We start from the raw sequence: 55,733 nt of genomic DNA on the forward strand, positions 1-55,733 counted from the left end.
TGCCGTCCTTCGCGCCATCAGCATCTGGCTGACAGCATTAGGAGACACGCCCTAGACCTGCTTGAGGGCCCGCTCCAGGTCCCCGATGAGGTCGTCCACATCCTCCAGCCCCACCGAAAGCCGCACGACGCCGTCGCTCAGGCCAATGGCCGCGCGGCCTTCCGGACCCATGGCGCGGTGCGTGGTGGTGGCGGGGTGGGTAATAAGGGACTTCGAATCGCCCAGGTTGTTCGAGATGTCGATGACGGCGAGCCCGTCCAGCAGCGCGAAGGCGGCCTCTTTCGCCGATCGCCCGGCAGAGGGGAGCAGCTCGAAGGTGAGCACGGTTCCGCCGGCCTTCATTTGCTTCGCGGCGAGCTCGAACTGCGGGTGCGACTTCAGGAGCGGGTACTTGACCCAGCTGATGGCCGGCTGTTCCTCAAGCCATTCGGCGATCCGCAACGCAGATGCCGAGGAGTGATTGACGCGCAGCGCCATCGTCTCCAGGCCCTTGGTCAGGACCCAGGCGTTGAACGCGGAAAGCGACGGCCCGGTGTGCCGCATGAGCTGCTTGACGGGACCGTCGATGAATTCCTTGGTGCCCAGGATTGCTCCGCCAAGGACCCGGCCCTGGCCGTCGATGTGCTTGGTGCCCGAGTAGACAATCACGTCTGCGCCGAGCTCGCCGCAGCGCTGCAGCAAGGGGGTGGCGAAGACGTTGTCGACGACGACGGTAGCGCCGGCTGCGTGGGCCAGCTCGCTCACCGCGGCGATGTCCACGATTTCCTGCATGGGGTTCGACGGCGACTCGAAGAACACTGCGGTTGTCGGCTCGGACAGGGCAGCACGCCACTGGTCCAGGTCAGGCCCGTCGACGAAGACGGTCTCGACACCCCAGCGCGGCAGGATCTCGTTGAGGATGACGAAGCAGGAACCGAAGAGCGAGCGGGCGGCAACCACGCGGTCACCGGCAGCCAGCAACGCACCGAGGGCGGTGAAGACTGCGGACATGCCCGACGCCGTCGCGAAGCACGCTTCGGTGCCTTCGAGCAGGCGGAGGCGCTCCTGGAAGGTGGCAACGGAGGGGTTGCCGTAGCGGGAGTAGACGAAGCGCTGGTCCTCGCCCGTGAACGCGCGCTCTGCGGCTGCGGCGGATTCGTAGACGAAGCCGGAGTTCAGGAAGACGGCCTCGGACGTTTCCTGGAAGTTGGTGCGGTCAAGGCCGCCGCGGACTGCCTGGGTGTCAGGGCTCCAGCCGGCGGCGTCAGGATTGAAAGTCACTTAGATGTTCCCCAGGTTCGTTGGAAGTCCGCGGTTTTTCCAGCCGTTCACGGTTCGCTCGCCGTAGCGGTCCGGTTCGCCCTCAAAGCCCTCAAGGACGTTGTAGGCGGTGTAGCCGGCCTGCGTTGCGGCGATCGCAGCGGCGATGGAACGCTGGCCGGAGCGGCAGAGGAAGACCAATTCGGTGCCGTCCGCTTCGGGAGCCTGCTGCTTCAGATCGTCGATGAAGCGTGAGTTGGGGATCCCGCCGGCCAGGTTCCACTGGATGAACAAGGGATCGTTCTCGGTGGCTTTGGTGTCCGGGATCCCGATGTGTGCCCACTCGCCTTCCGTGCGGACGTCCACCAGGATGGCGCCTTGTTCCAGCTTGGCCCAGGCGTCGTGCGGGCTGAGGTCGCCTGCATAGCTCATGCGTGGCCCTCGCCGTCGAACTCTTCATCAAGCTGGTCTACTGCATTGGCAACTGCGGCATCCGCGCTCGCGATCGCCGCGGGCAGGACGACAGCCTGGGCCACGATCACGTCGGTGCCGTTGAAGGTCGCGGCCGGACTGCCGTGCAACACATATCCCTCTGCGAGGGCGGTGGAAATCCGCTCGCAGAATTCCTTGGTGTCAGGGCCCGTGACGAGACGGTAGGAGAGTTTTTCTTCGGTGGGTTCAGGCATTGGTGCTCCTCAGTCACGCTTGCAGTTCGAAAGTGTCGATACGCCGAGTAGTCACCTGAGGCACCCCGCCGGAGAGAGGGTTGCCGACCAGCAAGTCAGGGCTTCGCGCTGGTACTCATTACTCAAGAAGAAAAATAACATCCACGACGGCGCCCTGCAGCACCGGCCGTCGTCATGTTCCGTAACCGGACGGCTGTGGATGGTGGGCCCACGCTGGCGAGGGCCCCGGGCTGAGCTTGCGAAGACTGGGAGCCAGTGGGGATTAGGATTCGGTTTCATCGGGCAGCGGTTCCAGGCTCGCCTGGATCCGGGGTGGGAGGGCGTCGAGCCGTGACCCTACCCCTGTGGGGGAGTGATGAAAAGTGGAACCTTGATGCTTCCGGATTTCCAGCAACTCGTGGACGGATATCCCGGTGGCCGTGGCGAGTGCATGCAGCGAGAGGCTGTTGTGATGAGCCAAGGCAAAAACAACACCCGACAGGGCTTCGAAACCTTCTGTCTCGTAGATTTCCTTCACCAAGTTGGACATGCCATTCGCATCATCGATTGATCCCGCTGACGCACCAGTCGCCATGGCCGTCAGCGACCATGCAGCAGAGTCGGGGCTGATGTAGATGCTCATGTCGATACCCTACGGACTCAGGCCCGCTTGGGGAATGGGCGATACGTTTATCTTTATGGCAGCACTCACCGATCTTGACCGCCAGCTCCTCTCTGCCCTGAGGGAGGACGGCAGGGCGTCCGTGGCCAGCCTCGCGCGCACGTTGGGCGTCGCCAGGGCCACTGTGAATAGCCGGCTCGAGCGTCTTGTCTCCTCCGGAACCATCGTTGGTTTTACCGCGAGGGTGCGCGACGAGGTCGATCCACTTGCGATTCGGGCTATTGCGCTCATTGCAGTGGAGGGAAGGTCTGCCGACAAGGTTATTCGCCAGCTCCGGGGACTTCCCGAGATTTGGGCGCTGCACACCACGAACGGCGGATGGGACCTCGTGGCGGAGCTACGCACGGAAAGCCTCAGCGATTTTGACCAGGTGCTGGGCAGGATCCGCGGCATCGAGGGGATCGTCAATAGTGAGACGAGTCTTTTGCTCAGCTCAGTTCTGCGATAACCGCTCACGTGACGTCGGAAGGCCGCTAAGCATTAAGCGCAATTACGTTCGTCATTTTGTACAGATTTTCAATGAAAAGTACGTACTTTGGCAATTGTGGATGCATATCGCCGCTCCGTAGCCTCGTAGCAACAGTGCTTATGAGGGAAAGGAGCGCACATGACGCGCTTTGTCGATGTCCGCAATATGGTTCGCTGGACGGCCGGGCGGGGCCCGGAGGCCATCATCTCGGAAATGATCCAGTACTTGGAGGACGACTTCCAGCGGTGGGAATCTTTTGACAAGACTCCGCGGGTGGCAAGTCACACGCCATTTGGCGTCATCGAGCTGATGCCCACCAGCGACCACGAAACATACGGCTTCAAGTATGTAAATGGACACCCTTCGAATCCCGCGCGCGGCTTCCAGACCGTGACAGCTTTCGGTGTGCTGTCCGACGTCCATAACGGCTACCCGACGTTCCTTGCGGAGATGACTGTGCTGACAGCGCTGCGGACTGCGGCCACGTCCGGAATGGTCGCGAAGAAACTCGCGCGCCCCGACGCCCGGATCATGGGGATGATCGGCACCGGAACCCAATCGGAGTTTCAGGCGCTGGCCTTCCGGGCGGCCCTGGGTATCAACACGGTCAGGATCTGGGACACGGATCCGGCTGCGATGGAAAAGTTCGTCCGGAACATGGCTCCCCTCGGCTTCGACATCACCATCGCAGCTTCGGCGGCGCACGCAGTTGAGGGCGCCGACGTCATCACCACATGCACGGCGGACAAGGCCAATGCCACGATCCTGACAGCAGACCAGGTTTCGCCCGGTGTTCACATCAACGCGATCGGAGGCGATTGCCCAGGGAAGACCGAACTCGACGCTACCATCCTCCGCCTCGGTGACGTCTTTGTGGAATACGATCCCCAGACGAGGATTGAAGGCGAGATCCAGCAAATGTCCGCCGATTTTCCCGTCACCGAATTCTGGCAAGTCCTGGGCGGGCACGCGCCGGGCCGGACCTCCAAGGACCAGATCACGATATTCGATTCCGTGGGCTTCGCGATCGAGGACTTTTCCGCCTTGCGGTATCTCCGCAATGCCGTTGACGGCTCGGAATTCTTCGAAGAGATCGACCTCGTCGCGAACCCCGATGACCCCAAGGACCTCTTCGGTCTGGTGCGGGCACTTTCTCCGATCGGATCCTGAAGCCCAACTCACTCGCAGTTGTTGTCGTTTTGGGCGCTCAGAACGACAACAACTGCGAGTCAGTTGGGGGAGAAGCCTGGTGCGCCGGCCCCAGAACCGGCGCACCAGACGTTTTATCCCGGCATTCCTCCTAGCCTCGTCGCCAACCGGCTATACCGCCGCCAGGCGCAGGATCAGCTCGGCATGCCCAGGGAACCTCAAAACGAGCGACTCGATGTCCCGAGCCGTTGGTTTCGTGGAGTCCGATCTCTCGTATCCCGGTGAGAGGCTGCAGCTGACCAAGGCGAACCCCGGTCCGGCCAACTCGGCACCGAACCAGGTGGAGTTGGGGGCAACTCCTTGCAAGGTCTCGCCTGCTTCCGGGTCCGGACCCAACAAGGCCTCGGTATACCCAAAGTCCTGATAGCCCAGCTCCCGGGAGAAGACATGCAGCCTGATTGGTGTCCCCAAATGGAAGAACCACAGTTCGTCCTGCTTGAGGGCGTGCAACTGGAGGACCTCCCCCGCCTCCAGCAGGTACCAGTTGGAGCTGTAGAGCGGATGGTCGACGCCGAAGCGCGGAGGCAGCGCCGAACCGGCGATATCCTCGTTGCTCACGAGCGCGGGCGCGAACCAGCCGCCCACGCTAGCGGGGGACATGTCCAGCTGTTTGATCCAGTCCTCGGCGAATCCACTCATGTGACCGGATCCTTCAGCGAGAAGCAGACGGTGATGCCGATGATGTCCTTGCCGCCCAGGGCACGCAGCAAACCCTTCTGGGTCACGATGTCCACATTCACCATGCCGCGCTCCTTGCTGGGGATGGCGATGGTCTCGTGGAAGTTGAGCAGCGGCTTTCCGCTCGCCATCACTTCCTTGTCGTGGGCAACGTGTTCCGCGCGCGAGTCCTGGTGCCCGATCAGCTCCGACTTGCTCATGCCCACCAGGTCCGCGAAGTTCTGGTTGACCCACAGGAAGACCGAATTCGCGTCCTTCACCACCCAGTACACGCCGTCCTGCCGGTCCAGCACATCGGCGACGCTCATGGGCGGAACTGTGGGAAGGAGCGCCGGGTCCAACGCCGGGGCGACAGTCATGGCGCAACCGCCGTTCCGCCGTCGGCCTCTAGTCTTTCGGCGAGGTCTTGCGCCAAGGCCACCATTGTCATGGTGGGGTTCCAGGAACCGCCGGTGGGCCAGAGGCTTCCGCCGGTGACGAAGACGTTCCGCACACCGTTGAGGCGGTAGTCGGTCCCGACGACGGCGTCCTCCTCTTCGCCGATCGGCAGGCTTGAGCTTTCGTGGACCAAGCCCGGCACACGGCGCTCCGGGATGGCGGGACGCTCGGCACCCCAGGTTCCGGCGTCGGGATCTCCGTGCCAGTATTCGACGCGCTCCGCACCTGCGGGGGACAGGACCCGCTCCAGCATCTGGAAGGTTCCCTCGTCCATGGTGTCCCACGTGTCGTCGTCGGTGGAGTTGGCCAACACCTGCAAGGTGACGTTGCAGGTGGGGTCCCCGCCCCCGGAGAGCCGCAAATGGTTCTCCGGGTTGCTTTCGTCCAGTTCGCCGAGGACGGCACAGACGAACACCAGGTAGTCCTCCGAGGACCGCAGCTGCGCGAGCGAAGCCGTGGCGACGACGTCGGGTGCGTAGCGTTCGGACTTCTGGGCGTTCTTGTCCGGGCAACGGTCGGAGAGGACCGAAAGCTGCACGTGGTACTGCATTCCGGCCCGACTCTTGCCCGCCAAATAGATGGCCGCCAGTTCCAACTCGCCGAGTTGTTCGCTGAAATCAAAATCCTCGCGGGGAACCCGGGCCACCACCGAGGTGATGAAGTGGGCGCTGAAGTGCCCACCGGCGCCCTGGACCTGCGGGAAGGAATTCAGGACCAGGGTTGCCGGCGGAAGAGTGCCCATGGCCAAGACCAGATTGGCGTTGCCGACGTTCACCACGCCGCGGTTGGTGTTCAACGCCGTGGCCCGTCCGTCCTGCTGGAGCACGCTCAACACGGTGCAGTCCGTGACCATGCGAAGAGCGGCGCCCTTGCCTTGGGCCTCAAGTGCCGCTTGCTTGTCCGTCAGTTCAAGGAGGACTGCCGGCGTCGAGAACTTCGCGAAGTCCACGCCCGACGTCGCGCCGGTCGCCGCAGCGAGCGGGGCCGGCATGCTGCGGGTGGCGGAATCGATCTTGTGAAGGCCCGCCTCAAGCCTTTCCTGGAGGGCTTTCTGCATGATTCCGTAGACGGGCCGGGTGTCGTTGATCAGATCGACGACGGCGGCCGACCGACCGGCGTCGATTTGGTCCGCCGAAACCACGTTGAGCAGGTCTTCCGCGGACGTGAAGTGCGACTTGGCGGCGTCCATCACTGCCCGCGGCCAGCCCCGCATTTCATCTTCCTCGGGGCGGGGGCACCATGCGCTCCACATGATGCTGCGTCCGCCGTAGAAAGGGACCATGCCGTGCTGCCAGGAAATCTTGCCTGGCGGCTGGGTGGCCGTGGCGGCCGCCAAGGTCCACGGGAAGGTCTCCGAGAGGCCCCCCAGGGTCTCCTTGTAGGGCAGCGGAAGGTTCTGGAAGTGCTGCGGCAAGAAAAACGGACCCCGTTCAATGATCAGGATCCGTGCGTGCGGGTTGACTGTCAGTGTCCGCTCAGCAAAGGCGTAGGCGCAGAACCCGCTGCCGATGACGATGTGGTCGAATTGCTCTTCTTCGCGGACTTTTTTCCATTCCCCCTCGGAGAGGAAGAAAACATGATCCATGACCTTCTGGGGCGAGGGATCCTGGGGTCCGGGCGTGGGAAAACCGTGATTGAAATTCTGGGACGAAGAAACTGCACTCACAATGATGCCCTCCATCAACTTTGCTGATTCCACGGCACCGTGAAACCAGGTGCCCGCTGGGCCGAGAGGCAGATCACCCTTCCCCAGCAGAGTTCACGGGACTAGTTAACTACTGCCGCCATGGCGGCACAATAGAGTTCGGCAAGCTAAATTGCCTGGCCCGCTACACTCGGATCCATGGTGGGTCATGGGGGAACCAAAACCGTAGGGATATTACTGGCAGGGCTGCTGCTTGCGGCCGGTTTGTCCGGCTGCGAATATACCGACGCCGGCGATCCGCAGCCGGCTGCCGGGCCGACGCGAAGTTCCCCGCCACGGGTCCAGTTGCCCACTAAGGATCAGGCAACCGTTGCGCTCGAAGCCAGCAACCTCGTTGCCGCCAAGCAACTTCTCGGGGCTGCTTCCGGAGCGGTGATCCTGGAGGATTCAGGCACGGTGGGTGGCCCCGTCAGCGGGATTAGAAAGACTGCGAGGGTGGAGGACGCAGGCCCGTATACCGTGACCGCAGCCTGTGTTGGCGCCTCGGACGTCCAGTTGGTCATCGCCCAGGATCCACGGACCGGCCTGGCCCCGCAGGACCAGACGTTCGATTGCTCTGTTCCCTATGCTCGCGTTGTTCAGCTGCAGCCAGGGCCGGTCACTGTCCAGGTCATGGTGATGCGGGCATATGCAGGCGCTTCCGCCGCGTCTACCGGCGGCGGAGTCGCCGCGGTAAGGATCACGGCCGGCGGCTGAAATCCTCCGGCAAGCAGGCCGCGGCTATTGAAGGTGTCCCGGTTCCGGCGCGGTCCCAGGTGGCCGATGCGGCGGGGGTGGGCCGGGATGCGGGGGCCCGGGTACATGTTTGTGCAGGTGCGGCGGATGCGGGGGTGGCGGGCCACCGCGCAGGTGCGGCGGCTGCAGGATCTGCGGAGACCCCTCCGGTGCGTTCTCCCCGGGCGCGGTGTCCACCGTCTTGAGCCCGGCATCCTCGCGACCGGTTCCCATGGCGGCATCGTTGGATTCCTCGGTCACGAGCCCGTAATAGCTGTAGAGTTCCTGTTCCTGCGTCTCCGTGATCACGCCGCGGTCGCTCTCGATGCGCGGACCCTTCTTCACTTTGTCCTTGGCGAAGGCCACCCTGATCACCGAATTCTCCAGGCTGGCCCCGGAAAGCGGGGCGAAAGACTCTGACATGCCGAACAAGCCGGTCCGCACAGTGACAAAGACAGGATCCCCGGAATCACCACTGGTGAAGATTTGTTCCACTGAGCCGATTTTTTCCCCGTCGGCGTCCACCACAATCCCTCCGTTGAGGACGATGTTATCGATGTCCTGCAGACTGAGCATGAGGTAGATCCTTCTCGTACGGGCCCGGTGCTACCGCCCGAGCTGTTCTATATTCTGTCCCGATTCTTCGCACCCGGCGATAGGCTCCGTTTCCGGCACGCGCCGAACGCGCTCACTGTCCGGTGGCTGCCAGCACCGCCACCGCCGCGAACACCGTCAGAGGCGCAACGATCAGTCCGAAGATCGCATATCCCTTCCACGTAATCAGCACGTTCATGCGCATTAGCCGGTCGTGCCACAACAGGGTGGCCAGCGATGCCCAGGGGGTGATGATCGGGCCCGCATTGACTCCGATCAGCAACGCCGCCATCCGCGCGGGTGTCCCGGCGAGCGGTTCCGCCAGCAGGTAGGCAGGCAAATTGTTGAGGACATTGGAACCGGCGGCGCCCGTCGCGGCAAGCCGAACCAAATCCATGAAGCCCTGGCCTTGTCCGGCCAGCTGACTCAGCAACACGGGAGCCCCCAGGTGCCTGGCTGCTTCCATCACCAGAAAGAGGCCGGAAGCGAACAGCAACAAGGACCAAGGAATCAGCGACACCTTGAGAACACGCCGGCGCCGCAACGCGAACACCACGCCCAGCACAACAGCCCCGGCCAGGGCCGGGATCCATACCGGGATCCCGGACACCAAGGCAGGCAGCAGCAACACCAGCACCACAGCGCTGCACCCGAGCAGAATCCGGTCCGCCGCAGGCCTGGATTCGGCGCCTGCTGGCTGATCCGGCCTGATCCGCCCGAGCGGGATCCGTGAATAGCGGTTGCGCAGATCCCGCCGGAAGACGATCCCGATGAACAGCAGGGGTACGAGAACGGCCGCAAGGGAGGGGGCCCACATCAGGCCGGCAAACCCGCCCGGAGTAATACCGCCAAGGCTGTGCTGGGCCAGAAGGTTGGTCAGGTTGGAAATGGGCAGCAGCAGGCTTGCCGTGTTGGCCAGCCACACCGTGGTCAGTGCGAAGGGCAGCGCCGGCAGCCCGGCTTGCCGCGTCACACTGACCACCACCGGGGTCAGCAATACCGCCGTCGTGTCCAAAGACAGGAAGACGGTACTGAGCGTCGCGAAGACCGCCAGGAACAGCCACAAAAGAATGCTGTATCCGCGGCCCCAATAACGGAGCCGGCGGGCGGTCCAAAGGAAGACTCCGGCCTCACTGCACAGCTCAGTCACAACGGTCATCGCGACGACGAACAGCAGAATCGGAGCCACCCGATCCACGAGTGCCGCGAGATCGGCGAAAGGCAGGGCGCCCGTGGCGATCGCCACGGCACCGGCCGCAAGCAGAACCGCTCCAATGATCGCCAGACGCATGAACGGAGTCTATTCCCCGGCTAAGCTCGGATCACGTCGATCCTGACTGAATCCCTGCTTGACGGAAAACATAGGTGCAACAGTGACGCTTGCCGAGGACATCTTCAACCAGCCAATCCGGATCCAATTCGAGGCATTCATCGACGAGCACCGGCGCGCGCTCAATGACTCCTTGAATGGGTTGACGGAGGAACAGGCCCGGCGGTCATTGGTGCCGTCCCGGACCACCTTGCTCGGCCTCGTGAAACACGCGACCTTCGTCGAGAAGGTCTGGTTCGACGAAGCCATCACATGCCGTTCCCGTGCCGAGATCGGCATCCCTTCGACGCCGGACGAGTCGTTTATCCTCGATGACGGCGACACCATCGCTTCAATCCAGCAGGCACACCGCGAGGCATGCGAAGCATCGCGCCAGGCGACATCGTCCTTGGGGCTCGACGACATGCTCAACGGCAACCGACGTGGCCCGCTTCCGCTGCGCTGGGTGTACCTCCACATGCTCCGCGAGCTCGCGCAACACTGCGGACACGCAGACATCCTGCGGGAGCAGATCCTGAGCCAGTAGCAGTCGCGAAAACCCTACTCGATCCCCGCGAACAGCTCGTTGAGCTCGGCCGTCAGCTGTTTGCGCATTGCCGGGGTGCCGATCTCCCTGCCATCCACATGGTTGACGGGCGCGATGAGCCGGATGCTCGAGATCAGCCACACCGCGTCGGCGTCGAACAGGTCTTGCGGAACCAGCGGGCCGTAGCCGAGCTCCCAGCCCGCTGCCTTTGCCTTGGTGAAAAGCGCGTCCTGGGACGTGCCCGGCAGGATGCCGCTGTCCAGTTGCGGAGTGATGAGGCGCTTGACGGTGCGTACCGAGCCGGCGCCGTCGTCGACCGTTTCAACGTGAGCCAGCAACACCGTGGACGTCGGGCCCTCCAGGACACGCCCGTCCGTTGAGGTGAAGATCGCGTCGTCCGCACCTTGCTTGTGCGCGTAGCGCAGCGCGGCCATATTCACGGCATAGGACAGAGTCTTGGCGCCGAGCAGCAGCCAGGGGGCGCGGTCGCCCGCTTCCGTGTCGAAGCCACGGTCAAGAAGTACGACGTCGATGCCCGTCTCGCGCTGCCGGCGACTGCCCGCGGGGGACGGCGAAGCCTGGATCCAGCACGTAGGAGTCGAAGCGCCCTCAACGCCGCGCGTCACCAGAAGCTTGACGACAACCTCGTCTTCGGCCGGGCTTGGCGCGGGGAAGGCGTCGCGGAATTCGGTGATCGCGGTGTCAATCGCACGGCGCCAGACGTTCGGCTCAGGAATGTTGAGGTCGAGTGCGCGGGCTGAACTCTCAAGCCTGTTCAGGTGCGCTTGCACCTTCCGCGCACGGCCCTCGACGGCGAGCAGCGACTCGAAGACGCCGTCGCCTCGGGTGGCGCCCAGGTCGGTTGCCATGAGCTGCGGCTGGCTGGAATCGGCGATGCGGCCGTTTTCGAACGCTGGATCCAGGAAAACGAGGACCGTCGAGGCAGGTAAAGTCATGCTTCCAGCTTAGTGCTGGCCCGCAGGACAAACAGTTGGGAAGGGTGCGCCAGATAGGCTGGGCTGACTGCTAGTTCTTTGATTGGTTGTTTGATCGTGGGGGTGTGGGGTGCTGTTTCCTTTTCAGTTCGGGATCGAGTGGACCTGGCTCCTCAGCGCGTGGGCCATCGTTGAGATCATCTTGAGGGTCGTGCTGCTCGGCGTTATACCTGGAAACCGCCGTCCCACCACGGCCATGGCCTGGCTCCTGGCCGTCTTCCTCGTTCCGTCAGTCGGTTTCGTCCTGTTCCTGTTGTTCGGCAATTTCCGCTTGTCCCGCCGTCGTCGTGAACAGCAGGAGGAAGTCAACGAACGGGTGCGCGCCGGCACGTCGGCGCTCGCCGACGTCGTCAGCAAATACTCGGGACCGGAATGGGTGACCTCGGCTGGTGAACTGAACCAGCGCCTCGGCTCGCTGCCGATGGTGGACGGCAACTCCGTGGAGCTGATCCCCGGCTACGAGGAGTCCATCAAGGCCATGGCGGAAGCGGTCCGGGGGGCCAAGAAGTTCGTCAACGCGGAGTTCTACATCATGAGCAGCGACTCGGTAACGGACGAACTCCTCACTGAGTTGGAAAATGCAGCCGCGCGCGGCGTCAATGTCCGCCTTCTGTTCGACCACATCGGCACGCTGCGGATCCCGGGCTACCGAAAGCTGGTCCGCAGGCTCAAGCGCGGCCAGATCCAGTGGCGCCGCATGTTGCCGTTGTTGCCCATCCACGGCCAGTGGCGCCGTCCGGATTTGCGGAACCACCGGAAAATCCTGGTGATCGACGGCGAAATTGCCTTCACCGGCTCCCAGAACCTGATCGAGCCTTCCTACAACAACCCCAAGCACCGACGCGCCGGGCGTAAGTGGATGGAGCTCATGGCGCGGATGGAGGGGCCGATCGTTGCGACCCTCAACGTTGTCTTCGCTACTGACTGGCTCAGCGAAACCGATGAATCCCTCGAACATCAACTGCAGGTCGCGGTCCAGGCAACACCCGGCCGGATGACAGCCCAGGTGGTTCCCAGCGGCCCGGGGTTTGTCACGGAAAACAACCTGCGCCTGTTCAACACGTTGATCTACTCGGCCCAGCACCGAATCTCGATTTGCAGTCCGTACTTCGTGCCCGACGATTCGCTGCTGTATGCCATCACGACGGCGGCCCAGCGAGGCGTCGACGTGGAGCTTTTCGTCTCTGAGAAAGGCGACCAGTTCCTTGTCCACCATGCGCAGCGCTCATACTACGAGGCGCTCCTCGAAGCCGGGGTACGGATCTACCTCTACCGCGCGCCATACGTGCTGCACGCCAAGCACTTCACCATCGACGAAGAAGTGGCAGTCCTCGGCTCCAGCAATATGGACATGCGCTCCTTCTCGCTCAACATGGAGGTGTCCGTGATGCTACTGGGCGCCGAAGCCGTGGACAGCATGCGCTCCGTGGAGTCGAGCTACCGGGAAATGTGCCGGGAGTTGACCCTGCAGGACTGGTTGCACCGGCCGATGCTTGCCAAATACGTGGACAACGTTGCGCGGTTGACCGCCACGCTGCAGTAGGGCTCAGTCCTCGGCGCAGGCCTCATCCGCGGGTTCGGCGTGGATCCTCGACAACAGCCCATGGAGTTGCTGGAGCTCATCGGCGGAGAATCCGGCAAAGGCCTCCTGCTCGACGTCGGCCACCGCAACTTCAATCGACGCCACCGCGCGCTTGCCTTCCGCAGTGATTTCAACGATATGGCGACGGCGGTCCGCGGGATCGCGGCGGCGCTCCGCCAGCCCTTCGCGCTCAAGGTCGTTCAGGACCGCCACCAGTCCGCTTGCGTCGATGGAGAGGATATCGATGAGGCCCTGCTGACTGAGCGGCCCGGACTCGTCAAGCCGGCACAGCAGCACGGCATGCCTTGGACTGAGCCCGGAGGAGTCCAGCGCCTGGCGGAGGCGCGTATTCATGATGCGCCCGTGGCGCGCCAAGAGGAACCCCAGTTGCTTTCCCGCTGCCGAAGAACTCATCAGGAAAATCTTATCACTGAGGAAATTATTGACCATTCGAAATCGTTGTGACTCATAAACGATCTGAGCGGCACAAGCCGAGCAGCGTGAGCTTCTTACATAAGGGAGTTGCCATGAATGACCAGGCTCAGCACCCCACTGTGGTGGTTATCGGCGGAGGCTACGGCGGGATCTCCGTAGCCAAGGCGCTGGACGAACATGCGACCGTTACGTTGGTGGAGCCCAAGGACGCTTTCGTGCACAACATTGCGGCCCTCCGATCTGTGGTCCAAACCGATTTCCTGCCGCGGATGTTCCTTCCCTATGGCCGCCTGCTGGCGCACGGTGAGGTACTCCGGGACCGCGCTGTCCGGGTGGACGGGCACACCGTCGAGTTGGCTTCGGGTGCCAGCTTGGCGCCGGACTACATCGTCCTCGCGAGCGGTTCCAGCTATCCCTTCCCGGCCAAGAGTGATCGACTGGTCACCACCGACGCCATCGCCCGCTACCAAGCCGCACATGATGACCTCAAACGCGCGGACAGGGTGATGCTGCTAGGCGCCGGGGCGGTAGGCCTTGAATTTGCCGGCGAGATCGCCTCCGCGTGGCCGGACAAAGACATTGTGCTGGTGGACCTGGCGCCGGACATCCTTCCCGGACCGTACGATCCGCGGCTGCGGACCGAGGTCAACCGGCAGCTGGATGAGATAGGCGTGCGGCGAATCATGGGCAGCGCGTTGGTGCAGTTGCCTCCGGTTCCTGCGGGTGAATTCGCCACGTTCACGGTCAATACCACGGACGGCACTGCAATTGAGGCGGACATCTGGTTCCGCTGCTACGGAATAGCTCCGCAGACGGACTATGCGGCCGGAGACCTGCTTGCCGCGCGGACTGCCGAGGGCTACCTGGACGTCACCTCCGAACTCCGCGTCGTGGGCTTCGAGAACGTGTACGCCTTGGGCGACATTTCGGCGATTGACGTGAACAAAGCCGGCGTCGCTGGGCGCGAGGCCGCCGTGGTTGCCAAGAACATCCAAGCCCAGATTGAGGGCTCCGCGGAACTGGCCGCTTACACGCCGTCGAAGCCCGTCATCATCCTTCCGCTGGGACCGTCCGGCGGCTCGGGACAACTGCCCGACGGCGAGATCGCCAGCCCGGAGCTGATCTCCCAGATCAAGGGCCAACACATGATGATCGACCGCTACGTCGAAATGTTGAACCTCGGGGCATGAGCTGGCTGCCTCCGCCGACTGCTAGTACTCGCCCTTGATCACGAAAAACGAGCCGCGGATAACGCCTGCCAACTTTGACTTCTGGCGAGCGAACTTGAAGCGTGACGCGAGTTCTTCCGGAATCTCCATGCCTTCGGCGAGTTTGAATCCGACCGCCCGCTTTCCGCCGGCATCGATGCTGTACATGACGTTGATCGACAGCCCCGACTCGTAGAAAACGTAGGCCATCCGCAAACCGTCGACTTCGAAGGCTGTCGCTTCCAGCGGGCGGGAGCTGATGACGATGTCACGCTCGTCCTTCAGGATACGGCTCACCCGCTCGACCACCTCCGGAACCTCGCTCGCGGGGCTCACTGTGAAGGCATGGTCGTACTTGTTCCGGTAGTAGCGGCCCTCGTTGGCGCGCAACCCGGCAAGCGCCTCGGCAACGGGAGACGATTCCAGACCGACAGTAGAAACATTCTCGAAGTCAACGATGTACGGCATGCACCCTCCTAGTAAGACGTAGTGGGACCAATGCTAATGCTTGGGGTGCGGGCACTCCCAAGAGGGCTTTCCTTCCGGCGGCAATAGGGCGATTCTGTAATTCCAAGCATGTTTGGAAGCGTTCTTCGGAGGCGTCATGGCGCGGAAAAACGAGTCCCCGGCGGTGCAGGCACTGCCTGAGCCGGGAGACGAATACCCTGAGAAAGTCCGGATCCTGGCCGAGGGCCGATTGGTCAGCGACAGGCTATGGAACGCGGACCTCGCACCGGCCCGGCAACGCAATTGGAGGGTTCGCAGCCTCTTCGCCCTGTGGATGTGCGACGTCCACAGCATCGCCGGCTACACTTTCGCGGCCGGCCTCTTCATCACCGGACTGGTGGGCTGGCAGGTCTTCCTGGCCCTGGTCCTCGGCATCACCCTGGTCTACTTCCTCATGAACTTCGCCGGGACGGCTGGGCAGAAAACGGGCGTTCCGTATCCGGTCCTCGCGCGGATGTCGTTCGGCCTTTTCGGCGCCAACCTTGCTGCCCTGATCCGGGCACTCATCGCCATCGCCTGGTACGGAATCCAGACCTGGCTCGCTTCGGAAGCCGTGCTGGTGCTGCTGTTTTCCGTGTGGCCCCAGCTGACTTCGCTCGACGGTCCGGACGTGCCACGCATCCTGGGCCTGACGCCGCTCGGCTGGGCGGCCTTCCTGGTCCTCTGGGCGGTCCAGCTGCTGGTTATCCGCCGCGGCATGGAGACGGTCCGGAAGTTCCAGGACTGGGCCGGTCCCGCCATTTGGGTGGCCATGTTCGCGCTCGCGATCTACATCCTGACGCAAGCGGGCAACAAGTTCAGCCTCTCGATCCCCGGCGTCGCGCCCTTGGACGGCCCGGCAGCCCTGACCCAGTTCTTCTCTGCCATCGCCCTCACAGTCACGTACTTTGCTGCGCTTCTCCTGAACTTTTGCGATTTCTCCCGGTTCTCGCCGGACCGGAAGACCATCCTGCGCGGCAACTTCTGGGGCCTGCCCGTGAACTTCATCGCGTTCGCCCTTGTCACGGTGGTGGTCACGGCCGGCGCGGCGTCCTACTTCACCGCAGACCAGTACCGCGGGCAGGACATGTTCAAGGTCATCACCGATCCTGTGGCGATCGTCCAGGCGATCAAGAATCCGTGGATCACCATCATCGCCGCCGTGACCTTCGTCGTGGCCACGATCGGCATCAATGTGGTGGCCAACTTCGTCTCAGCCTCCTACGACCTCGCCAACGTGGCCCCGCACCGGATCGACTTCCGCCGTGGCGGCCTCATCAGCGCGGTGCTCGCAATTGTGATCCTGCCTTGGAACCTCTTCAGCAGCCCCGTGGTGATCGTGTATTTCCTGGGCGGCCTCGGCGCGTTGCTCGGTCCACTGTTCGGGGTCATCTTCACGGACTTCTTCCGCATCCGGCACCAGCGGTGCAAGGTCTCGGACCTGTATCACGAGGACGAGAACGGCCTCTACTTCTACACCAAAGGCTGGAACCTCAAGGCCATTGCCGCGCTGGTTCCGGCCGCCGTCGTCGCGGGTGTCTTGGCGCTGGTCCCGGCACTGCAGACCTTCCTCCCGGGAGGCTCGGGCCTGGGCCCGTATTCATGGTTCGTGGGGGCCATCCTCGCCAGCCTGATCTACTACACGATCACCCGCAACGATCCCCGGACGGTCCGCGCCAGGACGGAAGAACACGACTGATTCTCAGGTAGTGGGAAACTCCGCGCCCAGGGCGGAGAGCACGCCGAACGCCTTGGTCCGGATTTCCTCGTATTCGTCCTGGGGCGTCGAGTCCGCCGTAATGGCGCCGCCGACGCCGAGACTGAGCGTGCGTCCGCCGTCGCCGTCGGGACCCATCACCAAGGTCCGGATCACAACGGCGAGATCCGTCGCCGCGTTGAGGGAGAAGTACCCGATCGCGCCGGAATAGACGCCGCGCGGTCCGGACTCCAAGCCGTCAAGGATGTCCATGGTGCTGATCTTCGGGGCGCCCGTCATGGACCCGGCAGGGAACGCGGCCGCCACTGCCTCGGCCCGCGGTGCTCCGGGTCGCAGCCGGGCGTCGATGGTGCTCACCATCTGGTGCACCGTGGCGTAGCTTTCCACCGCGCACAACCGGCTGACGGTCACCGATCCGGGCACGGCGAAATGGCTGAGGTCGTTGCGGAGCAAATCCACAATCATGATGTTCTCGGCACGGTCCTTGAGCGAGGATTCAAGGCCACGGCGCAGCGCCTCGTCGATGACCGGATCGTTGGCCCGCGCCCTGGTGCCCTTGATCGGCTCGGCCCGCATGCCGCCGTCGGAAGTTATCCGCAGGAAGCGCTCCGGCGAGGTACTCGCGACCGTCAGATCGCCGAACCGCAAGTAGCTCGCGAACGGCGCCGGGTTGCGCTTGCGCAGCGCGAGGTAGCTCTCCCACGGGTCCAGCCCGGGATCCGAGGCGGTCACGGTGGTGGTCAAGCAGACCTCGTACGTGTTGCCCTCGGCGATCTGGTTCTGGGCTTCGGTGATTTTGCTTTTGTATTCGTCCTCGGTGTCGCGGCTGGAGAACTCAAGTGCCACTGCGGAACTCCCGACGGCGGGGTCCCCGGCCGGGTGCCTCGGCGCGGTGGCCGATTGGAGTGCCGACGCCGCAGACAGCACGGCCCCGCGCGCAAGCCCAAGCCAATCGCCGGCGTCTGGGGCATCGATGGCGAGCAGCCACACTGTTTCGTCACGGTGGTCGATCACCACCGCCCGGCCGGCGAAGAGCAACGCCGCATCCGGAGTGCCGGCTTTGACATCGCTGCCACCGGTCTCCCGCTTCAGTTCATAGCCGAGGTACCCCAGCCAACCGAGCGTGAATTCGCAGTCATAGCCTTCCGGTGCCCTCAAGGCCTTGCGGCCCCACACGGTGTCCAGCCAGCGGAAGAAGGGACCGGTGGTCTCCACGGTGGCGCATCCGGCACTCAGCCGGGTGGATCCGGAACTGTGCGTTACAGCCTGACCGAATGAACCGCCGTCGTCCGCGAGGATGCTGAAGCGGCTGCGCTCGGCCGCGGCGTTGGGGGATCCGGCGTCGCTGACTGTGTCCCTGTTGGAGGACGTGTTGGAGGAATCGAGCCAGACGGCATTGGCGGACTTGGCGTACAGCGCTTGGAACAGGTCCGCGGCGTCCGGCGTGGCGTCGATCCGTTCGGCCTTGAGCTGCAAGCCGCGGCGCGCCGAGAGCTCGGGAGCCAGCACGGGGGAGAGCGAAGAGAGGTAGCTCAGCGCCTGCAGGGCGTCGTCCGGGGCGTTTCCGTCCGCGCGGTTCAGCACCCTGACATCCGTGTGGTCGAGGATGTCGTCGGTCTCCAGCCACTCGTCCTCCTGCGCCGCCCAGCTGTCCCAGAACGGTTCGTAGCTGCTGCCGTCCCGGGCCATCGCACGATGCCGGCGGTCGTCGTCGGGAGCGTCCACCCAGACCACGGCGTCCAGCATGGGCCGGGCGGCACTCGCGGCTGCCCCGACGCCCTCGACAATGACGATTTCGGCAGGCAGGGTGACGTGGTTGCGGCCGTCGTAGTGTTTCTCCCAGTCCCAACTGACCCACTCGGCGGCGTCGCCGCGTCGCAGCGGTTCCAGGACCGTGGTCACGTACCGTTCGATTCCCGCGGCGAGGCCGTTCCAGCCCGGATAGATGTCCTCGAGATGGAACAGCGACACCTTGTGATGCATGCGGAGGCGGGCGGCTAGTTCGACGGCGAGAGTGGTCTTTCCCGCGCCGGACCGGCCATCGATGGCGATGATCACGGGTGCTGGGGTCATGAAATAGAGCGTACCTGCTGTGGGTCGTGGTGCTGTGCGAGCTGCCTGGCGGCAAGGACGTCCCGGGTGTGGGCGACGATGCCTGGAACGGCCGCGCGGATGAGGTCCCAGGTGACGTCGAAATCGTGGTGGCCCCCGTACCAGGGGTCCTCGATGCCCAGGTCCAGGGTGCTCCGGCCTGCTACGGACGGGTCGAAACTGCGCAGCATCCGGATCTTTGCGAGTGTTTCCGAATCCGGGGCGGCCTCGTGCAACCACCCATAGTGATCCACGTCTAGGGCCAAAATCAGGTCCCGCTCCCGGAACCACTCCTGGCGCCAGCTTCTGGCAACGTGTCCTTCGGAGCGGATGCGGTGTGCCGAAAGGACCCGGGCTGCACGTGGATCGATGGGGTGCCCTGCCTCGTAGGAGGTAGTTCCCGCGGAGTCCACAACAACCGCTCCACCGAGCCCTCCGGTGTCGAACGCTTCGGTCAACATCAGTTCCGCCATGGGTGAGCGGCAGATGTTTCCCGTGCAGACGGTGATGATGCGGTATGGGCTCGACGCTGAGTACATGGAGCAAGCATGGAGGATCCCACCCCGTCTTGGCTAGTCAGAATCATAGAATTTGTAAAGTCGCTGGTGGAGGCGTAGAAGCACAGGCCGGGTCAGGAAATCCGCAAGTGCTCCAGGACTTCCTCGGCGCCGGGGTATGCGGCTTGGGTGCCCTTCTTGGTAGTGGCGAGCGCCGCGGCAACCGAAGCGAACGCTGCGGCTTCGGCCAAGGTTTCGCCCGCGGCGAGGCGGGCAGCGACGGCGCCCGTGAAGGCGTCCCCTGCACCGGTCGTATCCACCGCATTGACCTTGGTGGGTGCGATCCGGGAGATCTGTTCCCCGGACGCGGCGAGGGAATCCAGCACCACTGAGCCATGGGAGCCTAGGGTAACGAGGACCCGCTCCAGCCCCCGCTCGGCGAACTGGCTTCGAACCGGTTCCCAGGCGCTTGCGTGGGCGCCCGGGTGGGGCATCTCGGCGTCGCCCAGGAACATCGAGGCTTCGTGGGCGTTCACGAGCAGGACATCGCTCAACGCGGCCAGGCTTTGCGGGATCTCGGCGTACGGCGAGAGGTTCAACAGAACTGTTGCGCCGGCGTCGTGCGCTGTTTTGGCGGCAGCCTCCACGGTCTCAAGGCTGACCTCCAGGCAGAGGCAGAGCACCGCGGCGTCGCCGAAAGCGTCCGCCGGGACGTCCGCCGGAGCGAGCGTTCCGTTGGCGCCGGCCGAAATGATGATGTTGTTCTCACCGTTCGCGTCCACCGCGATAACCGCGACGCCGGTGGCCACATCCGCGGAACGGCGGACGCGCGAAACGTCCACGCCGGCCCCTTCCGTGGAGGCGAGGAGCATGGCGCCGTTGGAGTCGTTTCCGACCGCGCCGATCAGGCTCACCGTGCCGCCCAACTTGCTCGCCGCGACGGCCTGGTTGGCGCTTTTGCCGCCGGGATTGACCGCGAAACCGTTACCGTGGACGGTTTCGCCCGGGAGCGGGAGCCGCTCGCAATAGATGGTCAGGTCCGCGTTCAAGGACCCGACGACCACGATCCTGCGGTTCACTTTTCAACCTCGGCTTCGAGGGGCTTGGGGATGAGCAGCGACGCCGCGAAGGCGGCAACCGTGATGGCCAGGCCTACGACGACGACCGTCAAGTACGAGGCTTTGGCGTCGCCGAGCGCCGAGGTCGCCACAAGGACCGCCGGCAACACCAGGAAGCTCAGGCCGGCGCCAAGGTTGAAGGCGCCGGCGTTCATGCCGGGCAGGAAGCCGGGGTTGCCGGCGGGGGAGAGGACAACTCCGAGTCCGTTGAGCATGATGTTGACCGTACCGGCGTACATGATGCCGAGCAAGGCCGTTCCCACGATCATGAGGGGAAGGCTGCTGAGTCCGAGGAACGCGATGATCGCCAGGGCCGCGATGCTGCCCAGCATGCCGATGCGCAGGACTTTGGTGTAGCCGAGCACGGGGGCGAGCCGGCCGCTGATGGGTCCGAACACCCAGCCGAGGAGGGCGTACGGCGTGAGGATCATGAGCGACATCTCGGTGGGGCCGACCCCGAATCCCGGTGCCGCGGCCTGGACGTAGGCCGGGACGATGCCGTTGATGACTGCGAAGATGCCGGTCATGGCGAGGGTGGTGGTCAGCAGCGGCGCCCAGGTGGAACGCTGGCGAAGGTGGATCGTTTCCACCATGGGCTTCTTAGAGCGCTTCTCGACTGTCCAGAACGCGGCGAACGCGGCGGCAGCGACCACAATCAGCCCGATGGCCAGGACGAGCGTCCCTGAAGAGAAGGCGCCAACCAGCTTGGATCCTTCATTGAGGGCCGTCAGGAGTGCCCCCACCGCGATGACAATGAAGAACACGCCCAGCCAGTCCATGCCGGTACCGGCAGCAGGCTTGCTCTCGCCGGCAAGGATGGCGATCAAGGCTGTTGCCACGATTGCGAGGCCAACCATGAGCCAGAAGATGCTGCGGAATCCGAAGTGCTCGGCGAAGTAACCGCCCACGAAGGAGTCGACACCGGCTACGCCGCCATTGACTGCCGTGATGAGGCCCATCAGGGCTCCGTACTTGCGCGGGTTGTTGACGGCGGAGCGCAGCATGATGAGGCACAGCGGCACGGTGGGGCCGCTGACGCCCTGGATGATGCGGCCCACGAAGAGCCAGGTGACGTCCGGTGCCATGGCCGCGATGACCGAGCCGACGGCCATCAGCAGCATCATGCCCAGGAGGATCTTCTTGCGTCCGACGATGTCGCTCAGGCGCGGCAGGAAGAGCGAGAACAGGGCCGCGGCCGTGAAGAACCAGGTCTGGGAGAGGCCGATGACTGCCTGGTCCGTGTGGAGCTCGTTGCCCATGGTCACGAGGGCCGGGCTGAGCATTGAAGCGTTGAGCTGGAAGGCCACGCAGGCGGCCAGCAGGGCGACCATGAGGGCCGCGACATTGCCGCGGTTGGTCTTGGTTTCGGTGATGAGGGTGGTCATTTACTTGGCCTCTCCTGCGATGCTGGCGGCGGGTTGGCTTGCGACGGCGGCGGGAGCGCCGCCGTCGGGCTCGCCGGGCTCGCCGATGCGGATGATCGCGTCGGTGACGAGGTTCCAGAATTTCTCGTGATCGAGGTCGACGGCGACGGAGGTGTTGCAGTCGGCCGGTGCGGGGGCGCGGAAATCGGCCACGGTCATGCCAAGCGTGAGCTTGCCCTGCAGTTCGATGTCGACGGGGACCTTGCGGGTAGTCATCACGGTGGGGTCGATGACGTAGGCCACGGCGCAGGGATCGTGCACCGGAGGATAGTCAAAGCCCTGGGCGTCCTTGTAGGTCTTGGTGAAGAACTCCATCAGTTCCATGACGAACTTGGCAGGCTTGGTGCCAACGGCAGCGATCTTCTCGACGACCTCGGGAGTGGCCAGGGCCTGGTGCGTGAGGTCCAAACCGACCATCACAACGGGCCACTTTTCGTTGAAGACGATGTGTGCGGCCTCGGGGTCAATGATGATGTTGAATTCCGCCACGGCGCTCCAGTTGCCTACGTGGTAGCCGCCGCCCATGAGGACGACTTCCTTGACACGTTCAACGATGCGTGGTTCCTTGCGGGCTGCCATGGCGATGTTGGTGAGTCCCGCAGTGGGGACGAGGGTGACGGTGCCCGGCTCGTGCGCCATGATCGTTTCGATGATGAGGTCGACGGCGTGGCGCGGGTCCAGCTCGATGGTGGACTCGGGCTGTTCGGGGCCGTCCATGCCGGTTTCGCCGTGGATGTCCGGTGCGGTTTCGATGGAGCGGACCAGCGGACGGTCGCAGCCGGCGGCAAAGGGGACACCCGTGATGCCAGCAATGGTGCCCACCGAGAGTGCGTTGCGGGTGACCTTTTCGAGGGTCTGGTTGCCGACCACCGTGGTGACGGCGAGCAGTTCGATGTCCGGGTTGCCGTGGGCCAGCAGCAGGGCCACGGCGTCGTCATGCCCGGGATCGCAATCCAGGATGATCTTCTTGCGTTCACGGGTCATGGTGTTGGGGTCCATGTTCATCTCCACGTCATTGGGGCCTGCCGAGGCAGGGCGCTAAAGCATTCAGGGGAATTCTGGCACTGGCTTGGGTGCCACGTCAAGCGCTTAACGCAATTTGCGTCAAGCGCTTGATGCCTTGCGGCACGGCAGGAGGCTGATTCCGACTACGATCGTTGTATGGAATCCGCGGAACCAGTGCATCGGGCCCCAAGCCGTACGCAGCGCGTCACTGCGTCGATGGTGGCCTCCCTGGCAGGGGTCTCCACTGCGACGGTGTCCCTGGTTGCCAACGGGAAAACCCAGGGCAGGGTGTCCGAAGACAACATTTCGCGCGTCCGCCAGGCCATCGCCGAACTCGGCTACGTAGTGGATGGGATCGGAAGTTCTTTGGCCAAGGGCGTGAGCTCGATTGTGATCCTGGTGGCGCCGGACATTTCCAACCCCTTTTTCGCCAAGGTCATCGCCGGAGTCCGGGAATCGCTCGGCTCCAAGTACCAACTGCTGCTCTCCGTGACTGACGCCGGTGAGTTTCCCCGAGCGGAGGACGTCCGAAAACTCCTGGCCCTTCGCCCTGCCGGGCTGCTGGTGGATGCGCCCAACGCGGCCTTCCTGGAGGACCTGTCCGTCGCCGGGCCCTTGGTCCTTCTCGATGCCCCCGGGCTTGAAGCCTACGCTCCTTCCGTGAATCTCGACGTTGCCCATGGCGCCCGTGAATTGGCCGCGCATCTTGCGGCCTCCGGGCATAAGCGAGTTGCCTATGTGGACAGCGTGACGGGCACGGCCACGTTCGAAGTGCGCCGGGCGGCGTTCTTGGATGAGGCAAATTCTTGCGGTATTTCCGTGGCGGACGAGCACATCATCAGTACCACCATCGACGTCGGCGCTGCAGCGGCTGCCTTCGCTGCCGCCTGGCCGGACTGGCAGCGCGCCGGGGTCACCGCCGTCGTCTGCGGAACGGACACCCACGCGTACGGTGTGCTGCAGGAAGCCCGCGTGGCCGGTGTCCGGATTCCGGCGGAACTCGCGGTTGCCGGCTTCGACGACCTGCCGTATTCGGCCACGAGCAACCCCAGCCTGACGAGTGTGCATCTGCCGGCCACGCCCCTGGGACTTAAGGCCGGCGAGCAGCTCCGGGGGTTGATGGAAGGCCGTGAGCTGGAACAGCCGCAGCTGACACTCGAGAGCTCGTTGGTGGTGCGCGGCTCCACGGGCTAGGTACATTTCGTCGGCCTGTCCATGACGCCACGCGCCTCCGGTCCGCTCGGCAAAGCCGGCAAGGCGGCACCCACTCCGCCTCCGGTCAGTTCCGCAACCCCACAGGTGTCCTGCGCGCCATGCCTCCTCTCCACACCAGGAAAAGTGGGTCGTGCAGTTCAAGTAGCGGCCATGCTATGTAGGGGTTCTGGGTGCCGGCTCAAAGACGGGCTCTTCGCCGGTGTGAGCCAGCGTAACCGTCCTTTTTCAGCAGATAAGCGACGCTCGCGGAGCAGCCGAAGAAATTCGAGATTTTTTCGCCTGGTGGTGGTTCTCCGGCCTAAAAATGTCAGTGGTCGCTGAGAGGCTTTTCTTATGGACGGCATTCAGGGAACCCAGCTGATCGGAGAGGGCGCGCCAGTTAGCGGCGCGGCTCCGGATGGCTGTGTGCGGGCCCTGATAGATGCGGTGAGCTCCCTTCGGCCGGGCACTGACAGTGCAGGACTGATTGACCAGTTGCGCGTCCTGGAGGATCTGAAGTCCGCGGTCGCGGGTTTGCAGGCGAGGATCGCTGTGGCGTTCGATGCGGTCCAGCGCAGCGCCGACGCGGCGGCAGGTGTGCCGGCCGAGGAACGCGGCCGCGGCGTGGCGGCCCAGGTAGCCTTGGCCCGGAGGGAATCCCCCGCCCGCGGATCCCGGCTCCACGGACTCGCCAAGGCCCTCGTGACCGAAATGCCGCACACCCTCGCCGCCCTGGACACCGGACAGCTCAACGAATGGCGCGCCACGCTGCTGGTGAAGGAAACAGCCTGCCTGTCCGCCGAAGACCGCTGCGCCGTGGACGAGGAACTCGCCGCCGACACCGGAACCTTCGACGGCGCCGGGGACAAGGCCATCATCTCCGCCGCCCGTGCCGCCGCGTACCGGCGGGACCCGCGTACGGTGACCCAGCGCGCCAGCCACGCCGCCACCGAACGGCACGTGAGCCTGCGCCCGGCACCGGACACCATGACATACCTGACCGCGCTCCTTCCCGTCGCGCAGGGCGTGGCCGTGCACGCGGCCCTGACCCGGCACGCAGACACCCTCCGTAACGACGGTGGGGACGCCCGGTCCCGGGGACAGATCATGGCCGATGCCCTGGTCGAACGCACCACCGGCACCCCTGCCGGGATCGCCGGGGTTGAAGTCCAGGTCGTCATGACCGACCGGACCCTCTTCCAAGGTGACAGCGAGCCGGCGCGCCTGCCTGGGTACGGGATCGTGCCCGCCGCGTGGGCAAGGAACCTCCTGGCCGGAAACCCTGGCAGCAGCGAGGAACCGGGCCAAGCAGGACAGCGCCGAGCCGGTCCCGACCAAGCTGAGCAACGCCAGCCCGGGGACCGGGACTTTAAGGTCTGGCTGCGGCGCCTCTTCACCGCCCCCGGAACCGGGGACCTTCTCGCCGCGGACTCGAGGTCGAGGCTGTTCCCGCCCGGTTTGCGGCGCTTCATCCAGGTCCGTGACGATACCTGCCGCACCCCGTACTGCGACGCGCCAATCAGGCATTTTGACCACATCCTCCCCTGGTACCAGGGAGGCATCACCAGCCTGGATAACGGGGCCGGGCTCTGCGAAGCATGCAATTACACCAAGGAACTTGCCGGCTGGACAGCACAAACCGGAGCAACACGCCCCGGCACGCGGCACATGTTCGAGATCCGCACCCCCACCGGGCATAGCTACCGGTCAACGGCCCCGCCCCTGCCAGGAGCGCACGTGAACGGAGACCCGTCCGTCCTCGCGGCACACTATTTCGGGGACGTGTTTCACAGGCGCCACCGACCGGAACTACGCCAGCCTGCCTAGGTTCGCTCAACCACGCCCGCGCAACGAACTGTGCCCGACTGCGCGGGGAAAGGGACGTACTAGACGAATCTCTCCCTAGTGGATGACGGCGAGCAGCACACCCACGGACACGAAGAGCACGCCGAAAGTGCGGTTCAGGACCTTCTGTCCGTGCTCATTGTGCGTGAACCGTTGGAATGAACGGGCTGCCAAGGCGAAGAAGAACCACATGACGCAAATGTCGATGAAAACGATCGTGGTGCTGAGGATCAGATACTGCGGAATCAGTGGCTGCTCGGGTCGGATGAATTGCGGCATGAAGGCCAGGAAGAAGACGATCGCCTTGGGATTGAGCAGGTTGACCCAAATACCTCGCTGGAACATGGACCACGCTGGCTCGTTCCGCCGGGCCTCCACTTTCTCCTTGTCCAGGTCCGGCCGGTGCAGGAATTGCCGTATGCCCATGTACACCAGATATGCCGCCCCGGTGTAGCGGATCACGTTGAAGACCACAGGCGAGCTGGAGACCAGAACACCTACCCCGAGCGCAACGATCAGGATGTGGATGATCAGTGCCGCCTGTTGGCCCAGCACTCCCCAGATGGAGCGGCGGAATCCCGAGTTGAGCGAATTGCTCATGGTGGAGATGGCGCCCGCGCCGGGAGTGAAACTGATCAGGGTGCCGGCGCCTACCAGGGCCAGCCAAAGCGAAATTTGCACCAATCCAGCTTATGCCCGCAGGAAGCCGGGCCCGGACGAGCTGATGCGCCTACACGGACGAGGGGTTACCAGAGCGTCTTCAGGCTGCCTTCAATGGACTCCGTGACAACCCGGATGCTTTCCAGCTGCATCTCGGCGTCGAGCCCAATCACGACGAGTCTTGGGTAGAGCTATGTGGACAACTGCCCGAGTTTGGCCGCCTTCACCAGAAGATACTGCCGCTCCTGAATGCTTCCGGTCTTCTTTGCCGCGGCAAGAAAGCACTCCCGGGCGCCCGCAAGGTCGCCGGACATTTCGAGCAGGTGCCCGCGAACGGCGTCGAGCCTGTGCCAGTCTCCCAGCCCAGTCCCAAGCCCATCCAGCAGCTCAAGGGCCGCCCGCGGCCCTTCAACCATCGCCACGGCCACTGCCCGGTTGAGCGACACCACCGGACTTGGAGCCATGGCTTCAAGGACCGTGTACAACGCCAGGATCTGCGGCCAATCGGTCTGGTCCGCGCAGGCCGCCTCGGCATGGACTGCAGCGATGGCTGCCTGCAGCTGATAGGGCCCCGGATGCCCAGCGCCCAACACGGCTGACAAGAGTTCAAGCCCCTCGGCGATCTGCGCCGTGTCCCACAGCCCGCGGTCCTGCTCAGCGAGCGGTACGAGCATACCGTCCGGGAGGGACCTCGCCCGGCGTCGCGAATCGGTGAGGAGCATGAGGGCCAGCAACCCGCCCACCTCCTGTTCGTCCGGAAGAAGCCCCTGCAGGAGCCGCGCAAGGCGGATCGCCTCCGCGGTGAGGTCTTCGCGCTGCATGGATGGGCCGGAACTTGCCGCGTAGCCCTCGTTGAAGATCAGGTACAGGACGTGGAGTACGACGCCGAGCCGCGCCTTTCGATCGCCCGTTTCCGGAAGCTCGAAATGGGCTCCGGCTTTCTTGATGCTCTGCTTGGCCCGGCTGATCCTCTGGCCCATGGTGGCTTCCGGGACAAAGAACGCGCTGGCGATTTCCGCCGTCGTGAGCCCTCCGACTGCCCGCAATGTCAGTGCCAGCTGCGAGGGTGCAGAGAGGGCGGGGTGGCAGCACAGGAAAAGGAGGGTGAGGGTGTCTTCCGCAAACCCGTCCGCGTCGCTGCTTGAGAAAGGCTCCTCGCGAGGCGGCGGTTCCAAGGCCGCCGCGCGTTGTTCGCGAGCTTGCCGGGCACTTTCGCTGCGCCAGTAGTCCACCAAACGCCGTGTGGCGACCGTGAGCAGCCAGGATCTGGGGTTGTCCGGGACACCGCAGGCGGGCCATTTCAATGCTGCCTCAAGCAGCGCTTCCTGGACGGCATCCTCGCACTCGGCGAATTGGCCGTGCCTGCGGACGAGCACGCCGAGGACCTGCGGCGCAAGGGTGCGCAGCAGGTCCTCGAACGTGGATTCCCCGGAAAGTTCGGCCAAGCGCTAGACCTCCGGCGGCGCGTCCTGGACGCGGCGCAGTTCGACGACCGGCGCGTACTTCACGATGCTGGAGCAGATTTCGACGGCCCGTTCCTCGCCGGCGACGTCCACTACCCAGTAGCCGATGAGGGATTCCTTGGCTTCGGCGAAAGGTCCATCGGTGGTGATGACCCCGCTATCCGTCTGCTTGACCAGCTTGGCTGTACCGGGGTCGGCCAGCCCGGCGTTGAACACCATCTCGCCGGAATCGCTGAGATCCTTGTCGATCTGGATCATGAACCCGATCATTTCCCTGATCCATTCGGGATCCGCGGTCTCCATCATGCCCTCGGCAGAACCAAACATCATGATCATGTATTTCATCTCGAACTCCTTGTGAGCGGCGCTCCGTGTGGGCGCTTTCATTCATGGGTCGGAACTGCGGGACCGTTTTCGACATGGGTTGCTGGAAATCTTAAGAAACTTTTGGGTAGCCGCTAAGCCCGTGCGATGACTTCCCCGTTCGGGATCAGGAAGAAGCCATCATCAGTGGAGCCCCAACGGTGCCAACCGGCGGCGATCCTGGCCAGGTCAGCTTCGTTGGCAAGCCCGTATTCGAGCGCTTGCTCGGCAAAGGCGGAGTGCAGGACCCGCTCGCTCCACACCCGCGACTGCCAGCGGCGCTGCTGCGCGGTGGCGTACAGCCAGTTGCTGCTGGAGGGCGCGACGTCGGTGAAGCCCGCCTGCTGCGCCCAGGACACGAGCCGCCGCCCGGCGTCGGGCTCCGCTCCGTTCCGTCGGGCGATCTTTTGGTAGAGCTCCATCCAGTCGTCGAGCTCGCGGACTTCCGGGTACCAGCTCATGCCGTGGAAATCGGCGTCGCGCACTGCAACGATGGCGCCGGGCTTGGCGACGCGCCGCATCTCGCGCAGCGCGGCCACGGGGTCGGTCAGGTGCTGCAGGACTTGGTGGGCATGGACGAGGTCGAAGGTCTCGTCCTCGAAGTCCAGATCGTAGATGTTTCCCGTCACGAATTCCACGTTTTCCACACCACGTTCGGCCGCGAGCGAGGCAGCCTGGGCCACGATCTCGGCGGAACGGTCGAGCCCGACGACCTTCGCGGGAGCCACCAGCTCCGCGAAGTCGCAAGTGATGCTCCCAGGCCCGCATCCGACGTCGAGCACCGATGTCCCGGCGGTGAGATGCGGGATGACAAACGCAGCAGAGTTCTCGGCTGTGCGGGAGGCGTGGGCGCGTACGACGGACTCGTGATGGCCGTGTGTGTAGACGTCTTCAGGCTTCTGCTCGTTCATAGGGAAACGCTACCCCGATGGAGTGGAAAGCGGGCGGAACTTGGGCTAAACCTTGTTTTCAACCCCCTGCCTGCCACAATGGACCCATGGCGCCAGCGTGGTGGGGTCAGGGGTCGCAGCTGGGGCGCGGAACGGGCCTCGGCGGGCTGCGCGACGGACCATCCCCGGATGCCTTGCGCCGCCCGTTCTTCGTTGCGGCAGTGGCCGTCTTCGCCGTCGTCGTGTTGGCTGAAATCGGCTTGTCGATCCTCCTCGGAGGTACCGCCGTCGAACCCGTTTCGCCTGACGAAGCGGACAAGCTCGGCGTCCCGATCGACGTCTTCTTAAAAACCCAACGCGCATCAGCTGCTCCACCGGGCGCAGGGATCGGTTTCCTTGCGTTCCTGGACGGGCTGTTGCTGTTCACCGTGGTGATGCTCGGACTCAGCCTGATCATGGAGCTCAGGGTTTACGGACGAATCCAAGGCATTGTCACCTTGATTGTCACGCTTCTTTGGGTGGTGGGCGCGTTCTTCACGGCCCTCCTCGCCTTGGCGAAATTGTTCCTGATGTTCGGGCTGTTCGTGGCCGCACCCTTCGGGACCATTGCCTACCTGGCGCTATGGGGAAGTTTTCCCACGAGCCAAGCGGCGGCGATCCTTGCCCTCCTGTTGCTGCTCAAGATCGTTTTCGCGGTGCTGTTGGTTCTGAGCCAGCCGAAATTCCTGAAGGTCACCGGGCTCGTGGTGCTGCTCCTGGTATCGGTGCTCCTGCAGGTCATCCTCGGCATCATCCACAGCTTCCTCCCCGGCCCACTTGTGTCCATCGGGGACCAGTTCTGGGCGCTCATTACCGTGGTGGTTGCCTTGGTGTGGGCCCTGATCATGCTTCTTGGCTCGATCCCGGCGATCATCAACGCGCTGCGGGTCAGCGGCTCGGTGGGGGACTGAAAAAGGCCCTACTCTTGAGGCCGGTTCCGATAGGCGGCCAGGAAGGTCGCGATCCTGCGGACGGCCTCCTCGATCTCACGGACGGACGGCAGGATGACGAAGCGGAAGTGGTCCGGGGTGGGCCAGTTGAAAGCCGAACCGTGGGAGACCAGGATCTTCTGGTCCTGCAGGAGGTCGAGGACGAATTTCTCGTCACTTTCGATCGGATAGACGTCAGGGTCCAGCCGTGGGAACAAATACATTGCACCGGCTGCCGGTACACAGCTCACGCCCGGGATCGCAGTCAGGAGCTTCAAGGCCAGATCCCGCTGTTCCCGGAGCCGGCCACCTGGCCTGATGAGCTCCTCGATGCTCTGGTAACCGCCCAGGCAGGTCTGGATGGCGTGCTGCGCCGGAACGTTGGAGCACAACCGGAGGGAAGCCAGGAGCTCCAGCGCCTCACGGTATTCGGCGGTTGCCGCGTGCGGGCCGGTCACAGCGACCCAGCCGGCCCGATAGCCGGGCATGCGGTAAGCCTTGGAAAGGCCGCTGAAGGTCAGCACGCAGATGTCGTCTGCCACGGACGCCGTGTGGATGTGCTTTGCGTCCTCGTAGCGGATCTTCTCGTAGATCTCGTCCGAGAACAGGACAAGGTCATGCTTGCGCGCCAGTGCCGCGAACTGCTCCAGGACGTGGCGGGGGTATACCGCGCCCGTGGGGTTGTTCGGGTTGATGATGACGATTGCCTTGGTGCGCTTGGTGACCTTGGCTTCGACGTCGGACATGTCCGGCCACCAGTTCTGGCCCTCATCGCAGAGATAGTGCACCGGCTTGCCGCCCGTGAGCGTCACGGTGGCCGTCCACAGCGGATAGTCCGGCGCGGGGATGAGGACCTCGTCGCCGTTCTCCAGGAAGGCCTGCAGCGTCATGGAGATCAGTTCGCTGACGCCGTTGCCGATGAAGATGTCCTCGACGCCGATATTCATCAGGTTCTTGGTCTGGTAGTACTGCGAAATGGCTGTCCGCGCCGTGAAGATGCCCTTGGAATCGCTGTAACCCTGGGCTCCGCGGAGGTGGTGGATCATGTCCACCACAACGGACTCCGGAGCTTCCAGCCCGAAGGGCGCGGTGTCCCCAAGATTCATCTTGAGGATGCGGTGCCCTTCGGCCTCCATGGTCTTGGCCGCTTGGAGGATGGGCCCACGGAGTTCATAGCGGACGTTCTGTAGTTTGCTGGAGTGCTGCATCGGACGCATGGTTGATCATTTCACGGGCTGCACCGTTTTCGGCACCGGATGACACGCGGCACCAAGGGCGCCCTATTGCTTGATCGCGCAGATCTGCGGCTGGACCATGCAAATGTTGATGGGATTCGGCTCGATGATGACGTTTTGCCGTATTTCAGTGCGGACAAGGACGAGGGCGTTCTGGTTCACCTTGCTCCCCACATCGGGATTCACCCCAACAACCACGCAGCTTTGCAAGAATCCGGACGAGGACGTGCACGTGGAACCCTGGGTGAAATCAAGTTGGATTTTTGCGGTCTGGAAGGCTGTGCGGGCATTCTCGATCCGCAAGCCCAGGACCGCAGGCACCACCGATTTCACCGGCGTTGCGATCTCCAGGTTGACGGTGGAACCGCGCCCGGCGGACTTGTTGGCCTCCGGAGACTGGGTGACCACCGTCCCGGCGGTCTGATCGCTTTCCTTGTCCGTGGTGGCTGTGGAGAACCCGGCGTCCTTGAGGATTTGTACAGCCTCTGCTTGCGGCTTGCCTTTCACGTCCGGCACATTGACGTCCTTGAGGAGGAACCAGATCACCCCACCAATAGCCGCCAATAGCACGACGCCGCCGACGATCACCCACAGCCACGGGAATCCAGGGCGCGGCTTGGGCGTTTCGGCGGGCTTGGTGGCGGTCAGCGTCACCACGTGGGCCTGGTCGGCATAGTCCTCAGGGGCGTCGTCGGCAGAGTAGGCGATCAGTTTCACCGGATAGGAGCCTGCCGCGGCACCGGCGGTGTCGAAATTGACCAGGTATTGCTCGGTAGCTCCGGCTGCGATGGTCCGCAACGGAGTGGGGATGGTGGCGTACGTCGGCGACGGCGGTGTGCTTTCCACTCCGGGAAAGGCTCCGAGCACCACGCGTTCGGGGCCGGGAGCTCCGTTGGTCACGGACGCCGTGAGGGAACCTTTGCCGTCCTTGAGTTCCACCGTGGGAGAACTCAGCGTCATGGTGATGGTGCTCATGCAACAACCGCCTTTCGGGCAATGAACTCATCCTCCTGCTTCCAGGAGCTTCAGCGCACACGTGCCAACAACGCGGCACGTGATCCCCAGCTGACCCCCGGAGGTGCCGAAGGTCAGGCTGACAGTGTCCCCGGCAGAGACGTCCTGTTCTGTTCGTGTGCCCTCCACCAGGAGCGTCACGGTGACTGCCTGCTGGGGAGCCAGCCGGGCACGCTTGGTGGGGCTGCCCAGATCGAACGGGCCCCCGAACTTCTTGACCTCGAAAACGCAGCTTCCCGCCACGAGCAGTTGCGTTGCCGCCGCCGAACACTGGCCGCCTGGGCCTACGAGATCCGAGGCAGCGAGGGTGCCTCCTTTGGCAGCCTGCGAGAAGCCCGACTGCCAACTGGCCGCCGCGTTGTTGTTCCCGCCGCCGCAGCTCACGCCGAAAACCAGCACGAGCACAGCGATGACACCGCACACGATCACCACGATGAGGGGCTTCCGGTTCCCGTCGTTCACGGCACAGGCCCGTTCACGTGCCCACCACCTCGATCTCGTCCGTCACGTGGGCAGGCTTGATTCCCTTGACGATCCTGCGGACCAGCTCCACGTGCCCGGCGGCAGCCGCAGGGACCAGAACCTTGATGTGGAACTCGCCCGGGACGGATTCGACGGCGAATCCCGGGACCCCGGTGGCCAGTTGCAGGAAGCGGGTGAGACCGTCCACGGTGCCCCGGCGCGCAGACAACGAGGCGGCGCACGCAATCAAGTCCCGCTGTCTGGCCACTGGGACTCCCGCCGCCGCGGAGTCCACGGACTCCGGGCTTGGCAGGGTCAACCAGTCAAGGTCCACCCACCGCGACAGGAAAGGAATGAACGACGACGGCGAGCGGCCGGGATCGGGAACGGTGTGGATGCGGTCCAAGACATCACGGACGGGCCGATGCATGTCCTCGGCCACCGCGATCAGGGCCTGCAGTGGCGTGCTGGTTTCCGCCGCTACTTGGTAGATCTCGGGAAGGACCTTCAGCAGAGGAGAGTTACGGGGTACGGGTTCAACCATTGCCACGCACCACGTCGATCCGGTGCTCGCCCGAGGAGAACAGCCACGTCTCGGGAAGGGTCACGACGTCGTCAACCATCCGCCGCGTGCAGCTCGCCCAGGACAAGGCGTTGTCCGTGCTCCGGTAGATCCCCTTGGGGCCAGCCGCGAGCACAAGCGGCGAACCGTCGTCGTGCACTTTGCCGGACACAGCGCGGACCGGCTCGAAACGAGTCCGGTCCCTGAGGGGCAGCCCGCAGTTCACATCAGGGACACTCCACTGTGCGGAAGCCTGGCCGAGCTGAAGGCGCAACACGCCTCCGCTTTGGGTGGCGGCGTACGCTGCATCGCCCATCACATGCACGCCCCAACAGCTTCCGCCTGTCCAGCCCGCGCTGAATTGTTCCCAGGAAGCCATGAGGGCGTCATCGAACTGGGTGCGCGCGAGTTCATCGATCTTCAATCGGAGGCAGCCACTCCCTGTACCTTCGGGAACGGAACGTCCCAGCCAGACGTAGCTCACGCCGCCGTCGTACTGGATGGTCATGCAGCGGATGTCCTCGCCCGCCGCCCTGATCTGCTTGAAGCTGCCGGCAGCCCCGGCGTCGGGGGAAAGCCAGACGCCCGCGGAGGCCTCCGCTGCCACCACCACGCCGGTCCGGCCGCGGACGTCCACCAAGGCGTCCACCGCGTAGAAGCCGCGATCCGGCTGGGTGGAATCCACCACGTTCTGGACCGGGATAGCACCCTCACCCATCGGCAGCTCGTAGAGGCCATGCTCGCCTGCGAGCAGAAGCACCGGGACCCCTTGCCGGTCCACCCAGCACAAATCCGCGACGACGAATCCCAGTTCCGCGGCCCGCCGCCACGATTCGCCGAGGTCCTCGCTGACGTAGATGCGCGAGCCCGCGGGGGTCACGGTGCTGACCGCCACCATGCCGGGATGCTGCCCGGGACCGAAACCGCCAGGGCCATAGCCAGCTCCGCCGAAGCGGCCCGGCGCCGGAGAGCGGAAAGGCGCGACGGACCTCACCGCTTCGCTGGCCGCCTCCGAGCCAAATTCGGCACACGCCTCCCAGCCATCGCCGGAGTTGGTCGTGCGGAACAGGGTACTGTCCTGCGCCACGAACCACGTGTTGTCCTGTCCTTCAGCCTGAACCAGCGCCAAGGCATCGGTATCCGGAACCTTGTCCACTTCGAGCCGTACCCGGTCCACGTACTGGACCCCGGGTTCGGCCTCCTCCATCGCCCGGTAGAGGTTGGAGACGCGCAACGGCTTGCCGAAGCCCGAACCGTAGTTGGAAGAACCCGGGTTGAGCGGACTGATGCCCTCCGCGAGCCGGCCCACGATCCTGGACTTCACCGCATCGGCGTCCTCATCGGGGCGAACCACGATCCTCGCGTCCACCAGCACTTGTTTGTAGAGACCCCAGCGGACCACAGGCTCTGCTCCCACGGTGGAGCGGCGGCGCAGGTACTGTTCCACTTCAAGGCGGACGCTTTCACGTGCCTGGGAAGTCAGCTCGGCGGCGCGCACGAGAACAGGGGCTGCCGCGCCTTCTTCGGAAGCGCCCGGGACAAACGGCACCAGCACCACCTCCACCTCGCCCGGTCTGGCGAAGGCCCAGATGTCCCGCCGCGTGAACGCACGGGCCCGCGCGACACCGCCATGGCGCATGGCCAGGACCTCGTAGTCCCGCACCGTGACCGCGCGGTCACGGGCCTGGAAATCCTGCGGGGCCCGGCGCAGCGCGTTCTCCAGGGATTCGCCGTCGCGGCCTCCGGTCGCGGGTTCCGGGTTGCTGACCTTTACCCCCGGGATCGGGGCGCGCATGACCGTCAACTGGCCCGCCCCGACATTGCCGCGCTGACCGCCGCCGCCGCGGTACCAGGCGCGCACCCCGGCACCCGGGCCGGGAACAACTGCTGTCCGGGCTGCGGACTCCTCGTCCCACCATGCGAACATCACGACGCCGGCACTCCGGTCGATCCGGACCGGGGCCTCGTCCGGGCCGGCGTCCGCGAAGGCCTCGACTTCGCGGCAAAACCGGAAAGGCTTGCCGTCCACCAGGACGGCTTCGCCACTGCTCAGCTGGGTGCCGGAGGGGACTTCGACGGCGATGGACAGGCCAGCCCCGGAGACGATCGGCGCATTGGGAATGACGAAGCTCTGGCCCGGGCGACCGGTTCCGACGCCGATGGGGACGGCGTCGTACAAGGTGACATCGGCTGCCGGGACCTGGACACTGGACTGGCCTGCCGCGAGGACGGCCGCCGTCGTCGTAGTGAATACCGGTTGCGGCGAGCCGGGCACGCCTGGCGGGCAGCTGACCTGGGTCCCGCGAGGGATGCGGATGTCCTGGTTGTCAGTAGCGCTTCCCGCCGACGCCCGCGTGAATTCGAGGATGGTTTCGGCCGTGCTGGGCGGGTACAGGCTGGTGCCAAGCAGGTTCAAATAGACCGCATACAGTTTTTCCGGCACCCGGTTGAGCCGGTACATCAGGGTGTCCGTGAGGTAGGCGAAAGCCTCGAGGATGGTGATGCCGGGATCGTGGACGGAGAGGTCCGTCCACTCCGGGGCGATCTGCTGGATGCGCTCGCGGGCGCCGGCAACGAGGTCCGCGAAGCTGCGGTCATCGAGATTCGGGACGGGGATACTCATGCTGCACCTCCGGAATCAACGGGCAGGGCGATGGCGAGCTGGTCCTCGAGCTGGGTGGACCGGACCCGGTACCGCAACCGGACCTCCAGCACTTCAGGGCTTTCGGGGGACCGGGAGGCATCCAAGGACAGAACGGTGATCCGGGGCTCCCATTGCTCCACGGCCCGGGCAACGTAATGGATGGCCAGGCCTGCCGTGGTGTCATCCGCGGGCGCGAAAGCGAGCCGGAACAGGTGGCAGCCGTAGGTGGGCCGGTTGACGCGCTCGCCGGGCCTGGTGCTCAGCAGCAGGAGGAGGGCCTGACGGACCGAAGCTGCGTCCGTGACGGTAGCGAGCCGTCCGTCGGGCGTCAGCCGCAAGCCGGGAAGGCCGGTGGCGGCATCGAAATCCGGGTGCACGAAGGCCACCGACTTGTACCTGGGGACGCTCACGATTCGCAGCCTCTCATGATCCCGCCGCCACGGATTCCTGGCCCGGCCGCCGGACCGTGTACTTGACGGCGCCCGGCGGGGTGCCGTCCGTGTAGCCCTCCACGGTGTCCAAGCAGACCTTTTTGCCGCCGATCCGGACAAAGCCCGAATATCCCTTGATCACTTGCAGTGTCTTGTTGCAGGGCTTGATGTTGAGGCCTACGTTGGGGCACATGCTGATCTCGCGCCCTTGCGGATCGTCGTCGACCAAAACCGGCGAGCCGGCAACGCGGACCCACTGCTGGGAAGGGACGTTTTCCACTTTCCCGTCGTGTCCGCAGCGCAGGATGGCTTCCTTGACGAGGAGCTTCGGCATCAGGCCTCCTCGAAATCGACGGTCTTGGCCCGGATCTTCATGGCCTTACCCGGTGCCTCCAGGACCAGGTCCGTAGCCGCGGTGATGCGCAGCTTGTCCGGCCCGAGTTCCACCGTTGAGCCATGTCCGTCCGTGAAGCTGACGGTGCGATTGCCGCCGTCGAGCACTATCTGCTGGCCGTCAGCGCTCCGGAAGGCGTACCGGCTATCCCGAGGCGAGCTCACACTGTTGTCCGGGGTCTGTTCGCGGCCGTAGAGCCCGCCCAGAATGATGGCCTGCGCCGGATCCGTGGCCGGCAGCAGGACCAGCACAGTGTCCTCCGCGGCTGGCGGCACCACGAAACCTTTCCCTGTTCCGGCTCCCATTGTGAGGACCGGCGCCCAGGCTGACTCCAGCGGCGGATATGCGGGGAGCCGGACCCGTGCCCGGCCGCGGCCCTCCGGATCTTCCACATCCAGGACCGTGCCAAGGGTGAAGACGTCGGGACGCCGGACGGGAGGGGCTTCCGGGGGACGCGTGGCGATGGTGGTTTCGTAGCCCGTGTTGTCCAGCCGGTGGGTGGCAGTGGCAATCGCGTAGGTGCCTTCGAGCGACGTCGCGAGTCCGCGCACGCGAACCCGACGGCCCGCCCGGAGGCGCGGATCGCCGTCGGCCACGAAGACTGCGGTGACTTGCCCGGCCATCCGGACGTCGAGATCCGCCTGGGCCAAGCCGTGGGCTGCGGATTGGGACGCGAGGGCCTCGTTGTCGCGCAGGAGATCGCCGCCCGCGCCGACGCTCGGGAGCGCAGGGTCCGCGGAGACGTTGGCTTTCGCGTCGCTGGTACTGGCTGAGGCCTCCTGCACCGAGGCGTCGTCGGACCGCCAGCCTGTGGTTTTGGCCCCGAGGTACGCCGGCTCCTGGCTTAGTTCCACCTCGGCCGAATGCAGGCTGCTGCCAAGTTCCAGCTCGATGGGTTCGCCTTCGCCGGACAAATCGCCAAGTCTCAGGACATCGCCATCGACCACGGGATACGCGCCCGCCCGGGCGCTCTGTTCCACCAACAGGCTCAAGTCTGAGCGGGCACACTGGTACACCTCACCCAGCCGGGTTGCGCCGCCTACCACTTGCAGGCCCGTGCCCTCGGTGAGTGTGCGGGCCAACCCGGCGAGGTCGACGTCGCTGTGCAATCGGGTGAACTGGCGTTTCCTCAGGCGGTGCAGGGCGTCGTAGGCACGGACGCGGACTTCCTGCGAAAGGTCTGCGCCGTAGCTGTGTTCCACCACGGTCACTTCGCCCACGAAAAGCGGAGTGCGCTGGCCACCGAGTTCCACGCGCAGCGCATCCCCCGGCGCGGGGTCAACTCCGCCGCGGGCTGTCGCGGAGCGTCCCGGACCGGGGCGCCAGCTGATGAGGCACTGGGCCGGCCTGGCGAGCGAGCTGAGGACCTGCACGGAGATGATCGCCGCGGTTTCGGACGCGGAGAGCCGGCGCCGCCCGAGGGTGACAATGAGTTCCGGCAAGCCTTGGAGCTGCCTCATGGGACGGTGTCCTTCACGATGCGCCTCATGGCGCCTCGCCAACCGGGGGAACGGCGAGGGGGCCGTTGAAGTGCGCGGGATCGTCGATGTTGTTGTACTCCAGCAGCAACTTCCACAGCAGCGGCGTGCCAAAGGCGGCCAGGCTGAGGCGTCCCAGCTCACCGGGCGGAACCTCCGGAACCAGCTCGCCGCCGTCGGGCGCTGTTGCATTCCTGTCCGTACTGCCGTCGCCGCCCACCGCGAGCGTATCCACGGGCGGCGCCGTCAGGTCCACCGCCGGCAGCCGCTGGGCGAGCTCGTAGTTCTCGCCGCCTTCCTCGTCAGCGCTCTGCCCGACCCGCACAAATACCATGCGCATCCACGAACGCAAGGGGGAGCCATCCGGCGAAAAGCGGTCGAAACGCTCCGCTACTTCGGTCACGATCCCGGGCACGTTCCATGCGCGCCCCCACACGAACCGGACCGACGGCGGCCGGCGTTGCCTCTCCACCTCGGCCGAGTTCTCTGCGAGCGCCCAGATGGGCCGCGTCATCTGGCGCACGTCCTGCACATGGAGCGACGCCGGCGCGAGGTCGACGTCGAACAGGAGATCCAAGCGAAGCTCGGTGTGTCCGCCTCCCGTGAAGAGCAAGGGATCGTCCGCGAGCCCCGTTCCGGTCAGCTTGCCCCCTGCCGAGCGCCGAGGCTCCACGCCCGCGGTTCGCGACATGACTACGGTTTCCGGATTGAGCAGGCACCCAAGGTGTTCCCCGGTGTCCTCGATCAGGAAAGCGACGCGTTCCATGTCAGACCGCCAATTGTTCGTTGCTCAGTCGGGCGGCGCGGGCCATCTCTTCTGTTGTTGCTCTTTCCGCGGCGGGCCGGGGCGCGGGGCGTGGGGCCAATTCCGGCCAGTTTCCGGTTATTGGTGCCGAGGGGGCACGCTCCGGCGTCGTGCTCGGGTGGCCTTGGCGTTCTGCGTTCGGGTGCCCTGGGCGCAGGTGCTCCGGGCGCGGGTGCTCTGGGAGGACGACGACGGCGCGCGCAGCATCTGGCGGTTGGTGCAGGGGCGTTGTGGCCGGCTGAGCCGTGATTGGGTTAGGCGGGCTGGTCTTGCTGGAGCGTGTTGGGGCTTCCTGGCGCTGCTCAGCTTGTTCAAGGGCTGCCTGAGTTGGGACTGCTTGTTCAAAAACTACTTGTCGAGTGGCGGGCCGGTCCGTGGCGATGACCAGCGGGATTCCACGAAGTCTCAGCACCGGGCGCATTGACTGCGGAGCGTGTGGGGATACGGCCTCCGCCGCGGGGGCTACTGGGGCATCGATGGTTGCCTCGTCTACGGGGATTGCCAGCGGCGCGAGGTGTGGCCAGGAAATGGTGGCCGCGCTTCCGGCGGCATGGTCCGGCAGGGAGCCCGTGGATGTGGGTCTCTGCAGTCGCGAGCCGAGCATCAAGCGGGGGAGCGTACGGGGCACGGGCCCCAGGGCGCTGTTCCGGGCCGGGCTTGCGGCCCCGGTCTCGCTGACAATATTGGGGCTGGACTCGCCCGGATGTGAGCGAGGGTTGGGGCTGGACACGCCCGGATCTGAGCGAGGGTTGGGGTTGGTGGGGGGTATATGTGAGCGAGGGTTCGGATCGGCGACGAGGCCGGCGTCGCGGAGCAACTGGACCCAATGCTCCGGTGCGCCGGACATGTCCAGTCTTCGAACCGGCGTCGGGCCCTCCGTTCCGACCGCCCGCCCAGTCCCAACGATGCGCCCAGTCCCGACGATGCGCCCTGTTTCAACAACGGCAGCCCCGGCACCAGCTTCGGCATCAAGTTGCGACGGCCGTTCGAGCCTTTCCGCGAGTTCCCGCAGCCGCCGCGCCGCCTTATGACGCCACGGATTCCGGGGCCGCCTCCCGTCAAGCCACGGGAGCGCGGGCATCGTCGAGCTCCAAGCGGTCGTACGCGATGCTGAGGGATTCGATGGCCAGGTCCTTGCCGAGGGCATCCAACGGGGCCCCGAACCAGTCGCATGGCCAGGCGCCGAGCAAGTTCCAGCGGCGGACCTCCACCGAGCCGGCGTCGTTGAGCATGGCGATGGAGACGTTGCGCCGCTCCACACGTCCATCGACGGCCTTGAACAGCCATTGGAGCATTTCGGTGGAGTCGGTCAGCCCATAGCGGAGGGTCACCGGGGTGTACTCGACCTGGCCGGGGATGACCCGGACCGTGCTGTTCTCGCCACCGGAGCGGTACAAGATGCGGTCGATCTTCAGCCCAAGCCCTTCAACCTTGGTGAAGTGTCCTTGGACCACGCCCTGGATGACCAGTTTGAAGTTATAGGCGCGGTAGGGGTCCACCACGTTCCCGGGTTGGGCAGCAGGGGCTGGCGTGCTTGGCTGCGTGCTCATTTCAGGCTCCTGCGCTCTCTGTCTCGCTGGTGTTGTCTGCCGACTGCATGAGCTTGAAGATCACGAACTCGGCGGGTTTGACGGGTGCGATGCCGATCAAGGTGACAACCTGCCCCGCATCGCGGACTTCGGGCGGGTTGGTCTCTTCATCGCATTTCACAAAGAAGGCCTGTTGGGGAGTAGTGCCCAACAGCGCCCCGTCCCGCCAGACGTTGGTCAGGAATGCGCCGATGTCGCGTCGGATGGACTTCCACAAGGTGTGGTCGTTGGGTTCAAAGACCACCCAGCGCGTACCGTCAGCCACGGATTCCTTGATCATGTTGGTCAGCCTGCGGACGTTGACGTAGCGGTATTCGCTTGCCTCGGGTGCCTTGGTCCGGGCACCCCAGATGCGGATGCCTTCTCCCGGGAAATAGCGGATGCAGTTCACCCCGGCCGGGTTCAGTACTTCCTGTTCGCCGCGGCTGACCCGCCGGACCAGGTCCAGCGCTCCTTGGATGGGTTCGTTCGCGGGGGCCTTGTGGACACCACGCGTCGCGTCCACGCGGGCCCACACTCCGGCAACATGGCCCGACGGCGGTTGAGTCACCTTCTTGCCGGACACCGGATCGGTCATGACGATCCACGGAAAGTACAGCGCTGTGTAGCCGCCGGGGGATTGGGGCGCTCCGATCGCGTCCTCGCCGGTCGCCCGCCCGGTCTTTGTCTTGTCGGCATCGGCTTTGTCGTCTGATTCACCGTCGCTCGGCTTCGGGGCGTCCGGCACGCCGGAAGTAGCCGCCCGGGTGAGGGCTCCGACGTCGTCCACTTTCTCCGGGGTGTCCATGATCGCCATGCGGTCCTGCCGCAAGGGATGCTCCACATGGGCCTGCAGCGCCGCGTACGCTTCGGCGTCGCTGTATCCGGGGGCGGCCACCATGGAGATGTCGTCGATCGCCTCGAACAGAGTCACGCCGGTGGGCTTCGCGGCGGTGCCGGTGAGGCTGCTACCGGAACCGATGTTGACCACATAGCAGCGGCTCCCGCCGTTGGCGAAGAATCCGAAGACGGCGTTGGACAGGGGTGTGCCCTGCGTGGATTTGCCGACGTATTGGTCCACGAACTGGGTCCAGTTGTCCAGAACCCGTGCTTCGTCCGGATATGCCGACGGGTCTGGTGAAACTCCTACAAAACCGGCAATGCTGGTGCTGACCTGTCCGATCGAGCGGGCACCGCTGGGCACTTCCTGTACATACACTCCCGGCGCCTGGTAATTCGCCATGGTGTGCTCCCTTTCACTCCCACCGGATGATGACCGGCAGGCTGCTCGTGTCTGCTGAGACTTCACGTTCAGTGCCGCGGACTGCCACGACAAAGTGCTGGAGTTCGTCTGCCGAGGCCAGGACCTCGAAATGGCCGGTGGGATCGCTCACGACGGCGGCGGCGGACGAATGCGGGCGGATGTAGGCATCGGGGATGCCCTTGTTGTGGACGTCGACCAGCCGGCCGTGGATCCGGCGGGCCACTGTGGTGGACGCGATGAGGGGTTCAGTGACAGGCGGTCCGAAAGGCTCGTCGAGCCGTATCCCCACCGGGACGCGGATCAGGAAACCGAGGCCTTGGCGGATGCCGGAATCGTATTCGTCCGGCTGGAATTCGCCACTGGAGACCACCGAGTACTGGGTGTTTTGCTCAAGGGCCAGCAGGAGTTTCTCCATGTTGTCCAGCTGCGTGGGGCCGTGGCATTCCACGGCAACTTTGAGCTCGAGGTCCAGCAGCGGGCCTTCACGCCGGGAGCGGCCAACCCGGTTCAAGGCGACGGCGTGGACGGTGACAGCGGCATCGCTTGGTTGACCGGAAGGCGGTTCGGAGCCGTCGTCGAAGCGGACACGCTCGGGCGAAACGGCGTCCGAAAGTATCCCGAGGAGCTCGGTCAACGACGATCTCACAACACCCACGGTGACACCCCAGTCCCACAAAGTGGTCCAGCACAGCCGATGTGCTATAGGTTACTCCCGCAGTGGCCTGCGAGTCACTGGGATCACAGGCGTAACTCCATTCGATGGTTCTGGTTTGGCTCAGCGGGCGGCCACGGCTTCCTGATCCCGCCACCAGGCCACGGTCGCCGCCATCGCGCTAGGAAGCGGCGTCGGTTGCAGGCCGAGCTTGGCCTGGCTCGCAGTGGAGTCCATGACGAACGGCCGCTCGAACTGGTACAGCATTTCGGCCAGCTCCCGCATGTCGGTTGAAAACAGGCCCAGGGTCCGGAGCAGCCAGCCTGGAACCACGCTCAGCTTCGGTTCGGGAAGATCAGCCGAGCGTGCGAAGTTTCCCGCAATTTCCCGCATCGTCATTGCCGGTCCCGTGGGGGCGTGCAGCACTGAGTTCCAGAGTTCGGGCTTTTGGGCCGCGGCGATCATGGCTGCGGCAAGATCCGGGACATAGGTGAAAGAGTGTGGCTGCTTGGCGCTTCCGAGAACCTGGACCGGCTTGCCCTTGAGGACCAAGGGGACCATGCGCTCGCCGGCATGCGCCATGCGGGCCCGCGGCCCGAAGAAATCGCCCGCCACCACGCTGACGGTATTCGCCGGGTGGGCTTGCCGGGCCTTCAGCAGGGCGGAGCGGATCCCGCGCTTGCCACCGGCCGCTTCCCGCGGGCTCCTTTCGGTGATGGTCTTGTCCGGCTCGCTATAGGAGTAAAGGCTCTCAGGGAAGACGACGACGGCGCCCGCCGCCGCCGCGGCGTCCATCACCACGCGCTCTGCTCCTGGAAGCTCGGCCGCCCAGGCTTTGGCCCGGTAGGCAGAACCGTGGATGCAGTGGAAGACGGCCGTGGCGCCGTCGAAGGCTTGCGCCAACTTGGCCGGGTCCGAGACATCCACGCGGAGCTTTTCGATCAGCGGGTGGTCCGGGCCGCCGCCTGAGCGGGTCAGGACGCGCACCTGCTCTCCGCGGTCCGCGAGTTGCTCGGCGATGGTCCATCCGACGGGGCCTGCTCCTGTGACGACATACATGGTGTTGCTCGCTTTCTGGCTGGGAACCGAGTTCCTCTTGGTGGAAACCTGTTTCGAGAGCAGTGCTCTCTGAACTCAGAATGAACCTTGCTGAATCGCATGTCAAGAGCACTGCTCACATTTGTTGTCAGTGCTCTCCTTTGTGGCATGCTGGATGCATGGACCTCCCTTCCGCCGCAGTGGCCAAACAAGCGACGCCCCGCGAGCGGGCCCGGGCCCAGACCGTGGCGGACATCATCCGGCTGGGGCGCCAGCACCTTGCCTTGCATGGCGCCGCGGGTTTGTCCCTGAGGGCGGTCGCCCGCGATCTCGGCGTGGTGTCCTCCGCCGTGTACCGCTACGTGGAGAGCCGCGACGAACTTCTGACCCTCCTGCTGATTGACGCTTACGGCGAGCTGGGCGACGAAGTGGATGCCGCCGTCGACGCCCTACCGGGGGACGACTACCGCGGAAGGTTCCGGGCGCTCGGGCGGGCCGTTCGCCAGTGGGCCCTGCGCGAGCCGGCAAGGTATGCCCTCCTGTTCGGCAGCCCGGTGCCCGGATACCAGGCTCCCGCCGAGCGCACCACCGAACCCGGAACGCGAGTGATCTACCGGATGGTGGGGATCTTCGACGCCGCGTACCGCGCAGGTGCCTTGGCCGCCGACGTCGCGCCCGCCGTCGTCGTTCATCCGGCTCTCGCCGCGGACCTGGCGGCCATCCGGGCCGAACTGGGCGTGGCCGTTCCCGAAGCCGCGTTGGCCCGGGGTGTGCTGGTGTGGACGTCGGTTTTTGGGGCGGTCAGCTTCGAGGTGTTCGGCCAATACGGGGCTGATACCTTCGGCGCGCGCGACGAGTTGTTTGAGCACCAGCTCGAGGTGCTGCGCGGAATCGTGGGGCTGTAGCAGCCCCGGCAACCGTGTATGAAAGACGGTGCGCGAAGGTACAGTAACTGCATGGCCCGTGGACTTGCTGACATCGGTGCGGAGGGCGTTTTGCTCGCCGGAGCAGGCCGCGCCATCCTGATGCAGATCGCCAATCCCGCGGTCGGTCACGGCGTCGCCGAGCACAGCAATTTCGCCGAACGGCCGCTGGATCGGCTGCGCGCCACCATGACGTATGTCTACGCCGTTATCTACGGCTCGGAACAGCAACTGGCAGCGGTGCGCCGAGCTGTGAATCGTGCGCACGCCCCGGTTCGACGGACGGCGGACGATTCCACCGCGGGGTACAACGCCTTCGACGCGCAATCCCAGCTCTGGGTGGTTGCGACCCTCTATGACACCGCCGTCACCGTTTACGAAAAGGTCCATGGAGCCCTCGACGACGACACTGCCGATCGTATTTACCGTGAGTATGCGCAGATCGGGACAGCGTTGCAGCTTCCCGCGGAGCTCTGGCCTGCCGACCGCCCGGCCTTCGCACGCTATTTGGACGAATCCCTGCGGAACCTCGAACCGGATGCAGCCGCTTTGAGGGTGGCCCACGAGCTCCTGTACCCCACGAGCGGACCGTTCTTGATGCGCTTGAGCATGCCGTTGGTCCGGTTGTTGACCGCGGGCCTGCTGCCTGAGGAGCTTCGTGCGGGATTCGGACTTCCGTGGAAGCCCCGCCATCGACGCAGCTTCGACGGCACCATCCGGCTCTTGGCGGCGGCTTATCCAAGGCTGCCGGAAAAAGTCAGGCATTGGCCGAAAAACTACTATCTTGGTCGGCTCGGACCGGGCGAGCTTGGCCTTGGCGAGACCGGCCTTGGCGAGTAGGCGCCCATGCGTGAGCTCACCGCGGTAGAGGAACTTATCGACGGGAGTGCGAGCCGCTTCCTGGTTGGCGCGCCGGACCAAGGACTCCGGTCCAGGCTCACGGAGTTCACCCTCTTCGGCCTCAAACAGGCCTGGGCGTGCATCTTCGGCGCTTCGCTCCTTGCCGTCATTTTCGGCGCGCACCTCTGGTACCCGGCCAACGCCGGCCTCGCGAGGAACGATTTCCTGACGATCGCCGCCGTCGTGATCCAAATCCTGATGGTGGCCACGAGGCTTGAAACCTTGCGCGAGCTCCGGGTGATCGTGCTCTTCCACTTGGTGGGAACGGTCATGGAGTTGTTCAAGACCGGCGTCGGCTCGTGGTCCTATGAGGCTGAGGGCGTGCTGCGGGTCGGCGCCGTTCCGCTCTTCAGCGGCTTTATGTATGCGGCGGTCGGCTCGTACATGGTGCGGGTTTACCGGGTTTTCGACTTGCGCTTCGCCCGGTATCCGCGGCGTTGGATCACTGCGGTCCTGGCTGCGGCAATCTATGTGAACTTCTTTTCGCACCACTTCACCGTTGATGCCCGCTGGGTCCTGCTGGCCGCCGTCGTCGTGATCTATGGCCGCTGCGTCATGCACTTCCGCGTGTTTCGGCGCCGGTTCCGGATGCCGCTGGTCGTCGCGTTCCTGCTGGTGGCGCTCTTTATCTGGATTGCCGAGAACATCGCCACTTGGTCGCACGCCTGGCTGTATCCGAGCCAGTTGGACGGTTGGCATTTGGTGTCGGCGGACAAGCTTGTCTCGTGGTTCCTCCTGATGATCATCTCCGTGGTGCTGGTGGCATGGGTCTACAAGCCGATGCCGCCTGACACGACCGGCGTTCTCCCACGGCGAAATCGCGCGTAAATCTCCGAGTTTCCGGGGTTCTTTGGCCGCGAATCCGCAGAGTTGAGCGCGCTTGACTCAACTTTGGATTGACATCGAACGAGGCCTGAGTACAGTTGAGTGAAGAACGCTCAACCCGGTTTCATTGAAAGGAAGCAACATATGTCACGCGCTGTAGGTATCGACCTCGGAACCACTAACTCCGTCGTCTCTGTTCTCGAAGGTGGCGAGCCCACCGTCATTGCCAACGCCGAGGGTGGCCGCACCACGCCGTCGGTCGTTGCATTCTCCAAGTCCGGTGAAGTCCTGGTTGGCGAAATTGCCAAGCGCCAGGCCGTCAACAACATCGACCGCACCATCGCTTCCGTGAAGCGCCACATGGGCACCGACTGGTCCGTCGCCATTGACGACAAGAAGTACACGCCGCAGGAAATCTCCGCGCGTATCCTCATGAAGCTGAAGAACGACGCCGAGAGCTACCTCGGCGAAAAGGTCACCGACGCTGTCATCACCGTCCCGGCCTACTTCAACGACGCCGAGCGCCAGGCCACCAAGGAAGCCGGCGAAATCGCCGGCATGAACGTCCTCCGCATTGTCAACGAGCCCACCGCCGCTGCACTTGCCTACGGCCTGGACAAGGGCAAGGAAGACGAACTCATCCTGGTCTTCGACCTCGGCGGCGGAACGTTCGACGTCTCCCTGCTGGAAGTCGGCAAGGACGAAGACGGCTTCTCCACCATCCAGGTCCGCGCCACCGCCGGTGACAACCGCCTCGGCGGCGACGACTGGGACCAGCGCGTTGTTGACTACCTGCTGAACCAGCTCAAGATCAAGGGCATCGACCTTTCCAAGGACAAGATCGCCCTGCAGCGTCTGCGCGAGGCTTCGGAGCAGGCTAAGAAGGAACTCTCTTCCTCCACCAGCACCAACGTCTCCCTCCAGTACCTCTCCGTCACCCCCGACGGCCCGGTCCACCTGGACGAGCAGCTGACCCGCGCCAAGTTCCAGGACCTCACCAAGGACCTGCTCGAGCGCACCAAGAAGCCGTTCCACGACGTCATCGCCGAGACCGGCATCAAGCTCTCCGAAATCGACCACATCGTTCTCGTGGGCGGTTCCACCCGTATGCCCGCCGTTTACGACCTCGTGAAGGAACTTGCCGGCGGCAAGGAGCCCAACAAGGGCGTCAACCCGGACGAAGTTGTCGCCGTTGGCGCAGCCCTCCAGGCCGGTGTGCTGAAGGGCGAGCGCAAGGACGTCCTCCTGATCGACGTCACCCCGCTGTCCCTCGGTATCGAAACCAAGGGCGGCGTCATGACGCACCTGATCGAGCGCAACACGGCCATCCCCACCAAGCGTTCCGAGACCTTCACCACCGCTGACGACAACCAGCCGTCCGTGGCCATCCAGGTCTTCCAGGGCGAGCGTGAATTCACCCGCGACAACAAGCCGCTGGGCACGTTCGAACTGACCGGCATCGCTCCGGCACCGCGCGGCGTCCCCCAGGTCGAGGTCACCTTCGACATCGACGCCAACGGCATCGTCCACGTCTCCGCCAAGGACAAGGGCACCGGCAAGGAGCAGTCGATGACCATCACCGGCGGCACCGCGCTGTCGAAGGAAGACATCGACCGCATGGTCCGCGAAGCCGAGGAACACGCAGCCGAGGACAAGGCCCGCCGCGAGGCTACCGACACCCGCAACACTGCCGAGCAGCTCGCCTACTCCGTGGACAAGCTCATCGCCGAAAACGACGACAAGCTGCCTGAAGAGGTCAAGACCGAGGTCAAGGCCGACGTCGACGCCCTCAAGAAGGCCCTCGAGGGCACCGACGACGCAGCAGTGAAGACCGCTTTCGAGAAGCTGCAGCACTCGCAGTCGAAGCTCGGCGAAGCGATCTACTCGCACGCCGGTTCCCCGGACGGCGCAAGCAGCGCCGCAGGTGCTGAAGGCGCTCACGCTGATGCCAAGGCTGCAGACGAGGACATCGTCGACGCCGAGATCATCGACGAAGACGAAAAGAAGTAAGCATGCCTCACCACGGCAACGACGCAGAGCACTCACCTTCCAACAACGAGGGCAAGCACGACGAGCGTGAAGGAGCCGGTCAGCAGAAGCCAATTATTCGGGACAACCGCAAGGTTGACCCGGAGACGGGGGCCGCCCGCCACGCCCAAGGATCGGCAGCCGATTCCAACGCCGCTGCCGCCGAGGGCGACGCCCTGTCCCAGGCTGAGGAAATCCTCAACGGCATGGAGGTTCCGGCTGAAGAGTCGGTAGCCCCCGGAGCCGCTGCAGAAGCAGAGGCCGCGGAACTCCGCAACGACCTCCTCCGACTGCAGGCTGAGTACGTCAACTACCGCAAGCGCGTCGAACGCGACCGCGCCGTCGCAGGGGAAATGGCCGTCATCGGCGTCCTGAACTCCCTGCTGCCGGTGCTGGACGACGTCGACGCCGCCCGCCAGCACGGCGACCTCGTGGACGGCCCGTTCGCCGCGATCGCAGCCAAACTGGAGAACGCGCTGAAGACGTACGGCTTGGAGCGCATCGCGGAAACCGGAGTCGACTTCGACCCCACGATCCACGAAGCCCTCATCCAGCAACCGGGCGAGGACATCGAAGTAGACACCGTCAGCCAAGTGCTGCGCTCCGGCTACCGGTCCGGCGACCGCGTGCTGCGCGCGGCCCAGGTGATTGTGGCTGTGCCGGCCTGAGGTTCTCACCGCGCTATGTGTGCTCACCTTGGCGCTTCGCCGGATATGGGGCGGTGCCCGCTTCGCGGTGCCCTCCACACCGCCGCCCCATATCCGGCTTCGCGCCCGCTGTAAGCTCGCCTCAGGTGAGATGACAGCAGGCGCGAAGCGATGCATAGGCCCCGGGAGTGGCATCGGGCCTGCCGGAGCGTGGCGGCTGAAGTCCGTAGGACTTAGCCGCCACGCGAAGGGGCGGGGGCCTATGCATCGCGTAGCGCACGCAACCGAACACGGAAACGAAAGAGAGAAGCCGAGTGGCCAGCCAGGACTGGGTTGAGAAGGATTTTTACGCCATCCTTGGTGTCGCCAAGGACGCCTCTGACGCTGACATCAAGAAGGCGTACCGCAAGCTTGCGCGGAAGTACCATCCGGATACCAATTCCGGGGATGCTACTGCGGAGAAGAAGTTCAAGGACATCTCGGAGGCCTATTCGGTGCTCTCGGATGCCGAGGAGCGCCAGCAGTACGATGCCATTCGCGCCATGGGCGGGGCTCGCTTCGCTCCGGGAGCAGCTCGCGGCGGGCCGGCCAATGGCGGTTTCGAGGACTTGTTCGGAGGGCTTTTCGGCGGCGGCGCGCGCCAGCCTGCCGGTGCTGGAGGCATCCCGCCCGAGTTCGCTGATCTCTTCGGCGGCGGTTTCGGCGGCGGACAGACCGGTTTCCAGCGGGCTCCCCAAAAAGGCAGCGACCGCACGGCATCCACCTCGATTTCCTTTGCCGGCTCCATTCACGGCACCACGGTGAGCTTGCGCGAAAGCAACGGCAACGTCATCGACGTGAAGATTCCGGCGGGCATCAGGGACGGCCAGAAGGTCCGTCAGCGCGGCAAGGGCAACCCCGGTGCCGCCGGCAACGGGGACCTCATCATCACGGTGAACGTCAAGCCCCACGATTTCTTCAACCGCGACGGCGACAACATCCGCATCCATGTGCCGGTCACCTTCGCGGAGGCGGCTTTGGGTTCCAACATCCACGTGCCGACGCTCGACGGCGACTCCGTCACCGTCCGCGTCCCGGCCGGCACGCCTTCCGGGCGCACGCTCCGGGTCAAGGGCCGCGGCGTCAAAACATCGAAGGGGACCGGGGATCTGCTGGTGACGATCGACGTCGCCGTCCCGCAGAACCTTAACAAAGAGGCCGAGGAGGCCGTCAAGGCATTCGCCGCAGCCACTGCCGACGCCGATCCCCGCCACGACCTGGCCGCCAAGGCCCGCTTGTAGCGGCAGAACACATGGGAGGGGACGTAGGCATGGGCATCGACATCAACCAGCCGATCTTCGTCATCTCCGTCGCGGCCGAACTGGCTGACATGCATCCGCAGACCCTGCGCCAGTACGACCGCCTCGGCATCGTGTCGCCGAGCCGTGCCCCGGGCAAGTCGCGGCGTTACTCCCAGCGCGACATCGACCGTTTGCGCGAGGTCCAGCGGCTCTCCCACGAGGGCGTGTCCCTCGAGGGCATCAAGCGGATCCTTGAGCTCGAAAACCAGGTGGCCGCGCTGCAGTTCCGCGTTGCCGAGTTGAGCGAGGAACTGCAGCGCCGGCGGAGCCCGATGGAGGCCCGCGTTTTCGCCGCGGGAGCAGCGGGCGACGTCGTCAGCCTGGCCCGCGGGCAGCGCCCCCGGGCGCGGTCCCAGGCAGTTGTGGTGTGGCGGCCGCGACCGGGGGAGTAGTCCTCTAGTGCTGTGAGAGGGACGCCAGTAGCACCGGCGCCTCCTGCCCGGCCCACGTGCCCCGAAGGGCAGCCGAATCTTCCGAACCCTGGATCCCCGGCTCCAAGACACGGTTCACCAGCAGTGTGAGCTCACCGCCGTCGATGCCCGTGACGGTGTCCTCGGTAATCGGGGCTGCCGGGGTCAGTGCAGGGACTTCGCTACCGGGAGTTCCGCTGCCCTTGGCCTCGACGGAACTCTTGCGTGGCTCCAGCACGCCGTCCACGTCCACGAACTGTTCGGCTTCCCGCTGTCCAGTGAGGATGGCGGTGGCAAGGGCAGTGACGTAGACGGGATCGGCGCAGGCGTCGTACACCCACCTCGTGCCCAACACGGAGTGTTCCATGGTGCCGAGTAGCGAGTCCTCCGCGCCGGGCAATTCCGAACCCCGATAGCTCAGGGGAACCTGGTAGACCTTGCCGCCGTGGGAGACCAAGTGGGTCTCGAGGCCGACTTCGCCGTCCGGATCATCGAAGCGGTACGCGCCGAGCAGCTCGGGCGGCGCGGAGCCATCCTTGGTGAACCACGGCTGGGCGGGCAAATACGTCTCGATGAGTTCAAGTTTGCTGGGACTCAGGGTTGCTCGATGGATGATAGCCATGCGGTCCAGCCTAGTTTGCCAGTACGGGCGCGGGGACTGCTCTCGGGGTCCAGCGCAGGTGCGTGTTGTCGGCGTCGGACTCGCGCTCTTTCAAGAGCGAAAGCCTGGGCCTTACGGCATCCGTGCGGGAGCTCGGCGGTTTGCGTCGGCCCGCCCGGAACTGCGGAACCCACTGCGCCCCGGGGCCCTGGTATTCCTGCTCGGCTGCGGCGTGGAGCGTCCACTGGGGGTCGAACAAGTGCGTCCTGCCCAGCGCCACGAGGTCGGCCCGTCCTGCAAGGAGGACGGAATTGACGTCGTCGTAGCTGGAGATGGCACCGACGGCGATGACGGCTGCTCCGGCGGGTGCGGCGACCTCCTGGCGGATGCGGTCGGCGAACGGCGTCTGGTAGCTGCGGCCGAAAGCCGGTTGTTCTTCCTTGGCGACCTGGCCGGTGGAGACGTCGATGCCCGCGGCGCCATGAGCCACGAATGCCCGCGCGATGTCGAGCGAGTCGTCTGAGGTGTTGCCGCCTTCGATCCAGTCCGTCGCCGAGATGCGTACCGTCACAGGCTTGCTGGCAGGCCACGCCGCACGGACGGCGTCGAACACTTCCAGGGGGAACCGCAAGCGGTTCTCCAAGCTGCCACCGTACGTGTCCGTCCGGCGGTTGGACACCGGCGAGAGGAACGAGGAAAGCAGGTAGCCGTGGGCGGCATGGACCTCAAGGAGGTCGAAGCCTGCCTCTTCGGCACGGAGGGTCGCGGCCACGAACTCAGCCTTGATGGCGGCCATTCCTGCGTGGTCGAGTTCCGCAGGCGTCTGGTTGCCGGGACCGTACGGCAGGGCCGTCGGTCCAACAGCCTGCCAGTTGCCGGATGCGAGCGGTTCGTCGATGCCTTCCCACATGAGCTTGGTGGAGCCCTTGCGGCCGGAATGACCCAGCTGCGCACCGATCTTGGCCGTCGAACGCGCATGGACGAAGTCCACGATTTCCTTCCAGCTGTCGCGCTGTGTGTCCGTGTACAGGCCGGTGCAGCCGGGGGTGATCCGCCCGGTCTTGGAAACACACACCATTTCGGTCATGACCAATCCGGCGCCGCCGAGTGCCTTGGAACCGAGGTGTACTTTGTGGAAGTCGCCCGGGACGCCATCCACCGCGGAGTACATGTCCATGGGGGAGACCACAATGCGGTTCTTGAGCTCCAGTCCGCCGATCCGGAACGGTTGGAACATGGCCGGGGCAGTCTCCGTCAGTCCTTGGGACTCGGCGAAGTTGCGGTCCACGGCGTCGGCGAATTCCGGGTCGCGCAGCCGCAGGTTTTCCTGGGTGATGCGGCGGCTCCGCGTGAGGAGGTTGAATGCGAACTGCGTCGGATCCTGCTCCTTGTATTGGGCGATCCGCTCGAACCATTCAAGCGAAGCCTGGGCGGCGCGCTGGGTGGAGGCGACAACCGGACGACGCTCCGTTTCATAGGCAGACAACGCCGACTCCACATCCGGGTGCTCGTGCAAGCAGGCGGCGAGTGCCAGGGAGTCCTCCATGGCCAGTTTGGTTCCGGAACCGATGGAGAAGTGTGCGGTATGAGCCGCATCGCCGAGCAGCACGACATTGCCATGGCGCCAGCTCTCGTTACGCACGGTGGTGAAGTTGATCCACTTGGAGTTGTTGGACAGGACCTCGTAGCCGTCCAGTTCTTCCGCGAAGATGGAACGGATCTTGCTGATCGCCTTCTCGTCCGATACCCCGGGAGGGAGCACATCGTCAGCGGTCTCGTCGAAGCCGGCAGCCCGCCACACGTCCTCGTGCATTTCGACAATGAACGTGGATCCTTCGTCGGAATACGGGTAGCCATGGATCTGCATGACTCCCCATTCTGTTTCCTTGACGAAAAACTTGAACGCCTCGAACACCTGGTCCGTACCGAGCCACATGAACTTGTTGGCCCGCAGATCCAGGCTTGGAGCGAAGGAGTCCGCGTACTTCGCGCGGATCTGGGAGTTAATGCCATCCGCTGCGAGGACCAGGTCATAGTTGGCCTCAAGCTCCTCCACCGGCGGCGAAAGGGTCTGGAAACGCAGGTCGACGCCGAGCTCGGCGCACCGGCGCTGAAGCAGTTCCAACAGTTCCTTGCGACTCATGGCCGCAAAGCCCTGGCCGCCCACCGTCACCGTTTCGCCGCCGAAATGGATGTCGATGTCGGACCAGCGGGCGAAGCGCAGGCTCATGTATTCGGCCACGACCGGGTCGGCGTTGCCGATGCCGCCGAGAGTCTCATCGGAAAATACGACGCCGAAACCGAAAGTGTCGCTGGCGGCGTTTCGTTCCCAGAGGGTGATCTTGTGTGACGGGTCGAGTTGCTTCATCAATGCCGCGAAGTACAGGCCGCCGGGGCCGCCTCCTACGATTGCGATTTTCATGCTTTTGCTCCTTCTCAGGCCTGGCCCAGGCCTGCGCCGGCAAGCTGTTCGGGGTCGTTGTCGATACGGTCGCGCAGCTTGAAATGCTGCAGCTTGCCGCTGGGATTGCGGGGAAGTTCGTCGACGAACCGGATGTCCCGCGGGTACTTGTAGGGGGCGATCGTCCGTTTGACGAAGTCCTGTATTTCCTTGCGCTTCGCGTCATCGCCCCTGACGCCTTCGCGCAGGACGATGAACGCGCAGACGACGCTGCCGCGTGCTTCGTCGGGCCGGCCGATGACGGCGTTCTCCACAACGTCCGGGTGCAGGTCGATGGCGGTTTCCACCTCGGGGGCGCCGATGTTGTAGCCGGAGGAAACGATCATGTTGTCCGACCGGGACTGATACGTGAAGTACCCGTCCTCGTCTTTCGTGAAGGTATCGCCGGTGACGTTCCAGCCGTTGACCACATAATTCGCTTGCCGTGGGTCGTCCAAGTAGCGGCATCCGGTGGGGCCGATGACGGCGAGCCGGCCAAGCTGCCCGGGTCCTAGTTCCAGCCCCTCGTCGTCGAGGATGGCTGCCCTGTACCCGGGAACGGCCCGTCCGGTGGTGCCGGGCCGGATGTCATCCCCGGACGCGGAAATGAACACATGCAACAATTCGGTGGCTCCGATGCCATTGACGAGCCGGAGACCGGTGGCCACCCGAACGGCTTCCCACGTTTCCTTGGGCAAGTGTTCGCCCGCCGAGACCGCGACCCGGAGCTCGCGGAGCAATGATCCGCGGCCTTCCTTGAGGATGGCCCGGTACGCAGTGGGTGCGGTGAACAGGATGGTGGCCCCGGCAGCGGCGGCACTCTCGGCAAGTTCCACGGGGGTGGCCCGTTCGGTCAGCAGCGAGGATGCGCCGAAGCGCAGGGGGAAGACCACCAGCCCACCGAGGCCGAACGTGAAGGCGAGGGGTGGTGAACCGGCAAACACGTCGTCGGCGGTTGGCTGCAGAATATGGCGGGCGAACGTGTCGGCGTTCGCGAGGATGTCCCTGTGGAAATGCATGGTGATCTTGGGCGTGCCCGTGGTGCCCGACGTCGGGCCGAGCAGCGCGACGTCGTCGGCGGAGGTCGGCACGGCAGCGAACTCGCCGCTCTTGGCGGCACAGCGGGACGCGAGGTCACAGGCGTCGTCGGATCCGTAGGAGAGGACAACGGTGTCCTCTCCTGCTGCCGTGAGCAGTTCGTCCATGAACCGGTGGTCGGAGATGGCTACGGTAGGACGTGTGAGGCTGATAATCGTGCCGACCTCGCTGGAACGCAACATCGGCATGGTGGTGACAACGACGGCCCCGGCCTTGAGCACGCCCAGCCAGGCCGCGACAATCCAGGGATTGTTCGGACCGCGCAGCATGACGCGGTTGCCGGGCACCACGCCGAGATCCTCGGTGAGGACCTGGGCGACTTGGTTGGCGCGCCGCTGCAGCTCACCGTACGTCCAGACTGTGCCGTCGGGGGTCCGCAGCGCGGGGCGTCCGGCACCATGGCTTGCGACGGCGTCGTCAATGAGCGCCGCCGCTGCGTTGAGCGTCGCCGGGTACTGGAGTTCCGGCAGGGTGAATTCGAGGGTCGGCCACGTGCCGGCCGGTGGCAAATGGTCGCGGGTGAAGGTGTCCACGTGGGCTGATCTCAACATTGTCATGGCCACTCCTTTCAGTAATACGGCGGGTAAGTCGAAGGTGTTCAGGAGCCGGCGCGGATCATGCCCTCTTGGGCAACCGTTGCCAGCAGGCGTCCTTGCCTGTCAAAGAAACGGCCCGTGGCCAGCCCCCTGTTGCTTTGCCCGGACACGGCCTCCTGGGCGTACAGGACCCAGTCATCCGCGCGGCCGTCCCGGTGGAACCACATGGAGTGGTCCAGGCTGGCCGT

The 55,733-nt window shown here is 64.8% G+C and carries 55 protein-coding genes and 1 riboswitch (1 of these 56 running past the window's edge); of the genes, 17 read left to right on the top strand and 38 right to left on the bottom strand.

Annotation, left to right across the window (positions count from 1 at the left end; all coding sequences use genetic code 11):
* Window positions 1-51 precede the first annotated feature (51 nt).
* From QRN52_RS11340 to QRN52_RS11355, 4 genes are all read right to left on the bottom strand, one after another.
* The gene (locus tag QRN52_RS11340; RefSeq protein WP_284752823.1) at window positions 52-1,260 is read right to left on the bottom strand and encodes an O-succinylhomoserine sulfhydrylase; all 1,209 of its coding nucleotides are present in this window, start codon (window positions 1,258-1,260) and stop codon (window positions 52-54) included.
* Window positions 1,261-1,671, bottom strand: coding sequence for a rhodanese-like domain-containing protein (locus tag QRN52_RS11345; protein WP_284752824.1), 411 nt, complete (start codon window positions 1,669-1,671; stop codon window positions 1,261-1,263).
* Complete coding sequence (locus tag QRN52_RS11350) at window positions 1,668-1,925, bottom strand: DUF1737 domain-containing protein (RefSeq protein ID WP_269995262.1); 258 nt, start codon at window positions 1,923-1,925, stop codon at window positions 1,668-1,670. Before QRN52_RS11350 ends, QRN52_RS11345 begins: the two co-directional genes overlap by 4 nt.
* Before the next feature lie 10 nt (window positions 1,926-1,935).
* A riboswitch (SAM riboswitch) is annotated at window positions 1,936-2,048 on the bottom strand.
* A 139-nt stretch (window positions 2,049-2,187) separates the two neighbouring features.
* A complete protein-coding gene (locus QRN52_RS11355) occupies window positions 2,188-2,547 on the bottom strand; it encodes a hypothetical protein (RefSeq protein ID WP_284752825.1) in 360 nt (119 codons plus the stop codon).
* A 55-nt stretch (window positions 2,548-2,602) separates the two neighbouring features.
* On the opposite strand from QRN52_RS11355, the gene QRN52_RS11360 reads away from it, so the two are divergent.
* Entirely contained in the window at window positions 2,603-3,034 is a 432-nt protein-coding gene (locus QRN52_RS11360; protein WP_284752826.1) for an Lrp/AsnC family transcriptional regulator, read from the top strand.
* A 159-nt stretch (window positions 3,035-3,193) separates the two neighbouring features.
* Window positions 3,194-4,225, top strand: coding sequence for an ornithine cyclodeaminase (ocd, locus tag QRN52_RS11365; RefSeq protein WP_284752827.1), 1,032 nt, complete (start codon window positions 3,194-3,196; stop codon window positions 4,223-4,225).
* Between the two features lie 150 nt (window positions 4,226-4,375).
* Here ocd and QRN52_RS11370 read toward each other — a convergent pair whose 3' ends face one another.
* The 3 genes from QRN52_RS11370 to QRN52_RS11380 are packed head-to-tail and all read right to left on the bottom strand — an operon-like array spanning window position 4,376 to window position 6,965.
* Entirely contained in the window at window positions 4,376-4,903 is a 528-nt protein-coding gene (locus QRN52_RS11370) for a cupin domain-containing protein (protein ID WP_284752828.1), read from the bottom strand.
* Window positions 4,900-5,301 (bottom strand): PAS domain-containing protein, encoded by a 402-nt coding sequence (locus QRN52_RS11375; RefSeq protein WP_284752829.1) that lies wholly within the window; start codon window positions 5,299-5,301, stop codon window positions 4,900-4,902. The genes QRN52_RS11370 and QRN52_RS11375 overlap by 4 nt, the downstream gene beginning before the upstream one ends.
* A complete protein-coding gene (locus tag QRN52_RS11380; RefSeq protein ID WP_284752830.1) occupies window positions 5,298-6,965 on the bottom strand; it encodes a GMC oxidoreductase in 1,668 nt (555 codons plus the stop codon). The genes QRN52_RS11375 and QRN52_RS11380 overlap by 4 nt, the downstream gene beginning before the upstream one ends.
* Window positions 6,966-7,223: 258 nt before the next feature.
* Between QRN52_RS11380 and QRN52_RS11385 the strand changes: the two genes are divergently transcribed.
* Complete coding sequence (locus tag QRN52_RS11385; protein WP_284752831.1) at window positions 7,224-7,781, top strand: hypothetical protein; 558 nt, start codon at window positions 7,224-7,226, stop codon at window positions 7,779-7,781.
* 24 nt (window positions 7,782-7,805) lie between these two features.
* Here the strand turns inward: QRN52_RS11385 and QRN52_RS11390 are convergent, their stop codons facing one another.
* Entirely contained in the window at window positions 7,806-8,375 is a 570-nt protein-coding gene (locus QRN52_RS11390) for a PRC-barrel domain-containing protein (protein WP_284752832.1), read from the bottom strand.
* A gap of 112 nt (window positions 8,376-8,487) precedes the next feature.
* A complete protein-coding gene (locus QRN52_RS11395) occupies window positions 8,488-9,684 on the bottom strand; it encodes an SLC13 family permease (protein ID WP_284752833.1) in 1,197 nt (398 codons plus the stop codon).
* Between the two features lie 58 nt (window positions 9,685-9,742).
* Between QRN52_RS11395 and QRN52_RS11400 the strand changes: the two genes are divergently transcribed.
* Window positions 9,743-10,249: a DinB family protein gene (locus QRN52_RS11400; protein ID WP_284752834.1), complete on the top strand. Its 507-nt coding sequence runs from the start codon at window positions 9,743-9,745 to the stop codon at window positions 10,247-10,249.
* 14 nt (window positions 10,250-10,263) lie between these two features.
* Here QRN52_RS11400 and QRN52_RS11405 read toward each other — a convergent pair whose 3' ends face one another.
* Window positions 10,264-11,205: an aminodeoxychorismate lyase gene (locus QRN52_RS11405; RefSeq protein WP_284752835.1), complete on the bottom strand. Its 942-nt coding sequence runs from the start codon at window positions 11,203-11,205 to the stop codon at window positions 10,264-10,266.
* 109 nt (window positions 11,206-11,314) lie between these two features.
* On the opposite strand from QRN52_RS11405, the gene cls reads away from it, so the two are divergent.
* Window positions 11,315-12,787 carry a cardiolipin synthase gene (gene cls / locus QRN52_RS11410; protein ID WP_284752836.1) on the top strand — a complete coding sequence of 491 codons (1,473 nt, stop codon included), beginning with the start codon at window positions 11,315-11,317 and terminating at the stop codon, window positions 12,785-12,787.
* Window positions 12,788-12,790: 3 nt separating this feature from the next.
* Here cls and QRN52_RS11415 read toward each other — a convergent pair whose 3' ends face one another.
* Complete coding sequence (locus QRN52_RS11415; protein ID WP_284752837.1) at window positions 12,791-13,240, bottom strand: MarR family winged helix-turn-helix transcriptional regulator; 450 nt, start codon at window positions 13,238-13,240, stop codon at window positions 12,791-12,793.
* A 113-nt stretch (window positions 13,241-13,353) separates the two neighbouring features.
* On the opposite strand from QRN52_RS11415, the gene QRN52_RS11420 reads away from it, so the two are divergent.
* Entirely contained in the window at window positions 13,354-14,451 is a 1,098-nt protein-coding gene (locus QRN52_RS11420; protein ID WP_284752838.1) for an FAD-dependent oxidoreductase, read from the top strand.
* Between the two features lie 21 nt (window positions 14,452-14,472).
* Here QRN52_RS11420 and QRN52_RS11425 read toward each other — a convergent pair whose 3' ends face one another.
* Entirely contained in the window at window positions 14,473-14,937 is a 465-nt protein-coding gene (locus tag QRN52_RS11425) for a DUF8821 family protein (protein WP_284752839.1), read from the bottom strand.
* A 136-nt stretch (window positions 14,938-15,073) separates the two neighbouring features.
* Between QRN52_RS11425 and QRN52_RS11430 the strand changes: the two genes are divergently transcribed.
* Window positions 15,074-16,654, top strand: coding sequence for an NCS1 family nucleobase:cation symporter-1 (locus QRN52_RS11430; RefSeq protein ID WP_284752840.1), 1,581 nt, complete (start codon window positions 15,074-15,076; stop codon window positions 16,652-16,654).
* A gap of 3 nt (window positions 16,655-16,657) precedes the next feature.
* On the opposite strand, the gene pabB is transcribed toward QRN52_RS11430, so the two are convergent.
* The 5 genes from pabB to uriH form a co-directional block, all read right to left on the bottom strand.
* Window positions 16,658-18,745, bottom strand: coding sequence for an aminodeoxychorismate synthase component I (gene pabB, locus QRN52_RS11435; RefSeq protein ID WP_284752841.1), 2,088 nt, complete (start codon window positions 18,743-18,745; stop codon window positions 16,658-16,660).
* Window positions 18,742-19,302, bottom strand: coding sequence for a low molecular weight protein-tyrosine-phosphatase (locus tag QRN52_RS11440; protein WP_284752842.1), 561 nt, complete (start codon window positions 19,300-19,302; stop codon window positions 18,742-18,744). Before QRN52_RS11440 ends, pabB begins: the two co-directional genes overlap by 4 nt.
* Window positions 19,303-19,394: 92 nt before the next feature.
* On the bottom strand, window positions 19,395-20,339 hold the full coding sequence (locus tag QRN52_RS11445; protein WP_284752843.1) for a ribokinase: 945 nt from the start codon (window positions 20,337-20,339) through the stop codon (window positions 19,395-19,397).
* The gene (gene uriT, locus QRN52_RS11450; RefSeq protein WP_284752844.1) at window positions 20,336-21,763 is read right to left on the bottom strand and encodes a uridine transporter UriT; all 1,428 of its coding nucleotides are present in this window, start codon (window positions 21,761-21,763) and stop codon (window positions 20,336-20,338) included. Before uriT ends, QRN52_RS11445 begins: the two co-directional genes overlap by 4 nt.
* Window positions 21,764-22,801, bottom strand: coding sequence for a uridine-preferring nucleoside hydrolase UriH (gene uriH / locus QRN52_RS11455; protein ID WP_284752845.1), 1,038 nt, complete (start codon window positions 22,799-22,801; stop codon window positions 21,764-21,766). It lies immediately after the preceding gene.
* A gap of 222 nt (window positions 22,802-23,023) precedes the next feature.
* Here uriH and QRN52_RS11460 point away from each other — a divergent pair, with 222 nt between their 5' ends.
* Both QRN52_RS11460 and QRN52_RS11465 read left to right on the top strand, forming a co-directional pair.
* Complete coding sequence (locus tag QRN52_RS11460) at window positions 23,024-24,001, top strand: LacI family DNA-binding transcriptional regulator (protein WP_284752890.1); 978 nt, start codon at window positions 23,024-23,026, stop codon at window positions 23,999-24,001.
* A 354-nt stretch (window positions 24,002-24,355) separates the two neighbouring features.
* On the top strand, window positions 24,356-25,828 hold the full coding sequence (locus QRN52_RS11465) for an HNH endonuclease (RefSeq protein ID WP_284752846.1): 1,473 nt from the start codon (window positions 24,356-24,358) through the stop codon (window positions 25,826-25,828).
* 75 nt (window positions 25,829-25,903) lie between these two features.
* Here the strand turns inward: QRN52_RS11465 and QRN52_RS11470 are convergent, their stop codons facing one another.
* The 4 genes from QRN52_RS11470 to QRN52_RS11485 all read right to left on the bottom strand — a co-directional run bounded on the left by QRN52_RS11470 (window position 25,904) and on the right by QRN52_RS11485 (window position 29,243).
* On the bottom strand, window positions 25,904-26,527 hold the full coding sequence (locus tag QRN52_RS11470; protein ID WP_284752847.1) for a LysE family transporter: 624 nt from the start codon (window positions 26,525-26,527) through the stop codon (window positions 25,904-25,906).
* A gap of 170 nt (window positions 26,528-26,697) precedes the next feature.
* Window positions 26,698-27,951: an RNA polymerase sigma factor gene (locus QRN52_RS11475; RefSeq protein ID WP_284752848.1), complete on the bottom strand. Its 1,254-nt coding sequence runs from the start codon at window positions 27,949-27,951 to the stop codon at window positions 26,698-26,700.
* Window positions 27,952-27,954: 3 nt separating this feature from the next.
* Complete coding sequence (locus QRN52_RS11480; protein ID WP_284752849.1) at window positions 27,955-28,314, bottom strand: YciI family protein; 360 nt, start codon at window positions 28,312-28,314, stop codon at window positions 27,955-27,957.
* Window positions 28,315-28,427: 113 nt separating this feature from the next.
* Window positions 28,428-29,243: a methyltransferase domain-containing protein gene (locus QRN52_RS11485; RefSeq protein ID WP_234751019.1), complete on the bottom strand. Its 816-nt coding sequence runs from the start codon at window positions 29,241-29,243 to the stop codon at window positions 28,428-28,430.
* 86 nt (window positions 29,244-29,329) lie between these two features.
* Here QRN52_RS11485 and QRN52_RS11490 point away from each other — a divergent pair, with 86 nt between their 5' ends.
* Window positions 29,330-30,172: a hypothetical protein gene (locus QRN52_RS11490; protein ID WP_284752850.1), complete on the top strand. Its 843-nt coding sequence runs from the start codon at window positions 29,330-29,332 to the stop codon at window positions 30,170-30,172.
* A gap of 8 nt (window positions 30,173-30,180) precedes the next feature.
* Here QRN52_RS11490 and QRN52_RS11495 read toward each other — a convergent pair whose 3' ends face one another.
* The 13 genes from QRN52_RS11495 to QRN52_RS11555 all read right to left on the bottom strand — a co-directional run bounded on the left by QRN52_RS11495 (window position 30,181) and on the right by QRN52_RS11555 (window position 43,758).
* Window positions 30,181-31,407: a pyridoxal phosphate-dependent aminotransferase gene (locus tag QRN52_RS11495; protein WP_284752851.1), complete on the bottom strand. Its 1,227-nt coding sequence runs from the start codon at window positions 31,405-31,407 to the stop codon at window positions 30,181-30,183.
* 63 nt (window positions 31,408-31,470) lie between these two features.
* Entirely contained in the window at window positions 31,471-32,400 is a 930-nt protein-coding gene (locus tag QRN52_RS11500) for a PASTA domain-containing protein (protein WP_284752852.1), read from the bottom strand.
* A gap of 27 nt (window positions 32,401-32,427) precedes the next feature.
* Entirely contained in the window at window positions 32,428-32,901 is a 474-nt protein-coding gene (locus QRN52_RS11505) for a hypothetical protein (protein WP_284752853.1), read from the bottom strand.
* A 13-nt stretch (window positions 32,902-32,914) separates the two neighbouring features.
* Window positions 32,915-33,445, bottom strand: coding sequence for a phage tail protein (locus tag QRN52_RS11510; RefSeq protein ID WP_284752854.1), 531 nt, complete (start codon window positions 33,443-33,445; stop codon window positions 32,915-32,917).
* Window positions 33,438-36,086 carry a baseplate J/gp47 family protein gene (locus tag QRN52_RS11515; RefSeq protein ID WP_284752855.1) on the bottom strand — a complete coding sequence of 883 codons (2,649 nt, stop codon included), beginning with the start codon at window positions 36,084-36,086 and terminating at the stop codon, window positions 33,438-33,440. The genes QRN52_RS11510 and QRN52_RS11515 overlap by 8 nt, the downstream gene beginning before the upstream one ends.
* The gene (locus QRN52_RS11520) at window positions 36,083-36,517 is read right to left on the bottom strand and encodes a GPW/gp25 family protein (RefSeq protein WP_284752856.1); all 435 of its coding nucleotides are present in this window, start codon (window positions 36,515-36,517) and stop codon (window positions 36,083-36,085) included. Before QRN52_RS11520 ends, QRN52_RS11515 begins: the two co-directional genes overlap by 4 nt.
* A gap of 13 nt (window positions 36,518-36,530) precedes the next feature.
* Entirely contained in the window at window positions 36,531-36,872 is a 342-nt protein-coding gene (locus tag QRN52_RS11525; protein ID WP_284752857.1) for a hypothetical protein, read from the bottom strand.
* On the bottom strand, window positions 36,872-38,392 hold the full coding sequence (locus QRN52_RS11530) for a phage baseplate assembly protein V (RefSeq protein WP_284752858.1): 1,521 nt from the start codon (window positions 38,390-38,392) through the stop codon (window positions 36,872-36,874). Before QRN52_RS11530 ends, QRN52_RS11525 begins: the two co-directional genes overlap by 1 nt.
* 25 nt (window positions 38,393-38,417) lie before the next feature.
* The gene (locus QRN52_RS11535) at window positions 38,418-39,176 is read right to left on the bottom strand and encodes a CIS tube protein (RefSeq protein WP_284752859.1); all 759 of its coding nucleotides are present in this window, start codon (window positions 39,174-39,176) and stop codon (window positions 38,418-38,420) included.
* A 1,097-nt stretch (window positions 39,177-40,273) separates the two neighbouring features.
* Window positions 40,274-40,765, bottom strand: a complete 492-nt coding sequence (locus QRN52_RS11540) for a phage tail protein (protein ID WP_284752860.1) — start codon at window positions 40,763-40,765, stop codon at window positions 40,274-40,276.
* 1 nt (window position 40,766) lies between these two features.
* Window positions 40,767-42,026, bottom strand: coding sequence for a phage tail sheath family protein (locus QRN52_RS11545; protein WP_284752861.1), 1,260 nt, complete (start codon window positions 42,024-42,026; stop codon window positions 40,767-40,769).
* A gap of 13 nt (window positions 42,027-42,039) precedes the next feature.
* Window positions 42,040-42,702 carry a hypothetical protein gene (locus QRN52_RS11550; RefSeq protein WP_284752862.1) on the bottom strand — a complete coding sequence of 221 codons (663 nt, stop codon included), beginning with the start codon at window positions 42,700-42,702 and terminating at the stop codon, window positions 42,040-42,042.
* Window positions 42,703-42,822: 120 nt separating this feature from the next.
* A complete protein-coding gene (locus QRN52_RS11555; protein WP_284752863.1) occupies window positions 42,823-43,758 on the bottom strand; it encodes an NAD-dependent epimerase/dehydratase family protein in 936 nt (311 codons plus the stop codon).
* Between the two features lie 158 nt (window positions 43,759-43,916).
* Between QRN52_RS11555 and QRN52_RS11560 the strand changes: the two genes are divergently transcribed.
* From QRN52_RS11560 to QRN52_RS11590, 7 genes are all read left to right on the top strand, one after another.
* Window positions 43,917-44,642, top strand: a complete 726-nt coding sequence (locus tag QRN52_RS11560) for a TetR/AcrR family transcriptional regulator (protein ID WP_284752864.1) — start codon at window positions 43,917-43,919, stop codon at window positions 44,640-44,642.
* A 51-nt stretch (window positions 44,643-44,693) separates the two neighbouring features.
* Entirely contained in the window at window positions 44,694-45,500 is an 807-nt protein-coding gene (locus tag QRN52_RS11565) for an oxygenase MpaB family protein (RefSeq protein WP_284752865.1), read from the top strand.
* Window positions 45,501-45,506: 6 nt separating this feature from the next.
* On the top strand, window positions 45,507-46,388 hold the full coding sequence (locus QRN52_RS11570; protein WP_284752866.1) for a DUF817 domain-containing protein: 882 nt from the start codon (window positions 45,507-45,509) through the stop codon (window positions 46,386-46,388).
* Between the two features lie 141 nt (window positions 46,389-46,529).
* On the top strand, window positions 46,530-48,395 hold the full coding sequence (dnaK, locus tag QRN52_RS11575; RefSeq protein ID WP_078107406.1) for a molecular chaperone DnaK: 1,866 nt from the start codon (window positions 46,530-46,532) through the stop codon (window positions 48,393-48,395).
* A gap of 2 nt (window positions 48,396-48,397) precedes the next feature.
* Window positions 48,398-49,081 carry a nucleotide exchange factor GrpE gene (locus QRN52_RS11580; protein ID WP_284752867.1) on the top strand — a complete coding sequence of 228 codons (684 nt, stop codon included), beginning with the start codon at window positions 48,398-48,400 and terminating at the stop codon, window positions 49,079-49,081.
* Window positions 49,082-49,374: 293 nt separating this feature from the next.
* On the top strand, window positions 49,375-50,340 hold the full coding sequence (locus tag QRN52_RS11585) for a DnaJ C-terminal domain-containing protein (protein ID WP_284752868.1): 966 nt from the start codon (window positions 49,375-49,377) through the stop codon (window positions 50,338-50,340).
* Window positions 50,341-50,369: 29 nt separating this feature from the next.
* Window positions 50,370-50,792 (top strand): heat shock protein transcriptional repressor HspR, encoded by a 423-nt coding sequence (locus tag QRN52_RS11590; protein WP_269995195.1) that lies wholly within the window; start codon window positions 50,370-50,372, stop codon window positions 50,790-50,792.
* Between the two features lie 4 nt (window positions 50,793-50,796).
* Here QRN52_RS11590 and QRN52_RS11595 read toward each other — a convergent pair whose 3' ends face one another.
* The 4 genes in view from QRN52_RS11595 to QRN52_RS11610 are tightly spaced (at most 41 nt apart) and all read right to left on the bottom strand, a layout consistent with a single transcriptional unit that may run on beyond the window.
* Window positions 50,797-51,432 carry a CG0192-related protein gene (locus tag QRN52_RS11595; RefSeq protein WP_284752869.1) on the bottom strand — a complete coding sequence of 212 codons (636 nt, stop codon included), beginning with the start codon at window positions 51,430-51,432 and terminating at the stop codon, window positions 50,797-50,799.
* Between the two features lie 10 nt (window positions 51,433-51,442).
* Window positions 51,443-53,833, bottom strand: a complete 2,391-nt coding sequence (locus QRN52_RS11600; RefSeq protein ID WP_284752870.1) for a bifunctional salicylyl-CoA 5-hydroxylase/oxidoreductase — start codon at window positions 53,831-53,833, stop codon at window positions 51,443-51,445.
* A 14-nt stretch (window positions 53,834-53,847) separates the two neighbouring features.
* Window positions 53,848-55,506 (bottom strand): AMP-binding protein, encoded by a 1,659-nt coding sequence (locus QRN52_RS11605; RefSeq protein WP_284752871.1) that lies wholly within the window; start codon window positions 55,504-55,506, stop codon window positions 53,848-53,850.
* 41 nt (window positions 55,507-55,547) lie between these two features.
* Window positions 55,548-55,733 carry the end of an acyl-CoA thioesterase gene (locus QRN52_RS11610; protein WP_284752872.1) on the bottom strand. 705 nt of this gene lie beyond the right edge of the window, so 186 of the gene's 891 nt are visible here — the last part of the coding sequence; the start codon falls outside the window, past its right edge; the stop codon is at window positions 55,548-55,550.

It is taken from the genome of Arthrobacter sp. efr-133-R2A-120 (assembly GCF_030209835.1).
Taxonomy (GTDB): Bacteria; Actinomycetota; Actinomycetes; order Actinomycetales; family Micrococcaceae; genus Arthrobacter.

Bases quoted from the DNA above. Each gene is read 5' to 3' on its own strand.
- QRN52_RS11345 (WP_284752824.1), bottom strand. From the start codon at position 1,671: ATGAGCTATGCAGGCGACCTCAGCCCGCACGACGCCTGGGCCAAGCTG.
- QRN52_RS11350 (WP_269995262.1), bottom strand. From the start codon at position 1,925: ATGCCTGAACCCACCGAAGAAAAACTCTCCTACCGTCTCGTCACGGGC.
- QRN52_RS11355 (WP_284752825.1), bottom strand. From the start codon at position 2,547: ATGAGCATCTACATCAGCCCCGACTCTGCTGCATGGTCGCTGACGGCC.
- QRN52_RS11360 (WP_284752826.1), top strand. From the start codon at position 2,603: ATGGCAGCACTCACCGATCTTGACCGCCAGCTCCTCTCTGCCCTGAGG.
- ocd (WP_284752827.1), top strand. From the start codon at position 3,194: ATGACGCGCTTTGTCGATGTCCGCAATATGGTTCGCTGGACGGCCGGG.
- QRN52_RS11370 (WP_284752828.1), bottom strand. From the start codon at position 4,903: ATGAGTGGATTCGCCGAGGACTGGATCAAACAGCTGGACATGTCCCCC.
- QRN52_RS11375 (WP_284752829.1), bottom strand. From the start codon at position 5,301: ATGACTGTCGCCCCGGCGTTGGACCCGGCGCTCCTTCCCACAGTTCCG.
- QRN52_RS11380 (WP_284752830.1), bottom strand. From the start codon at position 6,965: ATGGATCATGTTTTCTTCCTCTCCGAGGGGGAATGGAAAAAAGTCCGC.
- QRN52_RS11385 (WP_284752831.1), top strand. From the start codon at position 7,224: ATGGTGGGTCATGGGGGAACCAAAACCGTAGGGATATTACTGGCAGGG.
- QRN52_RS11390 (WP_284752832.1), bottom strand. From the start codon at position 8,375: ATGCTCAGTCTGCAGGACATCGATAACATCGTCCTCAACGGAGGGATT.
- QRN52_RS11395 (WP_284752833.1), bottom strand. From the start codon at position 9,684: ATGCGTCTGGCGATCATTGGAGCGGTTCTGCTTGCGGCCGGTGCCGTG.
- QRN52_RS11405 (WP_284752835.1), bottom strand. From the start codon at position 11,205: ATGACTTTACCTGCCTCGACGGTCCTCGTTTTCCTGGATCCAGCGTTC.
- QRN52_RS11415 (WP_284752837.1), bottom strand. From the start codon at position 13,240: ATGAGTTCTTCGGCAGCGGGAAAGCAACTGGGGTTCCTCTTGGCGCGC.
- QRN52_RS11420 (WP_284752838.1), top strand. From the start codon at position 13,354: ATGAATGACCAGGCTCAGCACCCCACTGTGGTGGTTATCGGCGGAGGC.
- QRN52_RS11425 (WP_284752839.1), bottom strand. From the start codon at position 14,937: ATGCCGTACATCGTTGACTTCGAGAATGTTTCTACTGTCGGTCTGGAA.
- QRN52_RS11430 (WP_284752840.1), top strand. From the start codon at position 15,074: ATGGCGCGGAAAAACGAGTCCCCGGCGGTGCAGGCACTGCCTGAGCCG.
- pabB (WP_284752841.1), bottom strand. From the start codon at position 18,745: ATGACCCCAGCACCCGTGATCATCGCCATCGATGGCCGGTCCGGCGCG.
- QRN52_RS11440 (WP_284752842.1), bottom strand. From the start codon at position 19,302: ATGTACTCAGCGTCGAGCCCATACCGCATCATCACCGTCTGCACGGGA.
- uriT (WP_284752844.1), bottom strand. From the start codon at position 21,763: ATGACCACCCTCATCACCGAAACCAAGACCAACCGCGGCAATGTCGCG.
- uriH (WP_284752845.1), bottom strand. From the start codon at position 22,801: ATGGACCCCAACACCATGACCCGTGAACGCAAGAAGATCATCCTGGAT.
- QRN52_RS11460 (WP_284752890.1), top strand. From the start codon at position 23,024: ATGGTGGCCTCCCTGGCAGGGGTCTCCACTGCGACGGTGTCCCTGGTT.
- QRN52_RS11465 (WP_284752846.1), top strand. From the start codon at position 24,356: ATGGACGGCATTCAGGGAACCCAGCTGATCGGAGAGGGCGCGCCAGTT.
- QRN52_RS11480 (WP_284752849.1), bottom strand. From the start codon at position 28,314: ATGAAATACATGATCATGATGTTTGGTTCTGCCGAGGGCATGATGGAG.
- QRN52_RS11485 (WP_234751019.1), bottom strand. From the start codon at position 29,243: ATGAACGAGCAGAAGCCTGAAGACGTCTACACACACGGCCATCACGAG.
- QRN52_RS11490 (WP_284752850.1), top strand. From the start codon at position 29,330: ATGGCGCCAGCGTGGTGGGGTCAGGGGTCGCAGCTGGGGCGCGGAACG.
- QRN52_RS11495 (WP_284752851.1), bottom strand. From the start codon at position 31,407: ATGCGTCCGATGCAGCACTCCAGCAAACTACAGAACGTCCGCTATGAA.
- QRN52_RS11500 (WP_284752852.1), bottom strand. From the start codon at position 32,400: ATGAGCACCATCACCATGACGCTGAGTTCTCCCACGGTGGAACTCAAG.
- QRN52_RS11510 (WP_284752854.1), bottom strand. From the start codon at position 33,445: ATGGTTGAACCCGTACCCCGTAACTCTCCTCTGCTGAAGGTCCTTCCC.
- QRN52_RS11515 (WP_284752855.1), bottom strand. From the start codon at position 36,086: ATGAGTATCCCCGTCCCGAATCTCGATGACCGCAGCTTCGCGGACCTC.
- QRN52_RS11525 (WP_284752857.1), bottom strand. From the start codon at position 36,872: ATGCCGAAGCTCCTCGTCAAGGAAGCCATCCTGCGCTGCGGACACGAC.
- QRN52_RS11530 (WP_284752858.1), bottom strand. From the start codon at position 38,392: ATGAGGCAGCTCCAAGGCTTGCCGGAACTCATTGTCACCCTCGGGCGG.
- QRN52_RS11535 (WP_284752859.1), bottom strand. From the start codon at position 39,176: ATGGAACGCGTCGCTTTCCTGATCGAGGACACCGGGGAACACCTTGGG.
- QRN52_RS11540 (WP_284752860.1), bottom strand. From the start codon at position 40,765: ATGAGCACGCAGCCAAGCACGCCAGCCCCTGCTGCCCAACCCGGGAAC.
- QRN52_RS11545 (WP_284752861.1), bottom strand. From the start codon at position 42,026: ATGGCGAATTACCAGGCGCCGGGAGTGTATGTACAGGAAGTGCCCAGC.
- QRN52_RS11555 (WP_284752863.1), bottom strand. From the start codon at position 43,758: ATGTATGTCGTCACAGGAGCAGGCCCCGTCGGATGGACCATCGCCGAG.
- QRN52_RS11560 (WP_284752864.1), top strand. From the start codon at position 43,917: ATGGACCTCCCTTCCGCCGCAGTGGCCAAACAAGCGACGCCCCGCGAG.
- QRN52_RS11565 (WP_284752865.1), top strand. From the start codon at position 44,694: ATGGCCCGTGGACTTGCTGACATCGGTGCGGAGGGCGTTTTGCTCGCC.
- QRN52_RS11570 (WP_284752866.1), top strand. From the start codon at position 45,507: ATGCGTGAGCTCACCGCGGTAGAGGAACTTATCGACGGGAGTGCGAGC.
- dnaK (WP_078107406.1), top strand. From the start codon at position 46,530: ATGTCACGCGCTGTAGGTATCGACCTCGGAACCACTAACTCCGTCGTC.
- QRN52_RS11580 (WP_284752867.1), top strand. From the start codon at position 48,398: ATGCCTCACCACGGCAACGACGCAGAGCACTCACCTTCCAACAACGAG.
- QRN52_RS11590 (WP_269995195.1), top strand. From the start codon at position 50,370: ATGGGCATCGACATCAACCAGCCGATCTTCGTCATCTCCGTCGCGGCC.
- QRN52_RS11595 (WP_284752869.1), bottom strand. From the start codon at position 51,432: ATGGCTATCATCCATCGAGCAACCCTGAGTCCCAGCAAACTTGAACTC.
- QRN52_RS11600 (WP_284752870.1), bottom strand. From the start codon at position 53,833: ATGAAAATCGCAATCGTAGGAGGCGGCCCCGGCGGCCTGTACTTCGCG.
- QRN52_RS11605 (WP_284752871.1), bottom strand. From the start codon at position 55,506: ATGACAATGTTGAGATCAGCCCACGTGGACACCTTCACCCGCGACCAT.